Source organism: Shewanella sp. M-Br (assembly GCF_036245925.1).
GTDB lineage: Bacteria > Pseudomonadota > Gammaproteobacteria > Enterobacterales > Shewanellaceae > Shewanella > Shewanella oncorhynchi.
The window spans coordinates 1-57,671 of the sequence record NZ_BJBV01000022.1 but is presented as its reverse complement, the minus strand read 5'-3'; the positions used below and the strand labels follow the sequence as shown (position 1 = coordinate 57,671).

Here is a 57,671-nt window from a genome sequence, read left to right as displayed (position 1 = left end):
GCATTATCAGTATGTAACTCTAAGATATGTCCCTGAGCGTCCATTTTTGTATCAATGACTTCTGCAAGAAGATGTTTAACGCCTAACTGTTCAACACCAAATTTGGTTAACATCTTGGTAAACTTTGCAGCATCGAGATGATACGCGTAATGCATAGCACCTCGATATTGAGGCTGTGTCATCACTTTAGGTCCAAGTCCCGCATCAATCAAATGACCTTGAACTGACACAAGATCAGCGTAGCGGCCTCTATCTGAAAGAGATTTATTAAGCCAAGTTGAAGTAACGTCTTTAAAGTAGGGATAATCAAATAAATGGTGATAGTACTCCCCTGAATTGGGTTTATTCCAATCAATGAATTTAACACTCTGCTTAAATGTTACGTCACAGCAACGAATAAACTCATCTTCTTGAATACCAAAATACTTTAATGTTTCGCGTAACATAGGTACAGTCCCTTCACCAACACCGATAGTGGGAATATTCGGGGACTCAACTAACATAACTTGTACTTTAGGTGTTCTAACATTCAACTTTTTAGCTAAATGGCAGGCAGAAATCCAACCTGCAGTTCCGCCACCAACAATGACGACACTCTTTATTTCTTTTCTTGAAGTCATGATCTATGCCTGCTGATTACTTAAACGCTCAATTCGATTTCTTCTTTCGCTAGGCGATTAATTTGATGCAATGAGTTCAAATGGCTGTAAATCGGCGCTAAAAGGCCCCGTTGCTTGATATCTAAGAACTCATCTGAGTTGAGTTGATTTAACTTAGCTTCGTCGATGAAATAGATACCATTTATGCCGCGTTTTTCGCCTTTAATGTCAACGGTAAGACTTTGGGGAGAAAATAATTCTTTTTGAGCAAAAAATGCAATAATTGCCTTACTCATTTGCTCTTGTTCGAAGTTTTTTATAATACTGTCTTTACGCAATCTTAAAAACGCAGTTTCCTCTCCTCCTTCAAACAATGCATTTCCCTTATCAGTGCTCACATGAGCGCTTTCTTCTCGTATCCCCACCCATACTTTATCCTGCTGTTCAGCACTCAACATTAAACCAAACGGATAGTTTTTAAGTATATTTGGAATATACAGCCCTAACCATTTGCCATCTTTTTGCTTCAAATTCTGTCCAGGTTTTAATCCAAGCATAATTACGGACTGATATTCTCCTGTTTCACTATGTTTAACAAAAACAACAGGAGCATCTACAGCAGCAAAGGCAAACTCATAAATTGAAATGGGTAGTAAGTGTTGCGCAGCAACATGTTCATAAGTGGTAGGAGTCACTTTCAGGTGCGCATGTTTTGCTGAGTCAAGTGGGGTGATTGAATTAGTCATATGAGCTCCTTGAGGGCTTCTTCTGATTGAATATTATTGAGATATAAAAAAAGGGAGCAAGCTCCCTTTTTCATTTATACATGAGTTAAATCGAGATTAGAATCGTACGCTAGCGCCTAATGTAATTCGGCGGGCCATGTTGTATTCAAATACAGGGAAGCCATCCGTAAAACCACTTAGATTAGATTGGAACTGATTGTTACCAAACTGACGTGAACCTTCTTCTAACAGGTTATTACCATCAAGTTTAATATCCATATAATCAGTAACATGCCAAATTGCACTCAAGTCCAAGCTACCAAATGCATCGTGTAAACGATTACCGTATGAACCAGTTTCACGGATCATATATTCACTACGCCAGTTATATGCTAAACGAACTTGGAACAAATCGTTTTCAAAATAACCAGTTAAGTTATATGAGTGCTTTGAACTATCGCTTAAGAACGGGTTGCGATCTGTATATGTATTTGGGCTAGTTTCACTATCAGTATAAGTGTAGTTAACAATTGAGCCGAAGCCGTTCCCAAAGTCTTGTTGATATTGCAGCTCTAAACCTTGGATTGTCGCCGATTCGCCATTGGCTTTCTCTTGCACAGTCCAACCACCAGCAACTTCATCAGGTTTTAACGTGCCAGTAAATGGGATATCGGCGCTATCTGCATGGTACTCACTAAAGGTTACGAAGTTTTTAACATCCTTCATAAACAAAGCCGCAGAAAGTAATGACTCTTCATTGAAATACCATTCAATGCCTAAGTCTATTTGATTAGCAATAAATGGTTTTAACCCGATATTACCAACAACCCATTTTTGGTTATTAGGCACATCATCATTTGCACCTAAAACGTTAGGGTTAACATACATGTCATCATACTGTGGACGAGCCATAACTCGAGCCGCTGATGCGCGCAATATGAGATCAGGTGCTAAGTCGAATGCTACGTTTAAGCTTGGTAACCATTCCCCATAATTAGCTGAAGCATCGGCTTTCTTACCATCAACATAGTACGTTGAGGTCGCTTCAGTACCCGCATAACGCACACCAAAGTTACCGCGTACACCTTCTGATGCAAAGTTAGCCATCACATAAGCAGCATAGTTATCTTCATCAATTTCACGGTATGAACCAAAATCTTCAGTCTCACCGATGATGCTCGATTTAGCCCAATCTTTTAGTGCATCTGGATCAAAACGAATAATATCGTATTCACTCGTACCTACAGCAAAAGTACCAGTATTTAAGCCTGCTGTTGATATGACAGGATTAAAGTCATCGGCTTGTACAAAGTCAAAACGTCGACTAGTTGTATTATGCTTCGCATATTTCAGACCCGTTTTAATGGCATTAACCACACCTAGATCTACATCAAACTTAATATCTGCTTGAATATAAGTTTCATCATCTGTTTTTGGTGTTTTATTAAAGTTACTGCCAGTACCCATTGCAAGCGAACCTGGATCATAAGTGGCTGTATCAAAACCATTTAAATCCCAAGTTTGATGACCATTGGTAAAGTCATAAGTCGCACCATTTAATGCTGTACCACCCAGACCATCTTCAACAACCATTTCAAAATCGGTACCACCAGTAGAACTTGTATCACCGATTTGAGTCGTAAACTGGTATCCATCACCGCTATATTCCATCTTCAAGTCGAAAACTTGAGACTTCATTGTCGCTTCACGAGGGCGAGCTTGCCAATATGCCAAGTTAACAGGGCCTGCAACTTGAGAACCTGACTGCGATGCATCTGGCTTATCACCACCACATAAACCGCAGCCACCTATCCATTCCGTATTATCCCAAGCACCAGAACCAGGAGCTCCTGACCATGAAGTGTCAGCTTGCGTAAACCATAATGCGTAGTTGGTGTTGTCCGCGGCCATTTGCATGTCCATCGCGTTAAACACAAAGTTTAATGAATCAGACGGGGCATACTGGAATGTTGCAGCAATAGCTGAACGTTCGCGCTCTTGTTCAAATGCGACAGGGCCTGCACCCCATTCCCAAAAAGCTTCATCGCCTTGACGCTGCAAGCTACGATTTTGCATAACGCCAGAAACTAATACACCAAAAGTTTCATCATCATTCTTCCAGCTACCTAAGCCTGAAAATTGTGGATCTGTTTCACCCGAATCGCTTTGATATTGAGCTTCAGCAGAAGCAAAGAAAGTCATTGAATCCATATCCAATGGCTTACGGGTATTAACTACAACAGTACCACCCACACCACCTTCAGCTAAGTCCGCTTGAGATGATTTATAGACTTCTAAGTTACCAACTAATTCAGATGGTAATAATTCATAGTTAAATGAACGTTTTGCAGGCTCAAGAACAAACCAACCTGTTGAAGCTACGTTTTGTCCATTCAGAGTTGTCAAAGTCAGATCTTGACCCGCACCACGAATTGAAACACCCGCGCCTTCACCAAATTGACGCTGGATCGTGACACCAGGAATACGTTGCAGAGATTCTGCAACGTTTTTATCCGGAAATTTACCAATGTCTTCAGCAGTAATCGCATCCACAGTACTGTCTGAGAAGCGTTTAGCATTTAAGTTAGCTTGCTGGGAAGCGCGAATACCGCGAACTTCAATTTTTTCAATATTTTCAGGTGCTGCGGTGGTTGCCACGGCGTCTGCAGCAACAGCGCTGATGGATACAGCACTGCCAAGTAGGATAGCAATATTTGTAGCTAGTACGGTTTTCTTAAAGGTTGATGGTCGCATCTCGTTTCCCTTCCATAACTTTATTATCGTTTTAGTATTCATAACCATTCCCTGCGGAATGACAACGCTGTCATGTCTAGTGCAAACATTACACAATAATTAACAGCCTTGCCACAACAAAATAACGATGGAAGCAAAAAAATGTCATAAAGCAGAATTTTGAATCAGTAGTCTTATTAAAAACCATTATAAAACATGAGCTTTAATATTATGACGTAAATTTACAACTCCCAGCATAATTGTAACAATGATAAATTAACGCCAATTTGTAACAATTCAGGATTGCTAAGCACATCAAAAGCTCGCACTATAAGATGTATAAGTCAGAAAAAACTGATAAAAAATGTAAGCTTGTAAATTGCAGGTAAAGAATTTACGTTCATAGATCATAGAACAGTTAACCCCTCGCGACCTTAGACAAAGAGTTTTTACATCAATGAAAGTCACTATCAACGACGTAGCTAAATATGCTGGAGTGTCTATCAAGACAGTATCCCGTGTAACCAATAACGAACCTTCAGTGAAGCAGGCCACCGTTGACAAAGTAAACGAGGCGATAAAAGCACTTAACTATCAACCTAATTTAGCGGCAAGAAATCTAGCAGGAACTAAATCCTATGCTATTGGTTTTATTTACGATAATCCAAACGCTTACTATATTATTGATATGCAAAATGGGATCTTGTCAGCCTGTAAAGACAAGGGCTATGAACTTGTCATCCACCCTTGCAATGCCAAATCAGAGACCATATGTGATGAGCTTACAGCACTAGTCAAATATTCTAGGCTCGCAGGATTAGTACTGACACCTCCCTTGTCAGAAGATCCTAAAGTACTCAAAGCACTCACTGAAATTGATGCTAACTATGTGCGCATTATTGCGGGAGAAAAGGACAACGATCAGAATGGGTTGACTATTTTAGTCAACGATAAATTCGGTGCAGTTCAAATCACCCAACATCTGATTGATTTAGGCCACAAGCATATCGCTTTTTTAAGCGGAGATTTACACCATGAATCTACCAAAGAGCGATTACTTGGTTTTAAACAGGCATTAACAATAAACAACCTAAAGCTGAATGAAAACTACATAATTGAAGGGAAGTACTCATTTGAGTCCGGTGTTGATGGTGCTAACAAGCTCATCAAACTAAAAAATCGCCCGACGGCGATTGTTGCTTGTAACGATGAAATTGCCGCTGGTGCACTTTTTGCGGCTCGTTTAGCGGGTTTAGACATACCCGTTGATTTATCAATTGTCGGTTTCGAAGATAGCCCATTCTCACGTCAAACCTGGCCTAAACTTACCACAGTACATCAGCCAAACGCAGAAATAGCTCAGGTTGCTACTGAATTATTAATAGCAAAACGTCGCGAGCAAGATGCCATATATTCTAGAACCTTTACTCCTGAACCTATCATTCGTGACTCGTCGGCAATTCCTAAACAATAAAAAAAGAGAGCATATTTGCTCTCTTTCTATCTCCTAAATCACATAGAAATCAATGTAATTTGAGCTTCGGACGCTGCCACTTCAATAACTTTTGTGCCACTCGATACACAATTGCCGAAAACCAACCATAAAGGCTGGCTAAATGCCTCTGATACAAAGAGATATACATCAATCTTGCTATATGGCCTTCAACAAAGAAAGTGCCAGAGCGTAGGTTCCCCATTAAATTGCCTACCGCAGAGAAGCGGCTTAAAGAAACTAATGAGCCGTAATCTTTATAAATAAAGGCCTTTTCAGGCTTACCTTGTAATCGATTAACGATATTATCAAACAAGGTATCAGCCATCTGAGCTGCTGCTTGCGCCCTTGGTGGAACAGGCTGGCCAGAACTTTGGATCAATAGAGCGCAATCGCCAAGGGCGTAGATATCTTGATGACCTTTAACTCGCATACAATCATCAACTTCTACCTGATTTCGCGGAGTAATGGGCAATTTTGCAAAATGCTGAAATGCTTTTGGCCCTTTTACACCGGCAGCCCATACTTTTAAGCCTGCTTTAATCACATCGCCATCTTGGGTAATGAAACCATCACGAGTCACTTCTTTAACTTGAACACCGATATGTAAACGTATACCAATCTGATCAAGAACAGCTTGAGCCCTAGCGCTTACACGCTCTGGTAATTGAGGAAGGATTTTGGGTGACGCTTCAATCAAATGCACATCAAGATGATGCTTAGCGATATTCAGATAGCCGTACTCTTTAACAGATTCAATGACATGATGAAGCTCTGCTGCCAATTCAACCCCTGTCGCACCCGCACCGACAATACCAATGCTGACTCTTTCTTGCGTTTCATTTAATTGGAGTAAAGCGTCGAGTAATTTATGATGAAATAAATTGGCATTTTCAAGGCTGTCTAAGAAAATACAATGTTCATCAGCACCTAATGTATTGAAACTATTAGAAACTCCACCCAATGCAAGCACTAAAAAATCGTAATTGATTTGTCGTTGCTCTAGGAGCAACTCACCTTCATCATTATAGACTGCGGCTAACTGAATCGATTTAGCATCCGGCTCACACTGCTCTATCTCACCACGAATATAGCGATAACCGTTTTTAAGTCCATGATCGCGATAGAGTAAACCTTCAATAGATTGATCTATCACACCAACAGCGACTTCGTGTAATTTAGGCTTCCATATATGAATAGGACTTTTATCAATTAAGCACACATCGACGACATCACTACCGCCCCATTTACGGCCCAACTTCGATGCAAGCGCTAAACCAGCAGCACCACCACCCACGATCACTATTCTTTTTGTAGCCAAAATGACAACCTCATAAAACCCATTTGCGAGGCTAAGTTATACCATGTTACAGATAAGAGATAACTACATTAGTTGAGTAAAACAGGCTATTTTCCATTAAAGATATTTCAGAAACCCAGCAGTACTATTTAGTTTTTCCATATGCTTAGGCAACAAAAAAGGGCCACTAGGCCCTTTAGAATCGTTCGTAAGCTGTTTATACCGCTTCTTCGTTTTCTTCACCCGTTCGAATACGGATAACACGTTCAACATCAGTGACAAAAATTTTACCATCACCAATTTTGCCTGTGCGGGCCGTTTCAACAATGACATCAATTGCTTGGTCGAGAAGATCGTCTTGGATCACTAACTCTATTTTTACTTTTGGCAGAAAATCCACCATGTATTCAGCACCACGATACAGCTCTGTATGCCCTTTCTGACGACCAAAGCCCTTAACCTCCAGTACCGTCATCCCAGTGATACCAATTTCTGCAAGTGATTCGCGCACATCATCTAACTTAAATGGCTTAATAATGGCTTCAACTTTTTTCATTAAAAATTCCTCATCCCTTGCAATAACATAAACAAACAGAATAACACTAGCTTACACGGGGTTAGGTCAATATTGAAGTGAATGTAGTGCTTTACTCATAAAACACAGTTTCTACAAAATCGCTTTTAGCACATAAAAGTCTAAGAAAAACACTATGACTATCGCGTCAGATTTTATACTTACATTCTAGCCAAAACTAACTCGCTTGCGGGATGCAAGCGCAAAATAACAGGGATTTGTTATGAACACTCATCAAAAAGGCTTTAGCCTGATAGAACTTATCACTACGATATCGATTTCAACAATCTTGTTAACAGTTGGAGCTCCTTCCTTGACGGAGCTCAGCGATCAAATAAGAGCTGATACTAATATTAAAACTATCCAGCAGACACTTCAATTTGCGCGAAATACAGCTATTAGTTATGGGTATAGGGTCACAGTATGCCCACTCGTAAATGGAAAATGCACTCAAGATTGGCAAAAGGGATTAACAATTTTCATTGATACAGGTGTAGTCGAAAGCTTCGATGCTAACGATAAAATTATTAGGGTCATTGATGAATTCGATTCGAAAGATTTTTTAACATACAATAAAAGTTCGATAAAATTTCAACCTGATGGATTAGCTTCTGGAAGTAATGGTACTTTCAAGTATTGCCCACGAACAATTGATAGCAAAAATTCCCGTGCAATCGTTGTTAATCAGGCGGGTAGAGTTCGCCTTTCTACCGCAAAGAATATCAATTGCGATTAAATTTAAATATATACTCCCTATTTAAATTTAATTATATAAAAGCAAGAAAATCAATTTATTGGGTATATTGAAAATATAGAATAGATACTGACCATTAGAGTCTCCTCGCATATACTTAGCTAAGTTTTAACGAGGATAGCTACATGTTAATTATTTCAAGAGGATTTACCTTAGTCGAACTGATGGTCACAATTGCCGTAGCAGCAATCCTACTAGCCATAGGGGTTCCATCACTTACGTCGCTATACGAAGGGACACGCAGCGCTAATGAAATACGAAAAATTAGTGATGTGTTTGCTTTTGCAAGAAACCAAGCTGTCAACTATGGCGCAACAGTAACAGTCTGCCCATACGCGGCATCACCATGCGGCACAGACTGGAATAAAGGGTTCAGTGTATATATTGACAATGGAGGTGCCAAGAATGTATTGAAAGTGATCGATAGTTTCAATACACACGATGTAATTTCCCTATCAGGGCCCGCCGATAAAAAAATTGATTTTACACCCGATGGTTTAGTCTCAGTTGAAACATCAATTATCTATTGTTCAAATGGGCAAAGTGACAATTCTAAAAGCATCAACATTAGCACTTCAGGTTTAATAAAAGAGGGCGCAGATGGGAAAAGCTGCACATAAACTATGGGAGACTAAATCTACCGTTCACTACCCTAAAATAATATTATCCTTAAATCGTTCGTTGTTAACATTTAAAAATACATACTGATGTTTATCTAGGTGTTAACTTATCCAAAACTTGCGCCTTAGTATTAGTAAATTCAGCGTTTAATGCGACACACTCCTCAACACTATAGATGTAATATTTCGATCCATCATTTGATTGGCGAGTAGTACCAACAAGGCTAGCCATTCTCACATTCATTTCACTACTCTTCCAACGATAAAAGGAAATCTCAGCACTTTTCTTCGAAGTAATATAGCATTTAAAGTCCTGTTCGCTGACAGTAACGCCAGAGTCCGCCCAAACTAAGCTAGGCAATAAGACAACTGCGATAATGAGGTTCATTAATTTCATTTCCAACACTCCTTAGGCGTCTGTTCACCAGCTGCAGATACGCTAATTTTTTTACATGATCCATCTCTCTCTTGACTACTTCCCGTTACCACAGTCGCAGTGATATTTCCCGATGAATCAGACGAGACAGAGTAGTACCCGTGCTCGGTAATGAAAGGACTACTAGCAAAGCCTAACTCTGTCATCTTAGTAGTATAAGCACGGTTATCAAGATAATATTGCTCTTGCAAATTAGCCACTTTCATTACCGCAGCAACACCTTCCGAGCGTCCACTCTTAATGATGTAGTCGATATAAGATGGATAGGCAATCGATGCCAAAATACCAATGATCACGACAGCAATCATCACCTCAATTAAGGTAAAACCTTTATCTTTAATCTTCATATAAAAATACTTACTCATCTATATGGTAATAAATTTTATTGGTATTTAAACCACCACCTAATCCAATGGTCCCTTTACATTCACCATTGTTACACTCCCCCTTCCCCACACCAATAATATACGCTTCAGCTTTTTTTCCATCTTCTGGCTTAGGAATAACTATTTGTGGCGTATCCGGCACTCGCTCACCGACCTCATAATAAACTTGGCTATAAGAACGAGTTCCCTTATGTAAATCGAACACGTACAACCGACCTTGTCCAGAAAAACCACACACGCCTGAATCCAAATCCACTGATTGATTGGTAGGCGGTACAAAAGAGGTAAAATAGACTTTACCATTAAAAATTAGTGAGGCTGATAAACTCTTTTCTCCAATAGTTGTAAAACTGTACTGCCAGCCTTTCATTTTTCCAAATGCAATATCCCCATCTTTATCACTAGGTGCTGAATTGGTGACATCATACAAATCTATTGGGGTCAATGTTACAGGCTTTGTAGCAAAGTTTTGCGTAACAACATTGCGGTCTTGGAATACATAAAATTTATCCTTAATACTTAAACCAAGTGGGTTATCACGATTACCCGAACCAATAGTCACAGCATCATAGGGAACTTTCTGATAGCTCAAAACTTTACCATCAGAATGTACATTATTAAATTCGGTTTGAGCGATCACTGGACCAGTGAAAAACATTCGATTATCAGGTGCAACACCAGCAATTGAAGCAAATTTAAATAATGTCCACTTAGCACTCTCTGTTCCCGCTAAATCCATACGCCATACATTGCCCATAATATCACTGGCATAAATTCGGTCGGTATATCCATCATTATCACTGTCTAATACGGCAACTTTACTAGCTATACTTCCCATGCCAACATCAGTAAATTTTGTAATAAAAGCTCCAGTTTTAGCATTAACTACATATACCGATTTGCCTGAGCCTTGAGATGATGCCATACCACCCCCAAAAATTAGTACGGGATCTGCAATACCTTTCAAAGATGTAACTACGGGCTCCGACCAAGTTTGTCCTAAATCTTCAAAGTCACCCGAATCAGAATTAATCACCCATTTTAAGGATGGAGAATCAGGCTTAGTTATATCCAAAGCATAGTAAGAAGAACCACCACTTCGCATACCTAAAAACACCCATGCGATCTCAATTTCTCCATCTGATTTCGTTTTCGTATAGGCGACTGGAGATAAATCCATACCATAAACGGAGTGAACACCTGTTGCAGGGTTTTCTCGCAGTTTTGGAACATTACTCCAAAGTTCATTAGGCATAAAAGCCCAGGATTCAGAAACAGAACCAACTGAGTAATCAGCACTTCCCGCATCGGAGTCTTTAAACATATGCACTAAACCTTGGTTAGTGCCCAGAATAATCCGCACATCCAAAGCGGTAGCAGAGCCAAAATTAATAGCTAAAGGCTTAGAGTGCAGAGGATCGCCCATCATATCTTCCCTAGAATCGGAAGTGCTATCGTCATTATCATCATCATCGACATCAACACCATACAACCAATCTAAATCAGTTTGTGAATAGCTAGAAACGAAGGAAGACGCCGCTAAATTAACTAAATTGGTACCACTATTAGTATAAATATTACGATTTTTAAGCTGGCTTCTTAATGTCGGTAATACTCCACCAGAGAGTACTTCATTACCATCGTTTGCACCGGAGCAAGTATTCCAATAGGTACAAGTGCCAATCGAAATATTACCATTTGAGTCAATAGCATTAGCGCTACCACCAGGACCGACAATCTCACCAGCCGAGTTCACCTTAAGTTTTTTAAGGTTACCACTCCAACGCGGACCATTTCCAGGGAGAAACATAGCATAGTATGCGGCATTATAGGTTTGAGTTTTATCAAAATTATTACTGGCAATACTTGGAGATGTAAACGTAGAGTCAATCGTTAAAATCGATTTTAATGCATCGTCCAAAGCCGTTACTAAATCAAGACCATTTTTTGCGACATAGTATCCTTTAGATATGCCATCACTATTGCGCGGATTTCCACCTCTAAAAGCTGTTTCTTCCAATAAATCTGCGGCGGCATCAGCGCCGTCAGAAAAACCAATAGTAAAAATACGAATATTTTGTTTATTATCAACTCCCATAGAATCTTTATTTCCAATAACCACATCATTATTATGCATATAAGCAGCTAGAGCAGGCATGTAACTAGTATCATTCTGATTCTGAGGGTTTTTGAAGTTAAATATATTATAATCAGCATCTTTATTTTTAGCTGTTGCTGTTAAATTTTTAATTAACAAATCAGCTGACTTATCAACTGTTGGTGCACCATCGGTAATATAAATAACATAAGCTGTATCAGGACACTTTTTAAAAGGAGTTGCATAATTTCCCGTCATTAAAATACTTGGCGGTGTATTTTTTATATAATTTAAAGATTTAGAATCAGTATCTTTATTTCCAAAGGTCACAGGACCACCACTAAAGTACATGTAAGCCTCATAAAGAGTTTCACATAATGGTGTATTTGTTTGTGCCGGCATCCCTTTGATTAAATTGGTTAAACTTGTTTTATTCACCGAATTCATTTCAGCCAAGTCATAAACAACTCGGCCACCATCAGCATTAGACTCATCAGGAAAATTGAGATTAAATACAGCCAAACTAGCATCAATTGGTACAGCAAGTGAATCTAAAGCAGAAATTAATGCTTTTTTGGCAACATCCAAACGAGTTCCAACACCACCACTCTCTTGCCCTTCTTTAGTTGTTGTAACCCACTTGTGCCAAACCAGATAATGAGCAGTGTAAAGAGTCACAGGTTGTCCAGAGCCAAATTGAGTGTTGTTCAAACTATTTAAGCGGTCCGCTTCGGTAGCACTGGTCGTATACATCGATTTATTGTTTATGGGATAACCATTGGCAAAAGACTTACTTTTCAATTTACCAGGATTAACAGGATCTGCATTTAAAATATCTTCATAGCAATCAACAATATCATTCTGATTAAAACCATTATTATCAGCAAGATTATTCCATGTGTTTCTGTTGCTACTAAACTCTCTTAAGTAACCAGTATAACGCCCCTTAGAAACTAAAGCCTTTGCAGCTGTATTACAGTTATTATTATCTTTATAAAATCGCCGTCCATCATTAGATTTATCTGGAGTAGGCATATTACTGGTATTATCAACCCCCCCTGCATTCCAGTAGGTCCCCTTGTCGTTAATATAACCTGAATAACTCTCCAAAAAAGTTCCAAATCCATCCGGATAACTACAAACTCCTGCATTACTATCGGTCTCAGAGCAATAAGAAGTTACCGCATTTTCTTCCACTGTAGACATACTGCCAGAATTATCGAAAATAAATAATACCTGTGGGCGTTTGCCTGTTCTAACAGTAGAATCCACCAAATAGAGTTCCGTATCATCAGCAAACGTCAAGCCAGCCGTACATGTGACAACTGTTAATATTCCTATGAGCAATTTGTTTAACATGATATTCATCCTATTAAGGCAAGACTTGCTGCTCTACACCAGCAACAACTGTTAGTTGACCTAAATCATCTCGACCAAATGTTCTTGTGCTACTAATTTCAACTCGGCGACAATTCACTAAATTAGCCCCCGTTGCATTTGATGTTCGCTGACAGCCTACATTTCTGGCTCCTGTAAGAGGGTATGGTGTGAGCCGCTGTGTACCATTAAAAAGTTTTTCCGTAGTAACAACATTTAGATTCGCAAATAAAATGCCTTGATATTTGAGAATTACTTGTTGTAGACCACCATCAGCAATTGATTTAGCCTCAATCCGCTCAGAGCCTGCTCCAGACATACGCATAGATTGGGTCGAATTAACAGCCAAAGCGACACCAATAATAGTCATAAGCAACAATATGATAAGTGCAAAAAATAATACAATTCCTTTTTGCTTTTTCATCTTACCAACCTTCTAATTTCTAATTAACACTGGATTTGCAAGCACCATAGTCGTCGAAACTATCTTGCGTCGATAATGATCATTCAAATTTTTAATTTCCTTATCGCCCAGAGTGTAAGTAGTTTCATTGGTGTAACTTTTATCTTCATCAATAGCGCGAACCAACAAGAAAACCCTTAAGGCAACAAGTCTTTGAAATAATTCGTTGTCCCACATTAATGTGGTTACATTTTCTGCTGGCATAAAACTATCGGCGGTATCGTCTCCATTACTATCAAAACCATAAAGAATACGCATATTCTCAATGCCTTCAACTAACTGCTCTTCGTTATTCATGCCATTATTCTTGGTTAATGTTTTTCGGCGTAGAACAGGTACAGAACCATCATTTTTAATAAAATAAATATGATGCTGATATTCCCAAAAACGAGCATTTTCGAGTACTGGATTGGGAGGATTACCGCCTTTAAACATCACAGCTTCACTCGAAGTTGCAGCCATATAAAAACGCTCGCCATTGGGATTAGTCACTGGTGGGCCAACTAATCTTTTAATTTGAATGACATCCGTATTCTGATTCACACCTGATAAGCAACTTAATGTATCCCCACTCTCGCCCTCTTCATATCCCCATAGACGCCTAAAGTGTGCAGGTTCAGCATTAGGTAAAGTACCGTTATTTACACCTGCACCAATACAATCATTTGCAACACCATCCCTCAAGGTCATATTGGTTCCAAGTACAAAATCAGTTCCCGTTATGTCCCCCATAAAACCTAACTGACTAATGTCTTTTTCCATGAGCGACAAAGCTATTCGTCCATTTTCTTGCAATTGGTTAAACTGGCTCGTTGTGATCACATTGGAAGAAGACATACTAAACATGCCAAAAAGCCCAAGAGTGAGAAATAAGCCAATGACCATAGAAACCATTAGCTCAACCAGCGACATCCCTTTCTCACAGTTTTTTAAATTATCCATACATAGTTAACCTAAATAATCATTGTCGAAAGAATAAAAAGCCGCCTACGCGTACCAATATCTTCTCCACATTCACTCCCAGAATAACTTGTACCCGCGCCCTCTCGGATCCCTCTCCACGCAATTGCGACCGTTACAGTTGAACCATCTACATTAATGCAAGCTGTTGGAGAGTCTAACCCACCAACATTCTGGCTATCCATAACTTCGGCAGCCCCCATAAAACTCTGTTCCCACTGGTAAAGATCCCAAGCTTCAGTCTCTTCTGGAGTACATATACTCACTGCGCCAACAGCAACGTCACAAACATTGCCTGGTTTATTAAGAGAGCCAGTATACTCACCAGCGTAATTACCCAGCTGCGCTCTATTCAGCTTCATTCGATTAATTATATCGTTTGCATAATAGGAGGCTTGAGTTTGCTGAAAGGATTCAAAGCTGCCACGCTTTGCAACAATATGCAGATTAAAAATACCAATTAAGCCAATGACTAAGATCACTAACGCAACAAGCACTTCAATTAATGAGAAGCCCCGTTGAAATTCCCTTTGTGTCAACCTTTCGATTTTAGTCATATTTTTGACAAGCTTTTCAGCTATTTACCTTTAAAAATCTTAGTATTACGATAAAAACTACCAACAGTTAATAATAGATGAGTAAAATGTAAGTAGCCAGTAACATTAGCACATAAGCATTGACATCATTATGCTTTGAATGAATTTGAGACAATAAAAAAGAGGCTTATAGCCTCTTTTTTATTGACGATTAAACAGTACACAGATTTAACGTAATTCGGCTGGCACAGCAAAAACAGTGTCTTCTTTACGCCCTTCAACTTCAGTCACAACACTAGGAGCAAGTTTAGCGATTGCTTGAACCACTTGTTGGACTAAAACCTCGGGGGCGGAAGCTCCAGCGGTGACGGCTACACGTGTAACATTATCAAACCAACTAGACTCAACATCATCTGCAGTATCCACTAGATAAGACTGGGTTCCTGTTTTCAATGCTAGCTCGCGTAAACGATTAGAGTTAGAGCTGTTCTTTGAGCCAACAACAATCAACAAATCAACGTCTGCAGATAAATTGCGTACCGCATCTTGACGATTCTGCGTTGCATAACAAATATCGTCTTTTCGCGGACCTTCAATAGAGGGAAACCTTTTTTGTAACGCAACAATAATGTCCAAAGTATCATCTACAGACAAAGTAGTTTGTGTCACGAAGCAAAGATTATTGGGATCGCGCACTTCCAAAGCTTCAACATCTGCAGGCGACTCAATCAGATAAACGCCACCATTAGGATTATCGTATTGACCCATAGTACCCTCGACTTCAGGGTGCCCTTCATGGCCAATCAGGATGCACTCAATACCTTTGCGGCTGGCACGCGTCACCTGAAGATGTACTTTAGTAACTAAAGGACACGTCGCATCAAAGACTCTCAGCCCTCGCGCCTTAGCCTCTTGTCTCACCGCTTGAGATACGCCATGGGCACTGAAGATAACAATGTTGTTATCCGGCACTTGATCTAACTCTTCGACAAAAACCGCACCGCGATCCTTCAGATTCTGCACGACATAGCGGTTATGCACGACTTCATGGCGAACATAGATAGGAGGCGAAAATAATTCCAACGCCCGTTCAACAATACTGATAGCACGATCAACACCCGCACAAAAACCGCGCGGGTTAGCGAGCATAATATTTAAACTTGGGCTAGTAGGATCGAGTTTCATCTTAAAATACCTTTACTACGTCCAGTTCAAAAGTGATCTTGTGTCCTGCCAGAGGATGATTAAGATCGACTGTGATGGAATCACCCGCAACATCACGGACAATACCAGGGATCTCACTACCACCAGGGCCAGCAAAACTCACAATCACGCCAGCCTCTAAACTCATGTCAGCCGGAAAACGGCTTCGATCTAGATAATGGATAGCATCAGGATTGGATTCGCCAAAGGCATCAATCGCTTCAAGCGTGAAACTGTGCTTATCACCTTCAGCAAGCGTCACCAGCTGCGCCTCAAATGCAGGACTTAAAGTACCATCACCCACATTTAATCGAGCCGGTTTACCCGAGGCTTTAGTGCTATCGGCAGTTGAGCCATCAGCAAGCACAATGTTCATGTGGCATAATAATGAACGTGTCACAGTCACTTTTTAACCCCTTCAGCGCTATCAGCTTCAGACTTATCGCTTACAAATGCATCCCAAATAATCAGCACTGCACCGATACAAATAGCAGCGTCGGCAATATTGAATGCTGGATAATGGCTCTTATTCCAGAAGAAATCGATAAAATCAACCACGAAACCATGCATCAATCGATCGACTAAATTACCTAAAGCACCACCAATCACTAAGGTGTAAGCTAGATTCAGTTTCCACAAAGAAGACGATTGCTTACGCAACCACACAGTCAATAACGTACTGAATCCAATCGCAACAATCGTAAACAGCCAGCGCTGCCAACCTCCAGCTTCACTTAAAAAACTAAAAGCTGCACCATAGTTACGTACATAAGTGAAATTAAAGAAGGGCAATAATTTCACTGATTCATACAAATCAAAATTGGCTAAGACCCATTGCTTAGATAGCTGATCGGCTAAAAACACCAATACAGCTACCCAATACCAACGTAAGCCACTGTCTTTCCAAGTTAATGGCATACAGATCCTTTACGCAAACTGACGAACTTCGCCGTCACCTTCAATATTGGTTACGCAGCGAGTACAAAGTGTTGGGTGAGCCTCAATAGTGCCAACCTCTTCTCTGTGGTGCCAACAACGCTCACACTTCTCGGCAGTGCTTGAAGCAACCACTAATTTCAGTGATGCCAACTCAGTCTCAACCGCTTCCAATGTCGCATCGGCTAAAGGCAATACTTTGGCTTCAGAGGTCAACAACACAAATCTCAGCTCATCGCCGATATGGGTTAATTGCTCAGTCAAGGTAGCATCCGCAAACAAGGTCACTTCAGCTTCTAATGAGCCACCGATACGTTTGTCGCGGCGAGCTTGTTCAATCACTTTGTTGACTTCATTACGCACGGTTAGCAACTGCTGCCAATAGTCATCACTCAAATCAGTCGCTAAGGTGACTGATTTCAAGCCTTGATACCACTCTTGGGTAAAGACATAAGCATCACGCTCGCCAGGCAGTAATTGCCATACTTCGTCAGCAGTGAAGCTTAGAATTGGCGCAATCCAACGCACCATGGCCTCAGAGATCAGATACAGCGCCGATTGACAACTACGGCGTGCATGGCCTTCTTGCTTAGCCGTATATTGGCGATCTTTAATGATGTCCAGATAGAAACTGCCTAACTCAACCGAGCAGAACTGCATCAGTTTTTGAGTCACTATATGGAAGTTATATTGATCATAGGCTTCGATGATTTCCTGTTGTAGCGCAGCGGCACGGCGAACAACCCAACGATCTAACGCCACCATATCTTCAACGGCCACTAAATCCTTAGCGGGCTCGAAACCGTTTAAGTTGGCTAATAAGAAACGCGCAGTGTTGCGAATACGACGATAGGCATCGGCGCTGCGATTTAAGATTTCGTCAGAAACCGTCATCTCACCGCTGTAATCTGTTGCCGCAACCCATAAACGCAGAATGTCGGCGCCTAATTTGTTGGTTACCGTTTGTGGTGCAATCACGTTACCAATAGATTTTGACATCTTACGGCCTTTACCATCGACGGTAAAACCGTGGGTAAGTACTTGCTTATACGGTGCTTTGCCATTCATTGCGGTTGAAATCATCAAAGATGACATAAACCAACCGCGATGTTGATCGCTACCTTCAAGATACAAGTCAACCCCGTGTCCGTGGAATTCAGGACGTGCGGCTACCACTGATGAGAAGGTTGAACCTGAGTCATACCAAACGTCCAAAGTATCAGTGACTTTACGGTATTGTTCCGCTTCATCACCCAGCAATTCTGCGGCATCAAGATCCCACCAAGCTTGAATACCCTGCTGTTCGATACGATTCGCCACGCGTTCCATTAACGACACGCTATCAGGGTGCAACTCTTCGGTTTCTCGGTTCACAAACAGCGTGATAGGCACACCCCAAGTACGTTGGCGTGAGATACACCAGTCAGGGCGGTTTTCAACCATTTTTTCGATACGACTTTGGCCCCAATCAGGGATCCATTGGGTTTGTTCGATTTCTTTCAATGCTTGCGTACGTAGGCCGTGGTTATCCATAGAGATGAACCACTGCGGTGTCGCGCGGAATATAATTGGTGTTTTGTGGCGCCAGCAATGTGGGTAGCTGTGACGGTAAGCCACGTGATTCAGCAAGGCACCTTTTTCTCTCAGTAAAGCTACGACGTTATCGTTAGCTTTAAAAACATGTTGCCCAGCAAAATACTCAGTATCAGGCTTGTATACACCGTTGTCGCCAACAGGGTTTGCGACTTCTAAGCCGTACTTTTGCCCAACAACAAAGTCGTCTTGACCGTGACCAGGGGCAGTATGAACGATACCAGTACCCGCATCAGTAGTAACATGATCGCCTAAAATTGCAGGCACATCAAAATCCAAGAACGGGTGATTAAAGCGGACAAGCTCAAGCGCAGCGCCTTTGGTTGTACCAAGCACTGTATGGCTTTCGATGTTATAGCGAGTCAGGCAAGATTCAACCAAGACTTCAGCTAAAATAAGCGCTTGCGTCACACCGTCTTTTTCGAATTCGACTAAGCTGTAATCCAGTTCAGGACTCAAAGACAAGGCGCGGTTCGCTGGTAGCGTCCATGGCGTGGTCGTCCAAATTACCATAGAGACAGGATGTGAGTAATCGCTTACCCCAAACTTAACCGCAACAGCTTTGCTATCGGCAGCCACAAACGCCACATCGATAGCAGGTGATGTTTTGTCTTCGTATTCCACTTCAGCTTCAGCTAAGGCAGAACCGCAATCAGTACACCAATGCACTGGTTTGACGCCTTTATGCAAGTGACCACTCTCAATCACTTTCGATAAAGAACGAACGATATTAGCTTCCGTTGAAAAATCCATCGTTAAGTACGGATTTTGCCAATCACCCAGCACACCTAAACGGATAAAGTCTTCACGTTGACCGTTAACTTGCTCTGCAGCGTATTTACGGCATTCTTCACGGAATTCTGCCGCAGAGATTTTTTGACCTGGTTTACCCACTTTTTGCTCAACTTTCAGCTCAATAGGCAAACCATGACAATCCCAACCTGGTACATAAGGTGCGTCAAAACCAGACATGGTTTTTGACTTAACAATAATGTCCTTGAGGATTTTATTAACTGAGTGACCAATATGAATACTGCCATTCGCATACGGTGGGCCGTCATGCAAAATGAAGGGAGTACGGCCAATTCGGCTATCACGGATCTGTTGATACAAACCGTCTTTTGTCCAGCGCTCTAACATCTCTGGCTCGCGATTTGCCAAATTACCACGCATCGGAAACTCTGTTTCCGGCAAATTCAAAGTAAATTTATAGTCGCTCATTGATCCTATACCGTTAATTAAACTGATAAATTTCAGCCTGCATCATTACCAAATAAAGCTCTGGCTTCATTTGCATCATTTAAAATCTGTTTTTTTAGCGCATCCAATGAGTCAAAAGGTTGCTCATCTCGGAGTTTAGCCACCAACTCGACTTCAACATGTTTGCCGTAAATGTCACCTTCAAAATCAAAAAGATGCACCTCAAGCTGACACACTTGACCGTTCACTGTCGGGCGAAACCCAATATTGGCTACGCCCTCATAAATATCGCTGTTATCCCAATAACATTTAACCGCAAACACACCGCGTACCGGCACAACATTGCGCTTTAAGGCGATATTCGCGGTGGGAAAACCAATTGTGCGGCCAATTTTTTGCCCATGCGCTACACGGCCACTCAAGGTAAAAGGATGTCCTAATAGGCGTCTCGCCTGTTCAAGATTGCCCTTCGCCAATTGTTCACGCACAGCAGTCGAGCTCACTCTTTGCGAGCCCAGCATAAAACTTTGAGTGCTGACCACAGTAAATCCATATTGGATACCCGCCTGCACTAGCATTTCAAAATTGCCTTTACGGCCTTGACCAAAACAAAAATCATCACCGACGACGAGGTATTTGACACCCAGTTTGCGGACCAACAATTCTTCAATAAAATGCTCTGCAGGTTGATTAGCAAAAGTGCGATTAAAGTTAACACACACTAACCGCTCAACCCCGAGTTCATCGAGTAAAATGACTTTATCACGTAATAAACTTAAACGAGCCGGCGCGTTGTCGCCGCTAAACAATTCTTGCGGCTGAGGCTCAAACGTCATTAATGTCGATGGCAGCGATAACTGCTTCGCCTTCTGCACTAAATTCGCAATCACTTGTGCATGACCACGATGGACGCCGTCAAAATTACCTATAGTCAATACACACCCGTGGTGGGATGACAAAATGTTATGTATACCGCGGATTAATTCCATAACGTTAGACAACTGCCAAGCGCAAATCGGCTGATTATATAACAGCTAGCGATGAGAATCAGCAATCAAGCTCCTCGTTTAATTGACCAAGGACGAATTCCGAGCAAAAGCAGACACAATAAATAACTGACTGCCCCAACTAAAATTAAGCCTATCAAGGCTTTCGCACGATCGAACAAATGCCAATCTAACCAAATTTGTTGTGAAGGCAAAAAGTAATACAAGACTACCACCATCAAGGCTGTAGAGACCACGGCTTTAGCAAAAAACACCATAGTCGGCCTAGAAACACGATAAACGCCAGCTAAATGCAAGCCTCGGTATAGTAATGTGGCGTTAAGCAATGCTGACATCGAAGTCGCAATCGCCAGTCCAACATACCCAAAAGGAATAGCAAACAGCAAGTTAAAGCCCATGTTTGTGATCATGGCAATAATGCCATAACGCACAGGTGTTTTGGTATCTTGACGAGAGTAATAGCCAGGAGCAAGCACCTTAATCAACATAAAGCTAAGCAAACCACTGCCATAAGCCATCAAACTATAGGAAGCCATTTCAACATCATGCAATGAAAAAGCGCCGCGCATAAATAATACCATCAGCATGGGCTTTGCGAGCACGATCAACCCCATCATAGCCGGTAGACCTAGCAGTAGAATCGCTTTAACCCCCCAATCCATCGTCTTGCCAAAGCCCGCACCTTCGTCATTCACATGGTTTCGTGACAACGCAGGTAAAATCACAGTAGCAATCGCGATCCCAAACAATCCTAAGGGGAATTCGAGTAAACGGTCGGCATAATAGAGCCAACTTATTGAACCCGTCATCAAAAAACTGGCGATAAATGTATCAAATAGCAGGTTAATCTGTGAGACAGACACGCCAAACAATGCTGGGATCATCAAAGTTCTGATTTTCACCACGCCTGGGTGATGCCAGCCCCAAGAAGGCTTGACGAGCGCATTTTCTCGCAATAAAAAGGGAATTTGAAATAGGAACTGAATCAAACCACCACAAAAAACGCCCCAAGCCAAGGTAATCTCAGGCTGGGTCGATGTAGGCGCATAGAAAATAGCCGCCGCAATAATTGCCACATTGAGAAAAACGGGTGTAAAAGCCGATACCGCAAAACGGCCTCGGGTATTTAAAATTGAGCCAGCTAATGCCGTAAATGTGATAAACCACAGATAAGGAAAAGTAATTTTAAGCACAACGGTAGCGAGTTCAAATTTAGCACCATCTGGCTCGTTGTTAAGCCAAGCGATAAACCAACCACCACCGAATAAAGCTGACAACACAGGTGATGCAACCACCCCCAAAAGGGTCACTATTGTCACTAGTAAACCTAATGTGCCCGCAACTTTACTCAATAAATCACGAGTCTCTTCTGCGGTATGTTTCTCTTGGTACTCAGTTAAAACAGGTACAAACGCCTGTGCAAAAGCCCCTTCAGCAAACAAACGGCGTAAAAAATTAGGAATTTTATTTGCAAAGAAAAACACATCAGCACTTGTCCCTGCGCCCATCAAATTAGCAACAACCACATCCCTAACTAGACCTAAAACTCGGGATATCAATGTCATAGCACTAACAATCAGGCCAGATTTTAATAATTTTCTACTCAAACGTCCCCCAGACCCATATCGAATTGATTAGGTGATACATCTCAAAAAATCGATTCAGGCTCTGTCACACTGCAGTAATAGCTGCTAGAATTGCGCCACATATTACACGAGTTGGGTCGAAGATAGCCAAGGCAGGTTGGATTAATTTATCTTTATGATGAATATTCAATCATAGTCATTGACAAAGTGACTAAATGCAGGCATATTCCTCGGCCTTTAAAAGTATCAAATCCAGTTTTTAGGAGTTGCACCTTGGCTAATAGCAAGTCTGCAAAGAAGCGCGCGCTTCAATCTGAAAAGCGTCGTCAGCATAACGCCAGCCGTCGCTCAATGTTACGTACATACGTTAAAAAAGTAATCGCTGCAATTAAAGCAGGCGATCACAAAACAGCAACAGAAGCTTTTGCTGTTGCACAACCAATCGTTGACCGTATGGCGACTAAAGGTCTTATTCACAAGAATAAAGCCGCTCGTCAAAAGGCACGTTTGAACGCTAAGATCAAAGCAATCGCTGCTTAATCTATAAAATAGCAAATGAAAAAAACCGGCAATTGCCGGTTTTTTTATATCTGAAAAACACTATTAATGACAATAAATGTTGTTCAATAAGTGAATCATCTCCCGTACTTCATCACTCTTGAGTGAATAAAATACCGTTTGCGCTTCTTTGCGTGTGGTTACTAAATTATCTTTGCGTAACCAAGCAAGATGTTGTGATAGTGCCGATTGACTTAAGCCTAATTTTTTATTCATTTCGCCAACGCACATTTCTCCTTCATTCAATAAATAACAAAGAATAAATAAACGGCGTTCATTCGCGAGTGCCTTTAATAGCACTACGGCATGATCGGCTCGCTCCTGCATTAATTCAATATTCATTACGCACTTTCTCTCCTAAAACTAACCCCTGCGCTAATATAGCGTCGCCTTACGGATATAGTCGGGACATAAAGCACACTTTTTGCTAGATTGTTTTTAAAAATGGGACATGCTTAATAAAAATAAAGGAAATCTAATGAAGCCCTATCAAACTACACTTCTCTCGAGTCTTTTAATCGGGAGTTTAAGTGCGTGCCAAACTCAAGTAGAAACTGCCCCTAGTGAAGTCATTCAATTACAACAGGCAGCATTATCTTCGCAATTAAGCTATGACTTAGTCGAGTCACTCACGGTTGAAGTGGGTCCAAGACTTGCTGGAAGCCCAAAAGATATCCTCGCCGTTAACTGGGCGATAAATAAACTGACCAGCCTTGGTTTTGACCGTGTTTATAAAGAAGCCGTACAAGTGCCAATTTGGGAGCGCGGTGAAGCCAAAGCCAAAATCACCGTCCCTGTAGAACAGCCGTTGGTCATTACTGCGCTTGGTGGCAGTATTGCGACTCCTGCTGGAGGTATACAAGCTAAAATCGCGCGCTTTGATAGCCTAGAGGCATTACAACAAGCCAAGCCTGAAGAGGTGCAAGGTAAGATTGTTTTTATTGACCAAAAAACAGAGCGCCATATCACTGGTGAAGGTTATGGTAAAAGCGTTGGTGGCCGCTCGAAAGGGGCAGTCGCTGCAGCACAAAAAGGCGCAGTTGCTATCGTGATCCGCTCTATTGGCACAGATCATGACCGCATGGCCCATACTGGCATCATGCGCTACCAAGATGGCGTGCCTAAAATCCCCGCGGCTGCCATGTCAAATCCCGATGCTGATTTGGTTGGTGCATTACTAAAACGCGATCCTAATGCCCTGCTCGAATTGCATATGTCGCCAAAAAACTTAGGTTTTAATACTTCCTACAATGTCATTGCCGAAGTAAAGGGCAGTAGTAAGCCCAATGAAATAGTGCTCATTGGTGCTCATTTAGATTCCTGGGATGAGGGTACTGGCGCGATTGATGATGGCGCTGGTGTCGCCATTGTGACGGCTGCAGCCAAGCATATTCAAGATCTCCCCATAAAACCCGCTCGCACTGTTAGAGTCGTGCTATATGCCGCTGAAGAAGTTGGGCTCGTTGGCGGTAAAGCGTATGCAGAGGCTCATAAAGCTGAATTACCGCTGCACTACATAGCTGCAGAGTCTGATTTTGGGGCCGGTAGAATTTATCAAATCGATACTAAAGTGAATGAGAACATATTCACCGAAGTACAGCAAGCGCTCAGCCCTATGTCATTCAATGGCGTTGCACTGGGCAATAACCAAGCTTCTGGCGGGCCAGACGTGTCTATGCTCCCTGCCTTAGGTGTTCCAGTTGCATCCTTGAGGCAAGATGGCCACGATTATTTCGATTACCATCACACACCGAATGATACCTTAGATAAAATCGACCCTGCCGCATTGGCTCAAAACGTCGCCGCCTACGCACAATTTGCTTATATCATGGCAAATTCAACGGTGACATTAACGCCTTTAGTCACTCAATCTGAAAAATAGGCCATCAATAATATAGAGAACAGCATTAGCTGTTCTCTATCAATTAACATCTTATCGATATTTCGCTATTGCTCTTCACGTAAAAACGTTGGATTTGTTGGGGAACTCTGCTCTTCACTATAATAATAACCAGCAACATTAAATGCTTTTAATTCATCTAAAGTGTCAATTTGATGCGTAATGAGATATCTCGCCATCATGCCTCTAGCACGCTTAGCAAAAAAACTGATCACTTTATATTGACCATTTTTACAATCTTTAAATATGGGTGAAATTAATTGCCCTTGAAGTTTTTTAGGCTTTATTGCTTTAAAATATTCATTAGATGCAAGATTGACAATAATATCACTACTCGTTTCAGCAAGCGTTTCATTTACCGCTTGAGTTAACGTCTCTCCCCAAAACTCATATAGGTTTTTACCTTTAGGATTAGAAAGTGCCGTGCCCATTTCTAAACGATAAGGCATAATTAAATCCAGCGGTCTGAGCAAACCGTAAAGTCCAGATAAAATACGTAGTTGTGACTGAGTTCGAGCAATTTCATCTTCAGACAATGTATCAGCATCAAAGCCAGTATACACATCGCCTCTAAAAGCAAAAATGGCCTGTTTTGCATTATCTAAACTAAAATCTGGCCGCCACTCCCCAAAACGTGCCGCATTTAAACCCGCAATTTTATCGCTCACCTTCATTAAAGTGGCGATGTCTGTAGGGGTCAATTGCCGACACACTTGGATCAACTCCTGACTATAAGTTAAAAAATCAGGTTGTGAATACACCTGCGTCAGTGGCGGCTGTTCAAAATCTAAGGTCTTCGCCGGCGAAACCAATATCAACATCAAAAACTCCCAACAGAAACAAAAATACATGCCTATGATACTGAACGAACATAAAAAAACCACGCTTTAACAGCGTGGTCTTTTCGATTACAACAATCAGTAATGCCTATTCTCGATGCGCTAGGCTAACTAAAGCTTTTTAGCCGGCACGAGACTGGTATCTTGCCAAATATCATCATCAAGCTGATCCATCAACTCAGGAAATTTACTACGATCGAATTCTGGAGTCTTACCCGCGTTGATCTGTTCGCGATAATCATTAATAACGCGAATTGCCAGGCCCGATAATAGTAATAGAGCAACAATGTTTACCGTCGCCATCAACCCCATCGAAACGTCAGCCAAGTTCCACACTAAACTTATCTTAGCGACGGCACCAAACATGACCATGCCAAGCACACACAAACGGAATAAAGGCAGTGCTTTGGTACTATTTCCCATTAAATACATCACATTTGTTTCAGCGTATGAGTAATTGGCTATGATGGATGTAAAGCAGAATAAGAAAATAGCCACCGCAATAAATGCGCCACCCCAGTCGCCAACATGTGCAGACATGGCATTAATGGTTAATCGAATCCCATCATCACTCGAGCCAATATCCCCTGATAGCAGGATTATCGCAGCCGTTGCAGTACAGATAACGATAGTATCCGCAAACACACCCATCATCTGCACAAAACCTTGGGATGCTGGATGATTAGGGTTAGGCGATGCACTTGCCGCGACATTCGCCGCACTGCCCATACCCGCTTCGTTCGAGAAAAGTCCACGAGCAATACCCGCTTGCATTGCCTGCGCGACAGTATAAGCCACGCCGCCAGCGGCAGCCTCTTGCCAACCAAAAGCACTTTTCACAATTAAGCTAATAATCGCAGGTAATTGTTCTAGGTTGAAAATAACGATAATGAAGGCTACAAGAATGTAGGCTAAGGCCATAATGGGGACAAGAAATTCAGATACTCGCGCGACTTTACGTAGACCACCGACAATCACAAATCCACTGGCAATAACTAGCCCAATCCCTACATAGGTTGGATTAAAACCAAATACTCGCTCCATGGCACCGGTAATAGTGTTAGCTTGTACTGCATTGAATACTAAACCAAAAGCAATGATCAAAAAGACAGCAAATAAAATGCCCATCCACTTCTGACCCAATCCTTTTTCCATGTAGTAGGAAGGTCCACCGCGGAACTGGCCATTATGATCTCGGACTTTATAAACCTGCGCTAAGGTTGATTCAACCATAGCAGTCGCCATACCTAAAATAGCGATAAGCCACATCCAAAATACTGCACCTGGACCCGCTGCACCAATAGCAACAGCAACACCGGCCATATTACCAGCACCGACACGGGCTGCCATACTCGTACAAAAGACTTGAAATGAAGAAAGACCGCTATCGCAACCTTGCCGACTCATGGTCATAACTTTGATGGAATGTTTAAAGTGGGTTAACTGAATAAAGGCAAGTCTAATGGTGAAATAGAGACCAGCTCCTACTAGTCCATATACTAACAACTTACCCCAAAGTAGCGCATTCAAAAAATTAACTATGGTTTCTAACATATTATTTTACTTCTTCCCGTAGCAAATGCTCCTCTAATTGCAATTAAAGGTACAACATCTGTGGTGAATGAATCCTTCCAAGTTAAAGGTAAGAATTTCGGTAGATTTATTTTTTCAAATTATCCTTCCGTGAATTTACAACATCACGGCTACCGAATTCAACGCAGCAAAATAGCACAGTATTCGAAATTGCTCATGTGATCAAGCTCGCGTTTGCACAGTTAAACGTCATTGACATCACGTCTTACAACACTAGCTAAGCTACTGTTAAAGCTAGATTAACAAAAGGTCTAAGTTGCGCTATTATTTTTAACAGCAAAAACAACTTTTAAAATTTGGATGTAGGGCACATTTTTGTAATAAAACTACAAATATAGTAACCCCATAGAAACTTCAATCATCTCTTGTTTGTTTTAGTGAGGCTTAACATGACACAAATACATGAAATCAATGCTCTGAAAAAGTACGTCAGAGCGACAAACTTTCTTGCGACCTCGCAAATTTACCTCAAACAAAACGTCTTACATAAACGTCCACTTGCCCATACTGATATCAAGCCACGTTTACTTGGCCATTGGGGTACCTGCCCAGGCATTAACTTTGTCTATGCCAACATTAACCGCTTGATAGTGAAGCATAACCGCTCTTTTATCTATTTAGTCGGTCCAGGCCATGGTTTTCCCGCTGTACAAGCAAACTTATTCATTGAAGGCTCTTTAAGTCATTTCTACCCAGAAACTATTCCCTACAATGAAACTGGCATCGAAGATATTTGTAAGAAGTTTTCTGCCGCTTATGGTTATCCTTCACATGCAAACCCTGAAGCACCTGGACAAATTCTTGAAGGTGGCGAATTAGGCTACTCACTCTCAGTAGGCTGGGGGGCAGTATTAGATAATCCAGATCTGATCGCAACCGTCTTAATTGGTGACGGCGAAGCAGAAACGGGACCATTAGCCGCATCTTGGTATGCAAACCGCTTAGTTTCACCTGCGACCAGCGGTGCAGTATTGCCAATTGTGCATATTAACGGCTATAAGATTTCCGGTCCTACCCGCATGGGACGTATGAGCCATGAAGAACTGGATCTTGAATTCCGTGGTCTTGGCTATTTCCCCATCATAGTTGATAACGAATTAGAAGAAGATATCTATGTGCAGATGACAAACGCCATGGATACCGCTTATACCATGATCAATGACATTCAACGTCGAGCACGCAGTGGCGAAGATGTAGTTAAACCAAAATGGCCAGTCATTTTAATGCGCACAGCCAAAGGTTGGACTGGTGTCAGTGAATATAAAGGTAAGAAATTAGAAGGTAACTGCGAATCGCATCAAGTAATCGTCAATAAATGTGCTACTGATAAGGGCCATTTAGATGCACTGGATAATTGGCTTGCCAGTTACGACTTCCAAGAACTCTATCAAATGAATGAAAAAGGCGAACTGATTTTTGATGCCGACATTTGTTCATTAATCCCGCCCAAGCAACTTGCCTGTGGCCGTCAACATTTAACCTATGGCGGAGAAGTCGTTAGAGCATTATCCAATCCAGATCTTGAAAAACTCAGCTATGGACCAGAAGTACCACGTGGTCAACGTGGCTATTCAATGTTAAAAATGGGCGAATGGATGCGCGATGCATTCAAGTTAAACCGCGACCAACGTAATCTACGTATTTTTAGTCCTGACGAAACCTATTCAAATCAACTACAAGCTGTATTTGAAGAAACCGATCGTGCATGGCAGTGGCCAATTGAGAGTTGGGATGAAGATATGTCCCGTGAAGGTCGAGTCATTGAACTGCTTTCTGAAAACTTGCTTTTTGGCATGCTACATGGATACACAGTAACAGGCCGCCACGGCATGCTACCCACCTACGAAGCATTCTCACAAGTTATCTCATCGATGGCCGATCAGTACTGTAAATATGTCTACGCCAGCCAAGGCGTACATTTCCGTAAGCCACTGCCAGCCTGTAATGTCGTATTATCTTCATTACTTGAGCGCCAAGATCATAATGGCTATTCACATCAAAACCCATCTTTCCTTGGGGCTATGCTGGAGAAACATCCAAAAATAATCTCGGCTTACTTACCCGCAGATGCCAACAGCACATTGGTTTATACAGAACGAGCCTTCGCTGACCGTGACAAACTCAATATTCTGGTTGCAGGTAAAAAAGAGTTACCACAATGGCTAAGCTTGGAAGAAGCGCGTAAACAAACGAAAGACGGCGTAATGGTGTGGGATTTTGCCTCAGATGAGAATCCCGATATTGTGCTGGCAGGTTGTGGTGATTATGTCACTCAAGAATGTATGGCTTCTTTAGTATTAATCAGAGAACTCCTTCCAAGAGTGAAAATCCGCTTCGTTAGTGTCACTGAATTAAGCAGTGATGGCTTAGGTAGCCGTAAATTTAAAGAAAAACCTTGGTTAATGGACGAAATATTTACTCAAGATAAAGGCGTGGTATTCAACTACCATGGTTACCCAAATACAATCAAAAAGTTAATTTTTGATTACAAAGGCAGCCGTCGCTTCAGAATTAAAGGCTACGAAGAAGAAGGTTCAACAACAACGCCATTTGATATGGGTGTTCGTAACGGTACATCACGCTATCACCTTGTAATTGATATGGCTTACAAGCTGTTCCAACAGGGCGTTATTGATGAAACTATGCACGTCTCTATTACCACTGATATGCTGCAAAGATTAGTTGACCACCGCAACTATATTAAAGCAAATGGTGTAGACCCAGTAGAAATCGAAAATTGGGTATGGACACGTTAATAGAAACATCTAATTAACATTAGGTTGTAATTTAAAGGCATTCTTCGGAGTGCCTTTTTTGCATTAAAAATACCAGTTACGGAATGGCAACCTTTAAAAGGTTGATCTTAATACTGGAAAAAGTTAACAAACCAAGTGATAATTAACCGCTGGCTAAAATATCAAAGGATCCCCACACTAAGTGCTAGCAATGTTTTGCACAAAACCAGCAAAGCATATTGGTGGAGAATCATAATCAATGGACGTAAATAAAATGATGAAGAACACATTAAAAGTAGTATTACTGACATCTCTGCTTCCACTCGCAGCCAGCGCATCTCAGGAACTTACACCTTGGTATGTTGGTGCCGGTTTAGGCGTTAATAACTATGAGCACGTTGCCACTCAGAACGGTGAAGACAGTCCATACGCTTGGGATGTTTTCGCAGGCTACATGTTCAACGATTACTTCGGTGCTGAAATCGGCTTCCGTGATTTAGGTAATGCAGATTGGAACGCAGCGGGTATCAGCAATGATGCAAGCGTAAAAGGTTCTACACTTGGTCTAGTTGGTATTTGGCCACTAGCTAACCGCTGGAGCCTATCAGCTGAAGCTGGGGCAATGTACTATTCACTCGAAAACAGCCAAAACAATGGTGTAACTTCGAGCAAATACAGTACAAATGATTTTGCTCCATATTTAGGTGCTGGTGTTGGTTATAACTTCACTGACAACTTAAAATTACAAGCTAAATATCGTCGTTATGAAAACTTAAATGATGATTACAATATTGTTGAAGCTGATAGCAACTACTGGGGTCTAGAACTGAGCTACCGTTTCGGAACTCCAGTTGCAGCAGCTCCAGTTGCCGCAGCAGTCGTTGCAGCAGCACCTGTTGATTCTGACAACGATGGCGTTTACGACGACAAAGATCAATGTCCAGCAACACCAGCAACTCACAAAGTTGACTCTGTTGGCTGTACTATCTATGAAAACGTGAAGAACAAAGAAGACGTAGGTTCAATCCAGTTTGCTAACGATTCTGCTGTAGTTAAAAATGTTTACTACAAAGACATCGAAAGATTAGCTAACTATTTGAACAAAAACCCAGCTTTCACTGTTGAAATCGCAGGTCACGCCTCAAATGTAGGTAAACCAGAATACAACATGGAATTGTCTGACAAACGTGCTGACGCCGTTGCCAAGATTCTTGTAGAGAAATATGGTATCAGCGGAAGCCGCGTAACTTCTAACGGTTACGGTGTTACTCAGCCATTGGTTGCTGGTGATTCAAAAGAAGCTCACGCTGCGAACCGTCGCATCGAAGCTATCGTGACTACCACAACAAAACAACCTGTTCTGAAGTAATAGTACTTACTGAAGTAAAAAAGTCGCTGCTTGCAGCGACTTTTTGTTTTTGTGGGGTATACACTAGGACAAGCGACGCCCTCTACTGCAGCCAAGATGATAGCCCGTAGCTCGAGCCATACCTTAATAGACATAAAATTGTCATTTTTGTAATTTTTTTACATTCAAGGTTGGAAAAGTTGGCAAAATCGCTTCTAATAGTCATCAGTGAATTCCGAGTTAAAACTGCTACCTGAGAAGGATGTTTTTCATGGCCAATACATTAGAGCAACTCAAGTTATATACCACTATCGTCGCTGACACAGGCGACATCGAAGCGATTAAACGCTACCAACCTGAAGATGCGACCACTAATCCATCACTCATCTTGAAAGCGGCTCAAATTCCTGAATATGAATCCCTTATAGTTAACGCTATCGACTGGGCAAAATCACAAAGTACCGATCTCGTGCAGCAACTTGATGATGCCAGCGACAAACTAGCGGTCAATATCGGCGTAGAAATACTGAAACTCGTTCCTGGCCGTATTTCAACTGAAGTTGATGCCCGTTTATCATTCGATAAAGAAAAATCAATCGCTAAAGCCCATAAATTGGTTCGCCTATATAAAGAAGCGGGTGTAGATAAATCACGCATCCTGATCAAACTCGCTTCAACTTGGGAAGGCATTTGTGCCGCTAAAGAACTAGAGCAAGAAGGCATCAACTGCAACTTAACTCTACTATTTAGCTTTGCTCAAGCGCGTGCGTGTGCCGAAGCGGGTGCTTATCTCATTTCTCCTTTTGTAGGCCGCATACTTGATTGGTACAAAAAAGATACGGGTAAAGATTACAATGCCGTAAATGACCCTGGTGTCATTTCAGTGACTGAAATTTATAACTACTACAAACAACACGGTTTTGACACTGTTGTTATGGGTGCAAGTTTCCGTAATATCGGTGAAATTATTGAGCTAGCAGGTTGCGATCGTCTGACCATTGGCCCTTCTCTATTAGAAGAACTGGCTAATTCGCAAGTTGACATCACACCTAAACTGGTTGCAGCAACGACCACTGTCGCTGCAGAACCCCCATTGACTGAAGCACAATTCCGTTGGGACTTTAACCAAGATCCAATGGCGGTTGATAAGCTTGCCGAAGGCATTCGAAACTTTGCGATAGACCAAGGTAAGCTCGAAGTCATGCTCACGGCTAAGCTCGCGAACTAAGCACTCTGGAGACGGTGAAATGACACTCTTGACCCAAAGCTCAACATGGCAAGCTTTATCAGCACACAGTAAAAATGTTCCGCATATGCGGGAATTGTTTGCAACTGACGCGGCACGTTTCAATAAAATGTCGCTATCAGCCTGTGGTTTATTACTCGATTACTCTAAAAACAGAGCAACAGCGGAAACGCTGGATCTGTTATTTGCGTTGGCAAGCAATAGCCAACTTGAAGCAAAAATCAAAGCGATGTTTGCAGGTGAAATCATTAACACCACAGAGAAGCGCGCCGTACTGCACACAGCGCTTCGCAGTACTGCAGAACAATCGATTATTGCCGAGGGTCAAGACATAGTTCCTGAAGTTCAACAAACTCTAGATAAGATGCAAGGGTTTGTGAGCTCAGTGACATCAGGTCAATGGAAAGGTTACACAGGTAAAGCGATAACCGATATTGTAAGTATTGGTATTGGCGGCTCTTTCCTAGGCCCCAAAATCGTCTCTCAAGCATTGCGCCCTTATTGGAACCCCGAATTAAATTGTCACTTTGTGGCAAACGTCGACGGGACTTCTATTAGTGAGAAGCTGAAGTTATTGGATCCTGAAACGACCTTGTTCATCATGTCATCCAAATCTTTCGGGACACAGGAAACCTTAACCAATACCCTCACCGCAAGAGACTGGTTCCTAGCGAAAGGCGGTTTGCAGTCTGATGTGGCAAAACACTTTGTCGCAGTCACTTCAAACGTGGCAAAAGCGACAGATTTTGGCATCGATGCAAACAATATTTTCCCTATGTGGGATTGGGTTGGTGGCCGTTACTCTCTCTGGTCAGCGATTGGCTTGCCGATTGCACTTTTGATCGGTATGGATAACTTCAGGGCTCTACTCACGGGGGCGCATCAGATGGATGAGCACTTCGCCACAGCGCCACTGACTGAGAATATGCCAGTTATCATGGGATTACTCTCCCTATGGTACGGAAACTTCTTTAATGCTCAATCCCATGTCGTATTAACCTACGATCATTATCTGCGAGGCCTACCCGCTTACTTCCAGCAGCTCGATATGGAAAGTAACGGTAAGTCAGTCACCTTAAATGGTACTGATGTTGACTACAGCACAGGTCCCGTCATTTGGGGGGGCGAAGGCACTAATGGCCAGCATGCCTACCACCAGTTATTACATCAAGGTACCGCACTGATCCCTGCCGATTTCATTATGCCGCTGCAAAGCCATAATCCTATCGGTGAGCACCATGACCAATTAGCGTCAAACTGCTTCGGTCAAACCCAGGCCTTAATGCAAGGTCGTACTTTTGATGAAGCTTTAGCCGAACTTGCTAATAGCGCATTATCCACCACAGAGAAGCAGCTGATCGCTCAACATAAAGTCATGCCTGGTAACAAGCCGAGCAATACCTTACTTATGGATAAGCTCACTCCAAGTACCCTAGGCGCTTTAATTGCCTTGTATGAACATAGAACCTTCGTTCAAGGTGCTATTTGGGATATCAACTCCTTCGATCAATGGGGTGTAGAACTCGGTAAGAATCTCGGTAACGATGTGTTAGCACGCATTGGCGCAGAGCAAGATTCCGATGCTTTAGATGCCTCAAGCAACGCATTGATTAACCTTTATCGACAAGGCAAAATCTAATCGAACAAAAAGCCAGCAATTGCTGGCTTTTTAATTCTACCCCGTTCTTTTTATTAAATTTTTCTGCTTAACTCCTCTCTACTTCTGCATATAACATCAATGACATATCACTCAAAGTTCATTTCAACTTAACACAAATGAAACATAATTCTTGCACCCTGTTTTAAAAATATGTTATTTAATCGCTGACAAAACATACAACAACAGGAGGTTGCCATGGATCGTTTAGATTATGGTTGTGCGCTAGATGAAGTCGTTGAAAGACCCGATCGTTCGCGAGGCTCCAATAAAAAGCGTAAATGGCGTGAGATCGAAGCGTTAAAAGATAAGCATCGTTTGCTCAAAGAACTCCAAGAAATCGATAATAACTTTAACTACGACATTGATGCTATCCAGTTGTAATTACATGTTTATATGAGCTAGTTATCATTTCAAACATGAATAGAAAAGCGCCCTTCGGCGCTTTTTTACTTACAACTATTGGAGCAAACAGAATATAAGCGGGGTATGACCTTACGAGCCGGAGCTTTAAAAAAACACATAAAAAAACCAGTAAGTTACGATAAAAACCAACGTCATCGACACCGATAATACTTTACAAATCCCAACCAACTTTGGCTCACGAGACATCGCCGTCAGAATCAAAAATGTGCTCCTCAGCCGTATAAAAACACCAGCTTAAGCCCACAACATGGACCCAATAAACTAAAGAGTATTAGTCAGATGCTGTGAGATAAACCCGTAAATCTTCAAATTCTTTCTGCTCTCGATCAAGAAACAAAGGATCATCGATTAGCGATTTCTGACACTCTAACTCAATAACTTGCCAATCTTGCTCAGTTAAACTTTTGGCTAACAAAGGAAATATTTCCCGTTCCTCCATCTGCATATGTCGCTCTTGCAATGCGACATACTCTGCAAAATCAACAATCAGTTTCTCGCGGGCAACCACAATATCACTGAGGATCAAGTTTAAAGTCGCCATCAAGGTGGCCGAGGATTGGATCACCGACTCATGTTCGGCACTCAATTTATCGATAGTATCGTTCGTTTTATGGGCTAGGTAGTAGGCATAAATAATGTCTTCAATGGGATGATGGCAACGTTCAGCATATCCTTGCATATATTCAACAATATCGCGCACGACGCTGAAGTTGATTGACTCACCTTCGGATAGTTTCATCTGCTTGTTTTTTAAAACATTTAGCAATACAGCTATATGTTTATGATCATGCATGAGTCTTTTAAGCATAATGCCTCCTGAATATGGGTCTGACGATTGATACTAGCCAAGTCGTGAACTAACACCAATATAACAGGCTAAAACCTGTTCACTTTATGATGTTGATCAAGTAAATCACATACCAAACAGTAAACAGACCACAAACATTAGCACGTCTCGGCATATTTCAGGGAAATTTAGCTGTTTATCTCACCACTTTGCGATTTCTAATCACTTTTTTATTCGTAAATACCACAACCACATAGTCATTTGGCAAGCTGATGTAATTGCTGTTGTAGCTTTTTAAACTCAAGTCTTAATACTTGCTGCGATTCGATTTGCTGCGCTTCATCGACATCCTTAACTGCAAGATACGGGTAATCCTTGAGAAGTTTTTGTTCAAGCACTAATGCTTGCTCAGTCTCCTTCGCTTCGATGAGGACTTGTAACCGATGTAAATACTCAGTCAATGACACTTGGTTGATTTCAGCAGGCTCAGATAATTTTGGTGCATTCATAGACCTTGCAGCGATAGCGGGGCTAATTGCATCCTGCTGCTCAGTTGCTCCCAATGCGGCTTTAGCTTGCTGCATTTCCGTCTGTCTTTTATGTTCAGCCACGGCTTCTGTTTGCATGTTTAAAGATTGCATCGCTTCAGTATCAGCCATTCTTGCCATCGTTTGTGGCGCAGGGGCACTCATCACCATAGGACTTGGAGCAAGTGCATCTTCGACTTGAGGTCGATTCAGCACCAGCAGACCAACAACAAGCACTAACGATGCCGCGCTCGATAACGCCCAAGGATGGCGTCGCCAGACGGAACTTGGCGCTTCAACGGCGGTTATTTTGCTTTGATGCATTTCAGCTAAGTGAGTTTGCGCCAGCTGTAAGATATCTTGATCAAGTTGCTGCGGTGGAACCTCTAAGGCCTGTTGGCGATACCAAGCCAGCACTTCCTGTTGTAATGCGCGCTCATCAGCACTTGAAGAAGAATTACTCATGACCCGCCTCCTGCCATTTCGCGCTGACACAATCTTTTAGGCTTTGGTAAGCATAACGAATACGGCTTTTAGTCGCTTCTAAGGTCACGCCCGCAATGTCGCTAATGATGGCAGCCGTAAAACCCATTTCAATATTCAGGATAAATGCCTCTTTCTGAACTTGGGGTAACAGTGCGATACAGGTCTTTAGCAATAAGCTCTTTTGCGCTTCTTGCCACTGCACATCGGGTTTATCTTGCGCACCCGCCACAAAAGTATCGAGCCCTACATCATCTTCATCAATAGCGACAAAATCCACGGGCTTAACCGCCCGCACATGATCAATCAATAAGTTATGAGCGATACGATACAACCAGGTAGTAAACTTAGCACTGGCTTCGTAGTTAGCCGCAGCGCGGATCACCCGCCCCCAGGTTTCTTGATACAAATCTTCAGCTAACTGCTTATCACCTAACTGGCGTACAAAGTAGCGATAGAGTGCACCTTTGTGCTTCAGGTATAACTGTTCAAATGCTTTTGAATCGCCCTTGGCATAGCACAACATCAATTGCTCATCTGAGTGCTCATGGTTTGATAATTGCGCTATTGCTAATGCCACGGGAAATTCCTCATCATTGGGGTTAGCCCCACGAATTTACTTTTACTATTGTAATCTCTCATTGCGCGTATTGCTCTTGTCTCTCACTGGCTCGCCATGAAGCTTATCTTGGGGAGGAAAAGGTTTATCCGTACCATCGAATACCTTCTTAATCGGCACATGATTAGATTGCTCTATGGCCGCAGCGGTTTCCATTAATTGCACAAACTCATGGCGATAGCCAAAGGGATCGTCCCCTAATGCAGAACGTGCTAACTGGCTTAACTTAGTATAATCAAATTGATGTAGATAATGGCTGCCATTCAGTAATTGCCCTAATCCTGCAACTGCTGCTGCAAATCTAAAATCATCACTCGCTTGTTCTAACAGCTTAACATTTTGGTCTAACCTGATGGGATAACTCAGTAACTGACTCTGTGTTTGCTCTGGCAACTTGTATCTCAGTTTAAGGAAAGCGATTTCTTCACGGCTGTATTTTTCTTGCCCCGTTTGAGCATCAACGCCATATCTGAGTTTATCATTCGCCATCTGCCCTGCTTCAACATATCTTAATTCATATAAGGCAGTCACTGTATGACCCGCGCCAATTTCGCCCGCATCCACCTTATCGTTGTTGAAATCCTCCCGTGCTAAAGCACGATTCTCATAACCAATTAGACGATACTCAGACACTAAGGCCGGATTAAACTCCACTTGCACTTTGACGTCTTTAGCAATAGTGAACAAGCTTGAACTTAACTCGTCCACCAGCACTTTTCGCGCTTCATTCAGGGTATCGATATAGGCATAGTTGCCATTGCCCTTATCCGCTAATTGCTCCATGAGTTGATCGTTGTAATTCCCCAAACCAAACCCTAAGGTTGTCAGGCCAATACCATGATCTTTTTCCTTCTCAATCAAGGCAATCAAATCATCAAAATCTGTCATACCAACGTTGAAATCACCATCAGTCGCGAGGATGACTCGATTAATACCATGGGGGATGAAATGCTTTGTCGCCAATTGATAAGCTTGTGTGATTCCTTGCCCACCATTGGTTGAACCACCTGCGCTCAATTGCTCTAACGCATAGGTTAAAGTTTGAGTGTCATTCCCCGACGCGCCATCGAGCACCACACCAGCAGCCCCAGCATAAACCACAATAGAAACTTTATCCTGCGCGCTTAATTGCGCCGTCAGCAACTTGAGTGCTGTTTGCAGTAAAGGCAATTTATCGGCAGATGCCATAGAACCTGACACATCGAGCAAAAAGACTAAGTTCCTCGCGCCTAACTGAGATTTAGCTAAGTCATACCCTTTAAGACCAATCCGTAACAGCATCATGTCATCGTTATAAGGGGATGGCGCAAGCTCTGTCGTAACGCTAAACGGCGCGGCATTTTTAGCAGGTAAGGGATAATCGTAGGCAAAATAATTGAGCATTTCCTCGACTCTGACTGTACCTTTCTCGGGCAAGCGCCCTTCCCTCAGCATCCGCCTTAAGGTGGCATAACTGCCAGTATCAACATCGATGGAAAAAGTCGATACTGGGATTTCTCCTGCCACCATGATGCCATTTTGCACCAGCGGCTCGAATTTATTTTGTGCTAACGGAATCGCGGCATAGTCTGACGGCATTGGGGCTATGTTCATTCCCATCACTGCACCATGGGTAGACATTTGCATCGGCGCCGCGACTCTGGCCATCTCAATCTTAGTAGCATCACGCATTTCAGCACGGCGCAGTGACACTTCTTTATTATTCTGTTCGGCTTGCAGCTCCGCTTGTCGTTGTTGAGCCTCAGAGCCTTTACCGCCACAGGCCGTTAAACTCAGCATGACTAAGAATAAAGCTGCGCTATTGCTCGCCGATATGCTGGCGTTTCCCCAAGGTAATAAGGAATGTGCAATGGTTTTCTGGAAGTATATTGTTTTCATGTTGAATGCCTTTGATGTTGACCTAAGGCTGTAAACGGCGCAAATGACTAAAAGGGTTAAAGTATCAAAATATTTTACAAACCACTCTTAAATGAGAATCAAACAGCCTCCAAGCACACTATTTATACAAAACAAAGTATTTTCAATCGTTTTTGCAATCAAGCTCACACTGCGTCTTGTATCAGGTCACTAAAATAGAAGCTTGTTACTCGCCTCGCTATGGGACCCACTCGTGTCACACTCAGCTCATTTGTTTTCCCTAAGAATCGCCCACGCACTCACAGAAGCTTGCGTGAAGGATAAGTATTCGTTTAAACGTTTTGGGCAAGATCTTCTTGCAGGTCTCACTGTCGGCATTATTGCCATTCCGTTAGCAATGGCATTAGCCATTGCCAGTGGAGTTGCACCTCAATACGGTTTATACACTGCGATTGTCGGCGGCTTTATTATCGCCATATCCGGCGGCTCACGTTATAGCGTGTCAGGCCCGACAGCGGCATTCGTAGTATTGCTCTATCCGATAGCCCAACAATTTGGTTTAGCAGGATTATTAATCGCGACTGTGATGTCCGGAATGATACTCGTCGGCATGGCAATGCTGCGACTTGGCCGATTAATTTTGTATATCCCTGAATCCGTCACTTTAGGCTTTACCGCGGGGATAGGTGTCGTCATCGCGACCTTGCAGCTCAAAGATTTTTTCGGACTCGATATAGCCCAGATGCCAGAGCAATATCTGGCTAAGTTGATGACATTAGCTCAAGCCCTACCCTCGGTGCATTTACCTAGCCTACTGGTAGCATCCGCGACCTTAGCGACTATGCTACTTTGGCCAAAACTCAAAACACCCGTGCCAGCGCACCTTCCAGCTATTATACTCGGCACTATGTTCGCCTTGGTTCTCAATGCCATGGGTGCAGATATAGAAACCATAGGAACCCGTTTTCACTATCAACTGAGTGATGGCACCACAGGCATGGGAATTCCTGCCGTATTACCCAGTTTCGAATGGCCTTGGCTGCAAGCTGGAGCGAATGGCCAAGCGTTTCAGTTTAATCTCGCGACCTTTCAAGCTTTATTACCAGTCGCCTTTGCCATTGCCATGTTAGGCGCAATTGAATCGCTACTGTGTGCAGTGGTGCTCGATGGCATGACAGGTAAACGTCACAGTGCCAACAGTGAATTACTAGGGCAAGGTATAGGTAATATCATCACACCGTTTTTTGGCGGTATACCGGCCACTGCAGCAATTGCCCGTAGCGCGGCAAACGTCAAAGCGGGAGCTCAGAGCCCGATAGCGGCCATGATCCACGCCATAGTAGTCTTAATTGGTTTAGTCGCCTTAGCGGGCGTATTAGCTTATTTGCCCATGTCAGCCATGGCAGCCCTGCTACTTGTTGTGGCTTGGAACATGAGTGAAGCCCACAAGGCACTACATTTAATTAAAACTGCGCCCACCAGCGATATCATGGTTTTTGTCAGTTGTTTTTCATTAACGGTTATTTTCGACATGGTGATCGCCATCAGTGTGGGAATTATCCTTGCTGCCTTGCTGTTTATGAAAGAAATTGCCGAGATGACAAAGCTTTACGATATCAGCACCAACAAGCGTTATGTGGATCAAGAGCTACCTGCCGATTGGGCTGTCCTTAAAATTAACGGGCCGCTATTCTTCGCTGCTGCTGACCGCATTTTCTCCGAAATCGCGAGTCTCACCGAAGATAAACAAGTGATAGTGCTTTATCTCGATGGAGTATCTATTCTGGATGCGGGAGGATTAGCCGCACTGACGAAACTGATTGAAAAATGCAAAGCGAATAAAACTAAGCTCATTATCGCCGATCTGCAGTTCCAGCCCATCCGAACGCTGGCGAGAGCGAAGATCCAGCCAATTGAAGGTGTATTGAAGTTTTACTCGACCCTACGTGAGGCAATGACAGAAGCGCCAGTCATCACTCAGCAAACAGAAATCACTGCGGATAAGCAGACACAGTAAACCAGTAGCACGATCTCAGGGCTTAATGTTGCTGACTTATCTCAAAGGCCAACCTCAGTGTTGGTCTTTTTTATTGCTCCATCACCTCACCTATTCATCGCAGCGAAAGACGTTTTTTCACACGCAAAAACGGGCAGAAATCGCTAGGATCATGGTATTATTCAGCGCCATGATGCTAGCTACCGATGACGGCTAGACAAGCATCAACTGTACCTAGACCTGAAACAAGGTCAAAATATAATTAAAATTAGTGAGTTAAGGAGTTATCATGCAAGCCCTTGTTGCTGTTGTTATGGGTTCTAAAAGTGATTGGCCCACGATGGAAGCCGCCGCTGAGATAATGGATAAACTGCAAGTGCCTTATCATGTTGAAGTGGTTTCCGCCCATAGAACGCCAGATAAACTCATGGAGTTTGCAGCCTCTGCCGCCGAACGTGGTTTTAAAATCATCATTGGTGGCGCAGGTGGTGCAGCGCACTTACCCGGTATGATTGCCTCTAAAACTCGCTTACCCGTATTAGGTGTACCAGTCCAAAGTAAAGCCCTGTCAGGTATGGATAGTTTATTGTCTATCGTTCAAATGCCAAAAGGCATCGCCGTCGGCACCTTAGCCATAGGCACAGCGGGCGCATTCAATGCGGGATTATTGGCCTGCCAAATCCTTGCGAATAACGATGCAGAATTAGCGGCTCGTGTTGACGCTTTCAGAGAAGAACAGACCCGTGCGGTACTGGACAATCCAGACCCGAGGGAAGTCTAATGACCCAGACAAACACTAAACCTAAGGTTTGGGTATTAGGTAATGGTCAGCTGGGCGCCATGTTGACCCACGCTGGTGAGCCATTAGCGATTGAAGTTAACGCCGTCGATATCATGACACCTACGGATGACATTCTGCCACTCGCGCCCCACGACATTATTACCGCCGAGCGCGAACAGTGGCCAGAGTCCGCGCTGAGTTTACAACTCAGCTCACACCCCCATTTTGTTAATGGTCCGGTATTTAGACGTTTAGCCGACCGTTTTAGCCAAAAAAGTCTACTCGACCAGCTCAGTGTTCCCACAGCGCCTTGGACCTTAGTCGACGATAACACCCAAGTCGATACCCTGTATCAGCACTATGGTCCTAGAGTCTTGATGAAACGCCGTACTGGGGGTTATGACGGTAAAGGTCAACATTGGCTAAAAGAAGCCGAAGCGGGTGATATTCCAAACGATTGGCGTAACCTTGCGATTGCTGAGCAAGCAATTAATTTTGATGAAGAAGTATCATTGGTTGGCGTGCGTACTCGCGAAGGCGAATGCGTGTTTTATCCGCTGACGCTGAACTTACATCAGGACGGCATTTTAATGGCGTCGATTTCGCCACTGGCACGCTTAAGCCCTTTGCAAGCCCAAGCCGAAACTATGCTCAGCGCTATTATGCACGAACTTGAATACGTTGGCGTAATGGCGATGGAATGCTTCCGTGTTGGCGATGAGCTACTGGTGAATGAGCTGGCGCCGCGAGTGCACAACTCTGCCCATTGGACTCAAGCCGGAACCCATATGGATCAATTCCAGCTGCATCTTAGAGCACTTTGCGGAATTGCGATCCCACAGCCACAAGTGAATTTTCAGTGTGTTATGGTCAACCTTATCGGTATCGATAATGACCCTCGCTGGTTAAGTTTGCCCAATGCTGAGTTGTACTGGTACAACAAAGAAGTTCGCCCGGGTCGTAAAGTCGGACATTTAAACCTATCAGTGCCACATCAAACTGTGCTCAACCAGAGCATAGCCGCACTGCAAACTTGGATGCCAATCCAATACCAAGCACCATTAGCTTGGATATTGGCCGAATACGCAGAAAATTCGTGTTAATTCAGTATTTAGTACCAAAATCACTGATATGAAATTGTTCACAGTTTCATATCAGTTTATATTTCAATTTTCGTTATATACTTAACTGAACTCAGTGTGAATACGTTAGTGATGTATAGCATTCAATGATTACTAGCAATGACACAGATAAAGGAATAGTCGAGTGAAATTAAGGGATAATTTCAAACGTAAGACCATAGATCGCTTAGATTATCGCTATCATCTGCTACTGCTTATAGTGCCGATATGTCTATTCATCCTGCTGTTTATCTTTAATGCACCCACAGAAAATTGGACTATCCTGCCCTTACTGTTTGTTTGCATCATTTATATTTTTGCCTACAGCCTAATTTACTATTTGCATCAGGGTCGTTTAACTCGACTATGGCAGCATTTAGAGCAAGTCGTCACCATCAACGATGCCATCTATGAACTCGCCCATCTCTCGAGCCATTATAAAAATGAGCATGCCTTTCTGGACGCCTTACTCAATAAAGCCGTGTACGTGATTAATGGTGCCGAAATGGGCAGCATCATTAAAATCAACGAGGTGAATAATAAACTGTATTTTGAATCTGTCGTGGGGCTCGATTTAGCAAAGCTCAGACAACTGGATTTTACCTTAGAGCAAACTTTTGAATATCGACTCACTGAAGGGAGATGCGATCAAGTGGTGGTCATCAATGATATGAAGAATATCAATGCAGCTAGCACCTTAACGGAAGATGATCAAAAAGTGTTACTCTCAGTGTCGAAGCAGCCGATACGCTCAACCCTGTCTAGCCCTATTCGTATTGATGGCAAACTGTATGCCATGCTCAATCTCGATAGCAGTAGCATTGGCGCCTTTAGCGATTACGACCGCAATCTTGTCTCTATCCTAACTCACGAAGCTAGCAATGCCATTGCGCTCTATCAGAAGTCACTGCAGATCACTAAACTCGCCAATTTTGATCCATTAACAGGACTTTATAATCGAAAGAATTTTGAAGATGAACTGCACCACTGGCAGCACAAACCTCACTTAGGCAGTTTTTTAATTATTATCGATATGGACAATCTCAAGTCCATTAATGATGCCTATGGGCACCAGATGGGTGATGTTGCCATCAAGCGAACAGCCACCGCCATGCTCACCTATTGGCAAAATAAAGGCATTATTTCCCGTTTTGGTGGCGATGAGTTTGTCGCTTTATGCCATGGGCCGTTAGCTCAAATTGAACAGGACTTAGATGATATGCGCAAAACCTTGAATCAAGGTTCAGAGCTTAGCCTAGGTTTTAGTTTTGGTATTGCCCCCTTCGAAGCCGATTGGTATCAATCCTTTAAGACTGCAGATCATGCTATGTATGAGCAAAAGCGTGCGAAGAAAAAAGCCATTCAGGCATTAGAAACCTTCGCAGTGAAAGCGCAATAAATCAATTGAAGTCAGTTGCTGCAGCCGATGTCAAAAGGCTAATATCAACAATCAGTAAGCGTCGGAGTTGAATATCTGAGTTTAAGATTTGAGTTTACTATCTCGATTAGCTATCTCGATTAAATATCTAAATTGAACACCGACAGTCAGCCATTCTCACTTAAGTGGCTGACAATGATATAAAAACGTAATCTTAACCAAAAAATAAGCGCCACAGCCAAGATGAATCTAAATCTTCTTGGCAGGTTTTATATTGAGCCGCGTAGCGTTTCGACCTTTCATCCACCTTATTCGCCACTTTCACTAACCACGCCTTAGATTTATAACTGCCACGGCGATAACCGCCCCAGCCCTCGTGATAATTAAGATACTGCGCCCGCGCATCCCATTTAGATACGCCATTTATCTTATGGGTTTTGCTAATAAACCAGCCCATAAAATCCAAGGCATCATCGAAATCACTGCGGCTCGACCAACTGTTTCCCGTCTCACGCACATAATCATCCCACGTCATGGTCTTAGCCTGCGCATAACCATAAGCATCACTGGCACGGCCAATAGGGATAAAACCTAAAAAGTATTCCATCGGTGGCGCGGCATTGTGCTTGAATGAGCTCTCTTGATACATCATAGCTAACGGCACATGCACTGGCACCCCCCATTTATCACGGACATCTTTAGCGGCATCGTACCAATCTCGGTGTTCTTGAAATATCTCACACAAATTTTCGGGAGACTTAGGCGGAGATGTCGCACAACCTGACAAGATGCCGAGACTTGCGCAGAGTAAGATAGCGGAGGACTTATTCATTAATATCATGTTCTTTGGAGAGTTAGCTCGCGCCATGATGTCATAGACTCAGGCTGAGGCAAGCATAAAAAGCCTTTTTTGCGCTTAGAAGATCTCAGCGCTAGGGGCTAAATCAATATGACTTAAATCGTATGTTGCTGGCTTACCACTTGAACTTAACACTTTGGCTATTTCGTTTCGGGACTCAGCTCAAACTGACACTCATGCTCTTCTTGCTGCCACACGCCGGGTTCCCAATACGCAGTGTCTTTACCCATATAGCGCTTATCGGTGTGAAATAACGCACCGATATGATAACGCTGATGACTTTCGACATTGAGCTTGAATACTTTGGGTGTCCGCGCGGCAAGCGTGACTGACAAACTTGGATCATCAATCAGCTCCGCAACGGTAAATTCATATTCGCCAGGCGCTAACTGATAATTAGGCTTAGAAACGACTGCCTGCCCGTTTAAATGGGTCACCACCACTCGATACCAGTGAGTACTGGCATCTGGCTGCAAATAACCCGACACAGTACCACAGCCCAGTGGATCTTCAGGTGACGCGGCGCAGCCAGATAACAAGGCACTAAACCCAATCAAAGCTACGCGGGCACGTAGGCCAGTGAAAGAGAATACCCCCTCTTTCACAGCTTCACTCCAAAGTAATCTTCCAGATAATCATCGAATGAAACTGCACTCTGCGCCGCCTCTAGTTCAGCTTGCTTGTTAAGCGAACTGGATGCTTCAGCTTGATACTGCGCTATGGTCTCGCTCGACAAGGGATAATCGATAAAGTATTGATAGTATTGCTGCGCTAACGTCATCACCCACTGACCATGATCTTGGCCCTTGTTGATCACGTTTTGCAGTACTTGTCCCGACAGGGTTAAATTCGGATCTTCAGCCGCTTTACGCCAATGGGCCAAAGCCACTTGATAATCCGTCCCCTCACCATCAAGCAATACTGCCAAAGGTTGCAAGGCATCAAACAACTCTTCTAACCAAGATTTAAGCGAACGTGAACCGTCTGCAGTTAATAACTCAAGCCCAGGTTTACGGCCTTCAAGCACCACAGCTTTAAGATTCGCGCTTAATCTCGCCTCTTCGCTCGCCTCAGACTTAGGCGACTGCGTTAATAAACAATAGAGTAGGAATAAATCGAGGAAACGTACTTGTGTCGCCTCAATGCCAACTGGGCTAAATGGATTAACATCCAACGCTCTCACTTCAATGTATTCCACCCCAGCACGGGCCAAAGCTTCAGACGGTTTCTCGCCACTACGTGTGACCCGTTTCGCACGGATTGGCGAGTAGAACTCGTTTTCAATCTGCAATACATTGGCATTAAGTTGACGATACTCACCATCGACTTTAACGCCGATATTAGCAAAGTTTGCTGAAGGCATTTTAGTGGCAGCATTCACGCCAGCCAGATACTCAGGCAAAGAGTTATAGCTGATATTTAGATCTTCTTGCTCTTTGTTGGTATAGCCTAAATCACTCATACGCAACGAAGTGGCATAGGGCAGATACAGAGTTCCATGGCCCGTTTTTTCAAACTTGAGGTCGGTTTTTTGATCTTTAATAAAGGAGCTACATAACGCTGGCGAGGCACCAAATAAATAAGGAAGTACCCACACTAAACGGCGATAGTTACGGATCAAGCCGAAATAGGATTCTGAAATAAAATCATCGTAAGTTAACTCTTTATCACTTAACTCATACAGGCTTTGCCATAATTCTTGCGATACCGAAAAGTTAAAGTGCACCCCAGAGATGATCTGCATCAGGGCACCATAACGATAGGTTAACCCCTTACGATACAAGGTTTTCATCATGCCAGTATTCGATGAGCCATAGCGGGCAACGGGGATCTGTTGCTCATCTTTCACATAGCAAGGCATGCTCACGGGCCACAAACGCTGACCATTTAAGTGGCGCACGCTGAAGGCATGAGTCTCAGTTAACCCTGTGAGAAGTTGCTCAACATTGTGATTTACTGGCGTAATAAACTCGAGCAAGGCTTCACTGTAATCCGTCGTAATACGTGAATGCATTAACGCCGAGCCTAAGGCTTCGGGATGCGAGTCTGTAGCGAGATAACCAGACTCATCAATCCGCAACGCCTCACGTTCTATGCCACGTAACATACCCAAGAGTGCGGTGCGCCCATTGGCGTCCGAGAGATGTTGTACTAATTCATTGAATGACTTCAATTTGCGCTTCTCTAATTGGTGATTCGCTATCGCGACAAGGTTAACAGTCAGACCTTTATTTTGAGGCTTATCTTGCAAAATATGCCTCAAAATAAATCTAAACCTGTCTGTGGGGCAAGCCAAATTCACACCTTGTATGATTAAAAGCAGACGGTGACAGCTAATGCTGTCACCGTCTTTCGATGTAAATCCGGTAAATATGGGGCAAATAGTCGTTAACTAATGCACCCGTCTATCTACCTATATAAGGGCGAAATACTAATTTACAATACTAAAGTTTCAATTGGATAGCCCAATACCGCTAAATCCGCTTCAATTGTCGCTTTATCTCCCACCACCAAAATCACCATTTTATTGATATCTAGCTCGGAAGCCGCGAGGGCATTGAGTTCATCTTTTGTTACAGTATTAATGATCTTGTCCTGTTGAGTCGTAAAATCTTGACTCAATTGGTAACGTTGGATCATCCGCATAAAGCCCGCTTTTTGATACGGTGTTTCATAATCAAGGGCTTGCCCTTGAGAGACTGAATTACGCATAAAGGCAAGTTCAGCATCAGTCATGCCCTGCTGCTGATAAGCACTGATTTCTTTTACAAACTCAATGAGTGCTTTCGCCGTCACGTCACTGCGAACGTTACTTGATGCGACAAAATCGCCCACTTCAGCACCGCCTGTAAAACGAGTGCGAGCACCATAGGTATAACCTTTATCCTCACGTAAATTTAGGTTGATACGGCTATTGAATGCGCCGCCTAACGGATAATTCATCAGATAGGATTTAAAATAATCGCCTGTAGCATCGTAGGGTAATGCGCGCTTGGCAATATTGATTACCGATTGCGCCGCGCCAGGTTTATCAATCACATAAATTGTGCCGCCTTTTAATGCAGGGAGTGGCTTAAGTGGCGGTACCACAGCTGCTTCTCCTTTCCACTGGTTTAATCCCGCTAGTTTAGGCAGCAATGCAGATTCAGATAAATTAGCAACAGTGACAATTTTAGCGTTGCCGCCTTGATACTGCTGGGCATAAAACGCTTTTACATCGGCTAACGTAAGCGCCGCGACTGAATCGAGCGTGCCGAGATCATTCACACCTAACGCATTGTCTTTACCGTATAACAAAGACGACAACGCCGTATCAGCCAGATAGCTAGGATCGGACTGCATATGCTGGATCTGTTGTAATTGCTGTTGTTTCACTCGCGCAAAGTCAGCTTCGCTGAATGCTGGCTGAAACAGCTTTTCTTCCATAATCGCCAGCGTCTCATCTAAATGTGCTGTCAGAGCCGATACTTTGATCGAACTTTGATATTCAGACGCACTAAAGTCGACACTACTACCTAGCATTTCTAAGGCTTGTGATAGTGCTTCACTGCTGCGCTTCTGGCTCGATTCATTAAGCATTTCCGCAGTCAGCTTTGCTAAGCCTGCTTTTTCGACGGGTATGAGTCTGTGGCCACCATTGAGATAAACAATTAACTCAACTGTTGGTGTTTCAGTACTTTTAGTGCCCATGACTTCGATGCCATTGGCTAAGGTTTTTGTCCAAATTTTAGGTACTTTAAGCATAGGTGCAACGCCAGATGCAGGCATCTTAGTCCGATCAAAACTTGAAACAAGTTCAGGCTTGGGCAAATCCCCCTCTACCGCAGTGTGTGCAATTGGCAGCGTTGCAGGCGTGAAGTTATCCGCATGGGCAATAAGTGACGTCATTCCCTGCGGCACCACACTCATAACCACCATAGGTTTATCTTTAATGTATTGCTTAAACACGCGCATCACATCGTCTTTGGTCACATTGGCATAACGATTCAGATCTGAGGCAATCATGTTCGGATTGCCCGACAGCGTTTGGTTCATCGCTAAGGTCGACACTTTGCCAGAAACACTCTGCAGGCTATAAATGGTATCAGCCTCAAACTGCACTTTGACTTTTTGCAGATCGTCATCGGTAACGCCACGTTGCTCAAACTCCTTAATCGAGTCGAGGATACGTTGCTCCAGATCCGCCAGTTTGCCGCCCTTTTCAGGATTGGCTAAAGCATAAATCGACATCTGACACGCAAGCTCTTGACAAGGATGACTCACATTAGCCTGCACGGCATAACCGTCCTTAACCAAGTTTTTATATAATAAGGATGTTTTACCACCACCTAAAATATTGGCCAACAGATCGAGCGCGGCCTCATCTGAATGTCTAGCGTATACGGTTGGAAAACCAATACGGATCAAAGGCAAGTGCACTTGATCTTCCATGGAGATGTAACGCGTTTTATCTAAGTTAACCAGCGCCTTTTGCTCTAATGAGACTTCAGGACCGCGGGGGATTTCACCAAAATATTTATTCACCCAGGCTAAGGTCTGCATTTCATCGAAATCGCCACCTATGGTCAAGGTCGCATTGTTAGGGCCATACCAACGTTGGAAAAAGTGTTTAACATCGTCAACCGTGGCGCGATTAAGATCGTCCGGCCAGCCAATTACAGGCCAAGAATAAGGATGACCGACAGGATACATAGCTTGGCTAAAACGCTCACTCATGCGGCCATAGGGCTGATTATCGATACGTTGTGCACGCTCGTTTTTGACGGTTTCGCGCTGCACTTCAAATTTTTCACTGGTAAGTGCCGGCAACAAAAAGCCCATACGGTCCGACTCAAGCCACAACATTTTTTCTAATTGATTGTTGGGTACTGTCTCAAAGTAATTGGTTCTGTCGGTATTAGTCGTGCCATTTAGGGTACCACCGGCTTCGGTAACCACTTCAAAATGCTGTTCATCGGCAACATGCTGCGAGCCTTGGAACATCATGTGTTCAAATAAATGCGCAAATCCCGAACGCCCAGCTAATTCACGGGCAGAGCCCACATGATAAGTGACGTCGACATGCACTAAGGGATCGGAATCATCTTGATGTAAAATAACCGTTAACCCATTGGCTAATTGGTACTTTTTATAGGGGATCCCTACTTGCGAATCGGCCAATTGCACATTTTCGATAAGTTTAACGCCTGCGGGCAAGTTCACCGTAGTCGTTTCAGATGCACAACCCGCAAGTGCGGCAGAAATTGCGACCGCTAATATCCATTTCTTCAAAACATTCCCCTCATACATCAATGGGCCAAAATAAAGTGTTATAGCTAAAGTGCTGCGTAGCGTCATAGTGCGCTTAAATGATTAAGCATTGGGATTTATGACTCGCAAAATTAACACTAAGTTCCTATCTATACAGTAAATTCAGTCTAAACGGAAAAACACTCCCCGCCCTTGACCATTAAATGCATCCTAGCGCCATCATGCCATCCATTGCAGCACGGCAGCGGCAATAATTAAGTAACGAATTGTTTTACCGATTAAAATCATCACCAAAGAAGGTATTAGCGGTAGCCTCAACCAACCCGCCAATAAACAGAGAATATCGCCGACAACCGGTGCCCATGAGAGTAACAACGCCCACACGCCGTAGCGTTCAATCAAGGCGAGCCCCTTTGCGTGTTTACCTGTCGCTAACGCTTCTGGTGATTTTGCGAGGCGACCTAAGCGACCTAAATAGAAACTGGTCATCGCGCCCAACGTATTGCCAATACTAGCCACCACGACCAGCGCAACCCAAGCCTCTGGGGTATTGTTTAATAACGCCACGAGTAAGACTTCAGATCCCCCCGGTAACAAAGTGGCCGCTAAAAAAGCGCCGGAGAACATAATACCTAACTCAGTCATAATGGCTTACTCAATGATAAATCTCTCTTTTTGTATTCAATGCGATGAGGTTTGCCATGGGTTAATTGAATGTTTCACTTAATCTTTTTACAACAAACTCACTTATCACAATAAGTTATAAGAAAAACGGTTTGTTATAACCCTAGCTCTGTCGATACAATAGGTTAACTATGGCAGGCAATAACCATGCGCATGACTGAGAGCGCGTTAACATCACGCTCAACTCGTTAAATACGAATCCTATCATCGCAGGCCTATTGGCTCACTCTTAATTTATTTTTCTGGAATATGCATGATCCTTCAAACCATTAGCCGCATTCCGTTTTGGCAAAAAGTCTTAGCAGGCTTTATCTTAGGTGCGCTCGTTGGCGTTATTTTAGGTGAAAGCGCCACAGTACTAAAACCATTAGGTGATCTGTTCATTGGGGCCATTAAGATGTTGGTCGCACCTTTGGTATTTTGTGCCATTGTCGTGAGTATCACATCACTCAACTCGCAAACCAGCCTGAAACGCCTGAGCTTGAAAACTTTGGGTATGTTCATGCTGACAGGCACAATCGCCTCTCTGATCGGCTTAGCTGTAGGCTCAATGATCGACATGGGTGGCACAATGCAACTCACAACGACTGAAGTGCGCGAGCGTAATATTCCCGGTTTCGCACAAGTGTTGCTCGACATGATCCCTGTCAATCCTTTTGCTTCACTCGCTGAAGGCAATGTACTGCAAATTATCGTATTTGCAGCTTTGGTGGGTATCGCTATCAATAAAGTCGGCGAGAAAGCAGAGCCATTAAAACGCACCATTGAAGCAGGCGCAGAAGTCATGTTCCAACTGACTCGCATGGTCTTAAAACTCACTCCTATCGGTGTGTTTGGTTTAATGGCATGGGTTGTCGGTGAATATGGTTTATCGACTCTACTGCCTTTAGGTAAGTTTATCGGGGCTATCTACATTGCCGCCTTTATCCACATCATCTTTGTTTACGGTGGCTTAGTGAAATTTGTCGGTGGTTTAAGCCCACTGCAATTTTTCCATAAAGCTATGCCAGCACAGTTAGTCGCCTTTAGTACTTCTTCAAGTTTCGGTACTTTACCTGCGAGCACCCGCGCAGTCGAAACCATGGGTGTATCAAAGCGTTATAGTGCCTTTGTGATGCCATTAGGTGCGACCATGAACATGGACGGTTGTGGAGGTATTTACCCTGCGATTGCCGCTATCTTCATCGCGCAGATTTACAATATTCCGCTCGATACACTGGACTATGTAATGATTGCCGTGACTGCAACCGTGGCTTCTGTTGGAACCGCTGGCGTACCAGGAAGTGCGATGGTGATGTTAACTGTCACCTTAGGTGTGATTGGTCTGCCACTTGAAGGCATTGCCTTTATCGCCGCGATTGACCGTATTATCGATATGATCCGCACAGCAACTAACGTAACGGGCGATATGATGACTGCTGTTGTGATTGGTAAATCCGAAAATGAACTCGATGAAGTACAATTCTATTCGAACGACAATCAAGACATTACACCTGTGAGTTCGTAGCAATAACAATACTGTATAAACAGTATTAAGCTAAATCATCAATACCATTGCACAGTAAGAGACCGCTTCGGCGGTCTCTTTTATTATTCTGCAAACGGTCTTTGATCTATTGGCTTTAGAAGCCACAATCAACTTCGACAGTCTCTATCAACTGCAAAATAGGTTACTCAAATAAGATCAAGCTGTTAGACTCTAAAACTACTCTAACTCACACTTTAGCAGAACAAACAATGACGAGACTCTTCCTTATCCCGCTGATCCTATGTTTGTTTTGGGCGTTATTTTTAAAAGCCAACAAACTCACGCTAAAACAAGGCCGGCGAGGTTTTATCTACATTATCGGTATAGGTGGCGGGCTGATTTTAATCCTTATGGCATTACTCTGGTTAACGGCTTAGGTTAATACCAAGGATTCATTTTCTAAATTAGTGACTTAACAAAAAGCCAACTCAATACTGAGTTGGCCTTAGTGATAAAACAGCGTTAACGACTAGAATAAATTCGAAGATAAACCCGCTAAATTTACCCACTCAGTTAACCCCAATCAGTTAACCCACTCTGTCATCAACCCAGCACGGCAAGTAAAATCCCCGCAGCCACAGCAGAACCTAGCACTCCCGCCACATTGGGACCCATGGCGTGCATTAACAAGAAGTTGTGTTGGTTGGCCTCTAATCCAACTTTGTTCACGACTCGTGCTGCCATAGGTACAGCCGACACCCCTGCGGCACCAATCAACGGATTAATCTTACCACCCGACAACTTACACATCAGTTTTGCCATCAATACACCTGCAGCAGTACCAATGCCAAATGCTAAAGCTCCCAATACCAAAATTCCTAAGGTTTCCAGTCGCAGGAATTGGTCGGCAGATAACTTAGAACCGACAGCTAGACCTAAGAAAATCGTAACGATATTGATAAGCTCGTTCTGCGCCGTTTTCGATAATCTATCCACCACGCCCGATTCACGCATCAAGTTACCAAGGCAAAACATGCCCACTAACGGCGTGGCAGCAGGTAAAAAGAGGATCGTTAATCCCAGCACCATCAAAGGGAAAATGATCTTTTCCTTCTTGCTGACTTCGCGCAGCTGCTCCATTTTAATTTCGCGCTCAGCTTGGGTTGTCAGTAAGCGCATGATCGGCGGTTGAATAATCGGGACTAGTGCCATGTAGGAATAGGCCGCGACCGCAATCGCCCCCAATAACTCAGGCGCCAGTTTGGAGGCGAGGAAAATCGCCGTCGGTCCATCAGCACCGCCAATAATCGCAATGGCCGCCGCATCCTTCATGGTGAACTCAAAGCCCGGCACTAAGTTCAGCGCTATTGCGCCAATCAGTGTCGCAAAAATCCCAAACTGCGCAGCCGCCCCTAATAACAGAGTTTTAGGATTCGCGATCAAGGCACTAAAGTCGGTCAGCGCGCCGACGCCCATAAAGATCAACAGTGGGAACACCCCAGTCTCAATCCCCACATGATAGGCGTAATACAGCATGCCACCTTCTTCGGTAAATCCCGCATGGGGAATGTTAGCCAGCACTGCACCAAAACCAATGGGCAACAATAGCAAAGGCTCAAATCCACGCACGATGGCGAGATACAAGAGCAAAGCGCCCACTGCCATCATTAACACTTGCCCGCCAGTAAAGTGAGCGATACCTGTCTCGGCCCAAAAAGCCATTAAACCTTCCATTATGACTCCTACGCCAAGGCCAGTAATTGAGAACCCACAGACACTGAGTCACCTTCTTTCACCCAAATCTTAGCGATAATGCCATCGCCCTGTGCACGAATTTCGGTTTCCATCTTCATCGCCTCAAGGATGATCACGACATCGCCTTCACACACTCTATCGCCTGGAGAAACATGCACTTTGAAGATGTTGCCCGACAAAGGCGCGCTCATTTCAAGCCTGATTTCACCATGGCTTTTTGCTGGCGTTGTACTATCAGTCACAGCTTGCATAGCATGAACACTTTGTCCCTGTGGCTGGATTTGCGAGATCTCACCGCCTGCGGCGACTTCAACTACGTACTCTTGCCCTTCGACTGTTACCGTGTAAGTTTCTGGGCCACGATCCGCAGCATTAGAAGCAGCAAGTACCGAAGTCAATTCAGGTTTAGGCTCAAAGGCACTCGGATCGTCACGATTCTTTAAGAACTGCAATCCTATCTGTGGGAAGAGTGCATAGGTCAGCACATCATCGTCATGCTCTGACGATAGGCGAATGCCTTGTTCCTGTGCTTTATCAGCTAACTCAAGCCGTAATTTAGCCAGCTCTGGCGTTAATAAATCAGCAGGGCGACATGTAATGGCTTCGGCTCCTTGTAAGACTCTCGCTTGCAATGCGGCATTGACTGGCGCAGGTGTCGTGCCATATTCGCCCTTAAGCACGCCTTCAGTCTCTTTAGTCAGTGACTTATAACGCTCACCCATTAGCACATTGATTACCGCCTGCGAGCCGACAATCTGCGATGTAGGTGTCACTAAGGGCAAAAAACCTAAGTCAGCACGCACGCGGGGAATTTCTTCCAAGACCAAGTCCATCTTATCGGCCGCGCCTTGTTCCTTAAGTTGGCTCTCCATATTGGTCAGCATGCCACCAGGCACTTGTGCACGTAAGATCCGCGAATCAATGCCTTTCAGCGCGCCTTCAAACTTAGCGTACTTCTTGCGTACTTCACGGAAATAAGCGGCAATCTCCTCAAGCAATACCATATCGTAACCAGTCGCACGCTCAGTATCTTCCACCATAGCGATAACGGTTTCAGTAGCAGTATGTCCATAGGTTTGGCTCATCGACGAAATTGCCGTATCGAGCACATCGATACCCGCTTCAATGGCTTTCTGATAAGTGGCGGTACTTAATCCTGTCGTCGCATGACAATGCATAGATAACACGAGTTGCGTTTGGGATTTTAGTCGACTGATAAGCTCAAACGCTTCCATAGGCTTAAGTAAGCCCGCCATATCTTTGATACACAAAGAACCACATCCCATATCTTCGAGACGTTTTGCCATATCAACCCACGTCTCTATGGTATGCACAGGGCTAGTCGTGTATGAGATAGTACCCTGCGCATGGCCGCCAACTTGGCGCACCGCTTTCACCGCAGTTTCGAGATTACGAGCATCATTCATTGCATCAAAAATACGAAATACATCGACGCCATTAGTATGAGCACGCTCAACAAAACGCGTGACTAAATCATCGGCATAATGGCGATAGCCTAATAAGTTTTGGCCACGCAGCAACATTTGCTGCGGCGTATTCGGCATCGCCTTTTTCAACTCACGAATTCTGTCCCAGGGATCTTCACCAAGATAACGAATACAGGCATCAAAAGTCGCCCCACCCCAAGATTCCAACGACCAGAAACCAATCTTATCGAGTAACGGCGCTATAGGTAACATGTCATCAATGCGTAAGCGCGTCGCTAAAATGGATTGATGTGCGTCCCGCAATACGACATCAGTTAAAAATAATGGCTTAGCCACTGCTGTCGTAGAATTAGATACAAAAGTCATACTGCTCCCCATTACTTAATCTGTGAACGATACTGCTTTACCGCTAGTGAAATCGCAGCGACCAAACTTGGCTCTAAAGGTTTAGCATCAGATTGCGCTACCCTCTGCTGACTCTTAGCATGATTTTTAGCAAAACGTGCAGATGCAGCATCGACTGCACACCAACGCGCAACCAAATGAATCCCAAGGATTAGTACACTTAAAAATAAATAAACTAAGCCCATCCCCAAAAACATAATGCCAACGGCATCCAATAAAGATTGCGTTACATCCTCCATAGCTCCCCTCCCCCTTACGCTCTAGATCCCTATCAACAGCGCGATTGCCCCAAAATCATCGCTATCGCATTACAAGTTCAAAATTCATCAAATGAACTGCTCACAAACTATGGTTCTTCCGTAAACAGACACATAGCAATCACCAATCAGAAAAAATCGAATAAAAAATCACATTTTAAAGCTAACTAATCACACAACAAGAAAACCAGCTGAACTCAACTGCTACGAACATAACCAATTGATAACAAAAAAACCATATCAGTGTAAATTGGTCTTACCAATATTAAGTAAATCTACAGGCGACAAGTTATTAATCCTCATAAATCGAGCGATTAATTCAATATTCCATAATGAAACAAGCATAATGTTGGATTTAAGCTGAAGTGATGTCTTAGGCTAAAAAATGATTCCTAAATTGCAAACAACGAGCATAGGAATAAATCAAGTGAAAAAATATGCAAATTTAACAATCCAAGCTACTGCCATCTGACTAAGTGGCAAAATAAAAAGGAATATTGTTCTGAAGACATTGCTTGAAGCAGAGGAATGGGTTCAATTCAGCAAATTAAATCAACTTAAATGCCCCCTAGATACCAACACAGAGCAGTACCTAGCAATACGGTTGGTGTGGAACGGCTATCTTAAAAGATAAGCAACAGTGCTACCTGAGCTAGAGCTCAGTAATTGAAATGGCTAGTGAGTTGGTGAGTTGGTGAGTTGGTGAGTTGGTGAGTTGGTGAGTTGGTGAGTTGGTGAGTTGGTGAGTTGGTGAGTTGGTGAGTTGGTGAGTTGGTGAGTTGGTGAGTAAAAATAGCGGAGAAACATGCAAGTTGAAAGAAAAACGGACTAATTTCTACAAATTACAGATGCAAAAAAGCCAGCTTATTCAGCTGGCTTCGTTACATCTTATAAAGATAATTAGGCGCTTGGCGATGACCTACTTTCTTCTATCCCCGAAGGGGATACATGGGGGCGAGTCATCATTGCCTAAAATGCGCAGCATTTTGATGATGTGTCGCGCGAAGCAATGTATTGCGCAGCTGGGGAGTCCGCTTAGCGGCAGGTTGACATCGAGATAAGTTTTTGCGAAGCGTATAAACAAAAAAGCCCAAGCGGTTTAGGCTAGGGCTTTTT

The 57,671-nt window shown here is 43.2% G+C and carries 48 protein-coding genes (1 of these 48 running past the window's edge); 16 read left to right on the top strand and 32 right to left on the bottom strand.

Translation table 11 applies throughout. From position 1 onward, the window contains the following. The 3 genes from AAA952_RS17415 to AAA952_RS17405 all read right to left on the bottom strand — a co-directional run. Nucleotides 1-620 carry the beginning of a tryptophan halogenase family protein gene (locus AAA952_RS17415; RefSeq protein ID WP_338258698.1) on the bottom strand. Its footprint begins 922 nt before the window's first position, so only the first 620 of its 1,542 coding nucleotides appear in the window; it begins with the start codon at nt 618-620; its stop codon lies beyond the left edge, outside the window. Between the two features lie 20 nt (nt 621-640). Then, a complete protein-coding gene (locus AAA952_RS17410; protein WP_338258697.1) occupies nt 641-1,345 on the bottom strand; it encodes a SapC family protein in 705 nt (234 codons plus the stop codon). A 96-nt stretch (nt 1,346-1,441) separates the two neighbouring features. Further along, nucleotides 1,442-4,120 carry a TonB-dependent receptor gene (locus AAA952_RS17405; RefSeq protein WP_131525953.1) on the bottom strand — a complete coding sequence of 893 codons (2,679 nt, stop codon included), beginning with the start codon at nt 4,118-4,120 and terminating at the stop codon, nt 1,442-1,444. A gap of 394 nt (nt 4,121-4,514) precedes the next feature. On the opposite strand from AAA952_RS17405, the gene AAA952_RS17400 reads away from it, so the two are divergent. Beyond that, nucleotides 4,515-5,531 (top strand): LacI family DNA-binding transcriptional regulator, encoded by a 1,017-nt coding sequence (locus tag AAA952_RS17400; RefSeq protein ID WP_131525952.1) that lies wholly within the window; start codon nt 4,515-4,517, stop codon nt 5,529-5,531. 49 nt (nt 5,532-5,580) lie between these two features. Here AAA952_RS17400 and AAA952_RS17395 read toward each other — a convergent pair whose 3' ends face one another. Beyond that, the gene (locus tag AAA952_RS17395) at nt 5,581-6,870 is read right to left on the bottom strand and encodes an NAD(P)/FAD-dependent oxidoreductase (RefSeq protein ID WP_105249931.1); all 1,290 of its coding nucleotides are present in this window, start codon (nt 6,868-6,870) and stop codon (nt 5,581-5,583) included. A gap of 196 nt (nt 6,871-7,066) precedes the next feature. Beyond that, nucleotides 7,067-7,405, bottom strand: coding sequence for a nitrogen regulatory protein P-II (gene glnB, locus AAA952_RS17390; RefSeq protein ID WP_028760911.1), 339 nt, complete (start codon nt 7,403-7,405; stop codon nt 7,067-7,069). 241 nt (nt 7,406-7,646) lie between these two features. On the opposite strand from glnB, the gene AAA952_RS17385 reads away from it, so the two are divergent. Together AAA952_RS17385 and AAA952_RS17380 are read left to right on the top strand one after the other, a co-directional pair. Continuing rightward, nucleotides 7,647-8,159 carry a GspH/FimT family pseudopilin gene (locus AAA952_RS17385; protein ID WP_338258696.1) on the top strand — a complete coding sequence of 171 codons (513 nt, stop codon included), beginning with the start codon at nt 7,647-7,649 and terminating at the stop codon, nt 8,157-8,159. A gap of 143 nt (nt 8,160-8,302) precedes the next feature. Then, a complete protein-coding gene (locus tag AAA952_RS17380) occupies nt 8,303-8,797 on the top strand; it encodes a GspH/FimT family pseudopilin (RefSeq protein WP_028760913.1) in 495 nt (164 codons plus the stop codon). Nucleotides 8,798-8,888: 91 nt separating this feature from the next. Here AAA952_RS17380 and AAA952_RS17375 read toward each other — a convergent pair whose 3' ends face one another. The 12 genes from AAA952_RS17375 to murJ all read right to left on the bottom strand — a co-directional run bounded on the left by AAA952_RS17375 (nt 8,889) and on the right by murJ (nt 22,599). Beyond that, a complete protein-coding gene (locus tag AAA952_RS17375) occupies nt 8,889-9,194 on the bottom strand; it encodes a TapY2 family type IVa secretion system protein (RefSeq protein ID WP_338258695.1) in 306 nt (101 codons plus the stop codon). Then, on the bottom strand, nt 9,191-9,580 hold the full coding sequence (locus AAA952_RS17370; RefSeq protein WP_338258694.1) for a type IV pilin protein: 390 nt from the start codon (nt 9,578-9,580) through the stop codon (nt 9,191-9,193). Before AAA952_RS17370 ends, AAA952_RS17375 begins: the two co-directional genes overlap by 4 nt. Before the next feature lie 10 nt (nt 9,581-9,590). Continuing rightward, nucleotides 9,591-13,076, bottom strand: coding sequence for a pilus assembly protein (locus AAA952_RS17365; RefSeq protein WP_338258693.1), 3,486 nt, complete (start codon nt 13,074-13,076; stop codon nt 9,591-9,593). Nucleotides 13,077-13,089: 13 nt separating this feature from the next. Beyond that, a complete protein-coding gene (locus AAA952_RS17360; protein ID WP_338258692.1) occupies nt 13,090-13,518 on the bottom strand; it encodes a PilX N-terminal domain-containing pilus assembly protein in 429 nt (142 codons plus the stop codon). 12 nt (nt 13,519-13,530) lie between these two features. Continuing rightward, nucleotides 13,531-14,499 carry a PilW family protein gene (locus tag AAA952_RS17355; RefSeq protein WP_338258691.1) on the bottom strand — a complete coding sequence of 323 codons (969 nt, stop codon included), beginning with the start codon at nt 14,497-14,499 and terminating at the stop codon, nt 13,531-13,533. Between the two features lie 11 nt (nt 14,500-14,510). Then, nucleotides 14,511-15,098 carry a type IV pilus modification protein PilV gene (gene pilV, locus AAA952_RS17350; protein ID WP_049821749.1) on the bottom strand — a complete coding sequence of 196 codons (588 nt, stop codon included), beginning with the start codon at nt 15,096-15,098 and terminating at the stop codon, nt 14,511-14,513. A 183-nt stretch (nt 15,099-15,281) separates the two neighbouring features. Further along, nucleotides 15,282-16,238 (bottom strand): 4-hydroxy-3-methylbut-2-enyl diphosphate reductase, encoded by a 957-nt coding sequence (ispH, locus tag AAA952_RS17345; protein ID WP_028760920.1) that lies wholly within the window; start codon nt 16,236-16,238, stop codon nt 15,282-15,284. Between the two features lies 1 nt (nt 16,239). Next, the gene (gene fkpB, locus AAA952_RS17340) at nt 16,240-16,662 is read right to left on the bottom strand and encodes an FKBP-type peptidyl-prolyl cis-trans isomerase (protein WP_028760921.1); all 423 of its coding nucleotides are present in this window, start codon (nt 16,660-16,662) and stop codon (nt 16,240-16,242) included. Further along, nucleotides 16,659-17,174 (bottom strand): signal peptidase II, encoded by a 516-nt coding sequence (gene lspA, locus AAA952_RS17335; protein WP_131525273.1) that lies wholly within the window; start codon nt 17,172-17,174, stop codon nt 16,659-16,661. Before lspA ends, fkpB begins: the two co-directional genes overlap by 4 nt. 9 nt (nt 17,175-17,183) lie before the next feature. Continuing rightward, the gene (gene ileS / locus AAA952_RS17330) at nt 17,184-20,006 is read right to left on the bottom strand and encodes an isoleucine--tRNA ligase (protein WP_263148974.1); all 2,823 of its coding nucleotides are present in this window, start codon (nt 20,004-20,006) and stop codon (nt 17,184-17,186) included. Between the two features lie 32 nt (nt 20,007-20,038). Next, nucleotides 20,039-20,974: a bifunctional riboflavin kinase/FAD synthetase gene (gene ribF, locus AAA952_RS17325; protein WP_105249940.1), complete on the bottom strand. Its 936-nt coding sequence runs from the start codon at nt 20,972-20,974 to the stop codon at nt 20,039-20,041. A gap of 65 nt (nt 20,975-21,039) precedes the next feature. After that, complete coding sequence (gene murJ, locus AAA952_RS17320; RefSeq protein ID WP_338258690.1) at nt 21,040-22,599, bottom strand: murein biosynthesis integral membrane protein MurJ; 1,560 nt, start codon at nt 22,597-22,599, stop codon at nt 21,040-21,042. Nucleotides 22,600-22,851: 252 nt separating this feature from the next. Here murJ and rpsT point away from each other — a divergent pair, with 252 nt between their 5' ends. Further along, nucleotides 22,852-23,118, top strand: a complete 267-nt coding sequence (gene rpsT, locus AAA952_RS17315; protein WP_011790375.1) for a 30S ribosomal protein S20 — start codon at nt 22,852-22,854, stop codon at nt 23,116-23,118. Between the two features lie 63 nt (nt 23,119-23,181). On the opposite strand, the gene AAA952_RS17310 is transcribed toward rpsT, so the two are convergent. Then, a complete protein-coding gene (locus AAA952_RS17310; protein WP_006084975.1) occupies nt 23,182-23,478 on the bottom strand; it encodes an ArsR/SmtB family transcription factor in 297 nt (98 codons plus the stop codon). Nucleotides 23,479-23,614: 136 nt separating this feature from the next. Here AAA952_RS17310 and AAA952_RS17305 point away from each other — a divergent pair, with 136 nt between their 5' ends. Then, nucleotides 23,615-25,018: a M28 family metallopeptidase gene (locus AAA952_RS17305; protein WP_338258689.1), complete on the top strand. Its 1,404-nt coding sequence runs from the start codon at nt 23,615-23,617 to the stop codon at nt 25,016-25,018. A 65-nt stretch (nt 25,019-25,083) separates the two neighbouring features. On the opposite strand, the gene yaaA is transcribed toward AAA952_RS17305, so the two are convergent. Next, nucleotides 25,084-25,857 (bottom strand): peroxide stress protein YaaA, encoded by a 774-nt coding sequence (gene yaaA, locus AAA952_RS17300; RefSeq protein WP_219252020.1) that lies wholly within the window; start codon nt 25,855-25,857, stop codon nt 25,084-25,086. Nucleotides 25,858-25,986: 129 nt separating this feature from the next. Next, nucleotides 25,987-27,429: an alanine/glycine:cation symporter family protein gene (locus AAA952_RS17295; RefSeq protein ID WP_113941318.1), complete on the bottom strand. Its 1,443-nt coding sequence runs from the start codon at nt 27,427-27,429 to the stop codon at nt 25,987-25,989. A 428-nt stretch (nt 27,430-27,857) separates the two neighbouring features. Here AAA952_RS17295 and AAA952_RS17290 point away from each other — a divergent pair, with 428 nt between their 5' ends. The 5 genes from AAA952_RS17290 (at nt 27,858) to AAA952_RS17270 (ending at nt 34,838) form a co-directional block, all read left to right on the top strand. Then, nucleotides 27,858-30,224: a phosphoketolase family protein gene (locus tag AAA952_RS17290; protein WP_113941319.1), complete on the top strand. Its 2,367-nt coding sequence runs from the start codon at nt 27,858-27,860 to the stop codon at nt 30,222-30,224. Between the two features lie 238 nt (nt 30,225-30,462). Further along, nucleotides 30,463-31,572 (top strand): OmpA family protein, encoded by a 1,110-nt coding sequence (locus AAA952_RS17285; protein ID WP_028760930.1) that lies wholly within the window; start codon nt 30,463-30,465, stop codon nt 31,570-31,572. 250 nt (nt 31,573-31,822) lie between these two features. Next, the gene (gene tal, locus AAA952_RS17280; RefSeq protein ID WP_338258688.1) at nt 31,823-32,779 is read left to right on the top strand and encodes a transaldolase; all 957 of its coding nucleotides are present in this window, start codon (nt 31,823-31,825) and stop codon (nt 32,777-32,779) included. Between the two features lie 19 nt (nt 32,780-32,798). Beyond that, nucleotides 32,799-34,436 carry a glucose-6-phosphate isomerase gene (gene pgi / locus AAA952_RS17275; RefSeq protein ID WP_338258687.1) on the top strand — a complete coding sequence of 546 codons (1,638 nt, stop codon included), beginning with the start codon at nt 32,799-32,801 and terminating at the stop codon, nt 34,434-34,436. A gap of 216 nt (nt 34,437-34,652) precedes the next feature. Further along, nucleotides 34,653-34,838, top strand: a complete 186-nt coding sequence (locus tag AAA952_RS17270; RefSeq protein WP_006080618.1) for a DUF3545 family protein — start codon at nt 34,653-34,655, stop codon at nt 34,836-34,838. Nucleotides 34,839-35,151: 313 nt separating this feature from the next. Here the strand turns inward: AAA952_RS17270 and AAA952_RS17265 are convergent, their stop codons facing one another. The 4 genes from AAA952_RS17265 to AAA952_RS17250 all read right to left on the bottom strand — a co-directional run bounded on the left by AAA952_RS17265 (nt 35,152) and on the right by AAA952_RS17250 (nt 39,174). Further along, on the bottom strand, nt 35,152-35,688 hold the full coding sequence (locus AAA952_RS17265) for a hemerythrin domain-containing protein (RefSeq protein WP_105249947.1): 537 nt from the start codon (nt 35,686-35,688) through the stop codon (nt 35,152-35,154). 236 nt (nt 35,689-35,924) lie between these two features. Further along, on the bottom strand, nt 35,925-36,659 hold the full coding sequence (locus AAA952_RS17260) for a hypothetical protein (RefSeq protein ID WP_338258686.1): 735 nt from the start codon (nt 36,657-36,659) through the stop codon (nt 35,925-35,927). Beyond that, on the bottom strand, nt 36,652-37,257 hold the full coding sequence (locus tag AAA952_RS17255; protein ID WP_338258685.1) for a sigma-70 family RNA polymerase sigma factor: 606 nt from the start codon (nt 37,255-37,257) through the stop codon (nt 36,652-36,654). Before AAA952_RS17255 ends, AAA952_RS17260 begins: the two co-directional genes overlap by 8 nt. A 45-nt stretch (nt 37,258-37,302) precedes the next feature. Continuing rightward, nucleotides 37,303-39,174: a vWA domain-containing protein gene (locus AAA952_RS17250; RefSeq protein ID WP_263212690.1), complete on the bottom strand. Its 1,872-nt coding sequence runs from the start codon at nt 39,172-39,174 to the stop codon at nt 37,303-37,305. 232 nt (nt 39,175-39,406) lie between these two features. On the opposite strand from AAA952_RS17250, the gene dauA reads away from it, so the two are divergent. The 4 genes from dauA (at nt 39,407) to AAA952_RS17230 (ending at nt 44,450) form a co-directional block, all read left to right on the top strand. After that, entirely contained in the window at nt 39,407-41,170 is a 1,764-nt protein-coding gene (gene dauA / locus AAA952_RS17245; RefSeq protein ID WP_338258684.1) for a C4-dicarboxylic acid transporter DauA, read from the top strand. A gap of 268 nt (nt 41,171-41,438) precedes the next feature. Then, entirely contained in the window at nt 41,439-41,930 is a 492-nt protein-coding gene (purE, locus tag AAA952_RS17240) for a 5-(carboxyamino)imidazole ribonucleotide mutase (RefSeq protein ID WP_028760937.1), read from the top strand. Continuing rightward, nucleotides 41,930-43,033, top strand: coding sequence for a 5-(carboxyamino)imidazole ribonucleotide synthase (purK, locus tag AAA952_RS17235; RefSeq protein ID WP_338258683.1), 1,104 nt, complete (start codon nt 41,930-41,932; stop codon nt 43,031-43,033). The genes purE and purK overlap by 1 nt, the downstream gene beginning before the upstream one ends. A gap of 163 nt (nt 43,034-43,196) precedes the next feature. Next, nucleotides 43,197-44,450: a GGDEF domain-containing protein gene (locus tag AAA952_RS17230; protein WP_105249953.1), complete on the top strand. Its 1,254-nt coding sequence runs from the start codon at nt 43,197-43,199 to the stop codon at nt 44,448-44,450. Nucleotides 44,451-44,643: 193 nt separating this feature from the next. On the opposite strand, the gene AAA952_RS17225 is transcribed toward AAA952_RS17230, so the two are convergent. The 5 genes from AAA952_RS17225 to AAA952_RS17205 form a co-directional block, all read right to left on the bottom strand. Continuing rightward, nucleotides 44,644-45,261 carry a transglycosylase SLT domain-containing protein gene (locus tag AAA952_RS17225; RefSeq protein WP_302479695.1) on the bottom strand — a complete coding sequence of 206 codons (618 nt, stop codon included), beginning with the start codon at nt 45,259-45,261 and terminating at the stop codon, nt 44,644-44,646. Nucleotides 45,262-45,428: 167 nt separating this feature from the next. Next, entirely contained in the window at nt 45,429-45,893 is a 465-nt protein-coding gene (locus tag AAA952_RS17220) for a hypothetical protein (RefSeq protein WP_338258682.1), read from the bottom strand. Beyond that, on the bottom strand, nt 45,890-47,539 hold the full coding sequence (gene gshA / locus AAA952_RS17215; RefSeq protein ID WP_338258681.1) for a glutamate--cysteine ligase: 1,650 nt from the start codon (nt 47,537-47,539) through the stop codon (nt 45,890-45,892). Before gshA ends, AAA952_RS17220 begins: the two co-directional genes overlap by 4 nt. A gap of 185 nt (nt 47,540-47,724) precedes the next feature. After that, nucleotides 47,725-50,577, bottom strand: a complete 2,853-nt coding sequence (locus AAA952_RS17210; RefSeq protein ID WP_338258716.1) for a M16 family metallopeptidase — start codon at nt 50,575-50,577, stop codon at nt 47,725-47,727. Nucleotides 50,578-50,757: 180 nt separating this feature from the next. Beyond that, nucleotides 50,758-51,183: a YqaA family protein gene (locus AAA952_RS17205; protein ID WP_338258680.1), complete on the bottom strand. Its 426-nt coding sequence runs from the start codon at nt 51,181-51,183 to the stop codon at nt 50,758-50,760. 292 nt (nt 51,184-51,475) lie between these two features. Here AAA952_RS17205 and AAA952_RS17200 point away from each other — a divergent pair, with 292 nt between their 5' ends. Further along, nucleotides 51,476-52,729, top strand: a complete 1,254-nt coding sequence (locus AAA952_RS17200; RefSeq protein ID WP_338258679.1) for a dicarboxylate/amino acid:cation symporter — start codon at nt 51,476-51,478, stop codon at nt 52,727-52,729. A 230-nt stretch (nt 52,730-52,959) separates the two neighbouring features. Further along, a complete protein-coding gene (locus AAA952_RS17195) occupies nt 52,960-53,127 on the top strand; it encodes a hypothetical protein (protein ID WP_168823570.1) in 168 nt (55 codons plus the stop codon). A 166-nt stretch (nt 53,128-53,293) separates the two neighbouring features. Here the strand turns inward: AAA952_RS17195 and AAA952_RS17190 are convergent, their stop codons facing one another. Genes AAA952_RS17190 through AAA952_RS17180 form a run of 3 tightly spaced genes read right to left on the bottom strand, consistent with a single transcriptional unit; the run spans nt 53,294 to nt 56,537 of the window. After that, nucleotides 53,294-54,424, bottom strand: coding sequence for a sodium ion-translocating decarboxylase subunit beta (locus tag AAA952_RS17190; protein WP_028760946.1), 1,131 nt, complete (start codon nt 54,422-54,424; stop codon nt 53,294-53,296). 8 nt (nt 54,425-54,432) lie between these two features. Further along, nucleotides 54,433-56,259, bottom strand: a complete 1,827-nt coding sequence (gene oadA / locus AAA952_RS17185; RefSeq protein ID WP_113941637.1) for a sodium-extruding oxaloacetate decarboxylase subunit alpha — start codon at nt 56,257-56,259, stop codon at nt 54,433-54,435. A gap of 11 nt (nt 56,260-56,270) precedes the next feature. Continuing rightward, nucleotides 56,271-56,537: an OadG family transporter subunit gene (locus tag AAA952_RS17180; RefSeq protein WP_113941635.1), complete on the bottom strand. Its 267-nt coding sequence runs from the start codon at nt 56,535-56,537 to the stop codon at nt 56,271-56,273. Nucleotides 56,538-57,671 lie beyond the last annotated feature (1,134 nt).

Coding starts and splice junctions, on each gene's coding strand:
- AAA952_RS17410 (WP_338258697.1), bottom strand. CDS start 1,345: ATGACTAATTCAATCACCCCACTTGACTCAGCAAAACATGCGCACCTG.
- AAA952_RS17405 (WP_131525953.1), bottom strand. CDS start 4,120: ATGAATACTAAAACGATAATAAAGTTATGGAAGGGAAACGAGATGCGA.
- AAA952_RS17400 (WP_131525952.1), top strand. CDS start 4,515: ATGAAAGTCACTATCAACGACGTAGCTAAATATGCTGGAGTGTCTATC.
- glnB (WP_028760911.1), bottom strand. CDS start 7,405: ATGAAAAAAGTTGAAGCCATTATTAAGCCATTTAAGTTAGATGATGTG.
- AAA952_RS17385 (WP_338258696.1), top strand. CDS start 7,647: ATGAACACTCATCAAAAAGGCTTTAGCCTGATAGAACTTATCACTACG.
- AAA952_RS17380 (WP_028760913.1), top strand. CDS start 8,303: ATGTTAATTATTTCAAGAGGATTTACCTTAGTCGAACTGATGGTCACA.
- AAA952_RS17375 (WP_338258695.1), bottom strand. CDS start 9,194: ATGAAATTAATGAACCTCATTATCGCAGTTGTCTTATTGCCTAGCTTA.
- AAA952_RS17370 (WP_338258694.1), bottom strand. CDS start 9,580: ATGAAGATTAAAGATAAAGGTTTTACCTTAATTGAGGTGATGATTGCT.
- AAA952_RS17365 (WP_338258693.1), bottom strand. CDS start 13,076: ATGTTAAACAAATTGCTCATAGGAATATTAACAGTTGTCACATGTACG.
- AAA952_RS17360 (WP_338258692.1), bottom strand. CDS start 13,518: ATGAAAAAGCAAAAAGGAATTGTATTATTTTTTGCACTTATCATATTG.
- AAA952_RS17355 (WP_338258691.1), bottom strand. CDS start 14,499: ATGGATAATTTAAAAAACTGTGAGAAAGGGATGTCGCTGGTTGAGCTA.
- ispH (WP_028760920.1), bottom strand. CDS start 16,238: ATGAAACTCGATCCTACTAGCCCAAGTTTAAATATTATGCTCGCTAAC.
- lspA (WP_131525273.1), bottom strand. CDS start 17,174: ATGCCATTAACTTGGAAAGACAGTGGCTTACGTTGGTATTGGGTAGCT.
- ileS (WP_263148974.1), bottom strand. CDS start 20,006: ATGAGCGACTATAAATTTACTTTGAATTTGCCGGAAACAGAGTTTCCG.
- ribF (WP_105249940.1), bottom strand. CDS start 20,974: ATGGAATTAATCCGCGGTATACATAACATTTTGTCATCCCACCACGGG.
- AAA952_RS17310 (WP_006084975.1), bottom strand. CDS start 23,478: ATGAATATTGAATTAATGCAGGAGCGAGCCGATCATGCCGTAGTGCTA.
- AAA952_RS17305 (WP_338258689.1), top strand. CDS start 23,615: ATGAAGCCCTATCAAACTACACTTCTCTCGAGTCTTTTAATCGGGAGT.
- yaaA (WP_219252020.1), bottom strand. CDS start 25,857: ATGTTGATATTGGTTTCGCCGGCGAAGACCTTAGATTTTGAACAGCCG.
- AAA952_RS17295 (WP_113941318.1), bottom strand. CDS start 27,429: ATGTTAGAAACCATAGTTAATTTTTTGAATGCGCTACTTTGGGGTAAG.
- AAA952_RS17290 (WP_113941319.1), top strand. CDS start 27,858: ATGACACAAATACATGAAATCAATGCTCTGAAAAAGTACGTCAGAGCG.
- AAA952_RS17285 (WP_028760930.1), top strand. CDS start 30,463: ATGGACGTAAATAAAATGATGAAGAACACATTAAAAGTAGTATTACTG.
- tal (WP_338258688.1), top strand. CDS start 31,823: ATGGCCAATACATTAGAGCAACTCAAGTTATATACCACTATCGTCGCT.
- pgi (WP_338258687.1), top strand. CDS start 32,799: ATGACACTCTTGACCCAAAGCTCAACATGGCAAGCTTTATCAGCACAC.
- AAA952_RS17270 (WP_006080618.1), top strand. CDS start 34,653: ATGGATCGTTTAGATTATGGTTGTGCGCTAGATGAAGTCGTTGAAAGA.
- AAA952_RS17265 (WP_105249947.1), bottom strand. CDS start 35,688: ATGCTTAAAAGACTCATGCATGATCATAAACATATAGCTGTATTGCTA.
- AAA952_RS17260 (WP_338258686.1), bottom strand. CDS start 36,659: ATGAGTAATTCTTCTTCAAGTGCTGATGAGCGCGCATTACAACAGGAA.
- AAA952_RS17250 (WP_263212690.1), bottom strand. CDS start 39,174: ATGAAAACAATATACTTCCAGAAAACCATTGCACATTCCTTATTACCT.
- purE (WP_028760937.1), top strand. CDS start 41,439: ATGCAAGCCCTTGTTGCTGTTGTTATGGGTTCTAAAAGTGATTGGCCC.
- purK (WP_338258683.1), top strand. CDS start 41,930: ATGACCCAGACAAACACTAAACCTAAGGTTTGGGTATTAGGTAATGGT.
- AAA952_RS17225 (WP_302479695.1), bottom strand. CDS start 45,261: ATGAATAAGTCCTCCGCTATCTTACTCTGCGCAAGTCTCGGCATCTTG.
- AAA952_RS17210 (WP_338258716.1), bottom strand. CDS start 50,577: ATGTATGAGGGGAATGTTTTGAAGAAATGGATATTAGCGGTCGCAATT.
- AAA952_RS17205 (WP_338258680.1), bottom strand. CDS start 51,183: ATGACTGAGTTAGGTATTATGTTCTCCGGCGCTTTTTTAGCGGCCACT.
- AAA952_RS17200 (WP_338258679.1), top strand. CDS start 51,476: ATGATCCTTCAAACCATTAGCCGCATTCCGTTTTGGCAAAAAGTCTTA.
- AAA952_RS17195 (WP_168823570.1), top strand. CDS start 52,960: ATGACGAGACTCTTCCTTATCCCGCTGATCCTATGTTTGTTTTGGGCG.
- AAA952_RS17190 (WP_028760946.1), bottom strand. CDS start 54,424: ATGGAAGGTTTAATGGCTTTTTGGGCCGAGACAGGTATCGCTCACTTT.
- oadA (WP_113941637.1), bottom strand. CDS start 56,259: ATGACTTTTGTATCTAATTCTACGACAGCAGTGGCTAAGCCATTATTT.
- AAA952_RS17180 (WP_113941635.1), bottom strand. CDS start 56,537: ATGGAGGATGTAACGCAATCTTTATTGGATGCCGTTGGCATTATGTTT.